The 41,241-nt window shown below is 39.6% G+C and carries 44 protein-coding genes (1 of these 44 running past the window's edge); 12 read left to right on the top strand and 32 right to left on the bottom strand.

The window, feature by feature from the left end; translation table 11 throughout:
• Positions 1–464 precede the first annotated feature (464 nt).
• Complete coding sequence (tsaD, locus tag HLH18_RS12105) at positions 465–1,481, bottom strand: tRNA (adenosine(37)-N6)-threonylcarbamoyltransferase complex transferase subunit TsaD (protein ID WP_131271241.1); 1,017 nt, start codon at positions 1,479–1,481, stop codon at positions 465–467.
• Positions 1,482–1,626: 145 nt separating this feature from the next.
• On the opposite strand from tsaD, the gene rpsU reads away from it, so the two are divergent.
• Complete coding sequence (rpsU, locus tag HLH18_RS12100; protein ID WP_001136722.1) at positions 1,627–1,842, top strand: 30S ribosomal protein S21; 216 nt, start codon at positions 1,627–1,629, stop codon at positions 1,840–1,842.
• Between the two features lie 32 nt (positions 1,843–1,874).
• Complete coding sequence (locus tag HLH18_RS12095; protein ID WP_171547020.1) at positions 1,875–2,321, top strand: GatB/YqeY domain-containing protein; 447 nt, start codon at positions 1,875–1,877, stop codon at positions 2,319–2,321.
• Positions 2,322–2,394: 73 nt separating this feature from the next.
• Here the strand turns inward: HLH18_RS12095 and HLH18_RS12090 are convergent, their stop codons facing one another.
• The 14 genes from HLH18_RS12090 to HLH18_RS12025 form a co-directional block, all read right to left on the bottom strand.
• Positions 2,395–2,757, bottom strand: a complete 363-nt coding sequence (locus HLH18_RS12090; RefSeq protein ID WP_171547019.1) for a hypothetical protein — start codon at positions 2,755–2,757, stop codon at positions 2,395–2,397.
• 81 nt (positions 2,758–2,838) lie between these two features.
• The gene (locus HLH18_RS12085) at positions 2,839–3,210 is read right to left on the bottom strand and encodes a GFA family protein (RefSeq protein WP_171547018.1); all 372 of its coding nucleotides are present in this window, start codon (positions 3,208–3,210) and stop codon (positions 2,839–2,841) included.
• Between the two features lie 44 nt (positions 3,211–3,254).
• On the bottom strand, positions 3,255–4,694 hold the full coding sequence (locus HLH18_RS12080; RefSeq protein ID WP_214647336.1) for a M48 family metalloprotease: 1,440 nt from the start codon (positions 4,692–4,694) through the stop codon (positions 3,255–3,257).
• An 85-nt stretch (positions 4,695–4,779) separates the two neighbouring features.
• Positions 4,780–5,748 carry a 2-hydroxyacid dehydrogenase gene (locus HLH18_RS12075; RefSeq protein ID WP_171547016.1) on the bottom strand — a complete coding sequence of 323 codons (969 nt, stop codon included), beginning with the start codon at positions 5,746–5,748 and terminating at the stop codon, positions 4,780–4,782.
• The gene (locus HLH18_RS12070) at positions 5,745–6,413 is read right to left on the bottom strand and encodes a hypothetical protein (RefSeq protein WP_171547015.1); all 669 of its coding nucleotides are present in this window, start codon (positions 6,411–6,413) and stop codon (positions 5,745–5,747) included. The genes HLH18_RS12075 and HLH18_RS12070 overlap by 4 nt, the downstream gene beginning before the upstream one ends.
• A 115-nt stretch (positions 6,414–6,528) precedes the next feature.
• On the bottom strand, positions 6,529–8,379 hold the full coding sequence (locus HLH18_RS12065; RefSeq protein WP_171547033.1) for a M48 family metalloprotease: 1,851 nt from the start codon (positions 8,377–8,379) through the stop codon (positions 6,529–6,531).
• A gap of 129 nt (positions 8,380–8,508) precedes the next feature.
• Positions 8,509–10,047: an amidophosphoribosyltransferase gene (gene purF, locus HLH18_RS12060; protein ID WP_171529810.1), complete on the bottom strand. Its 1,539-nt coding sequence runs from the start codon at positions 10,045–10,047 to the stop codon at positions 8,509–8,511.
• 24 nt (positions 10,048–10,071) lie between these two features.
• A complete protein-coding gene (locus HLH18_RS12055; RefSeq protein ID WP_171547014.1) occupies positions 10,072–10,659 on the bottom strand; it encodes a CvpA family protein in 588 nt (195 codons plus the stop codon).
• Positions 10,656–11,666, bottom strand: a complete 1,011-nt coding sequence (locus HLH18_RS12050; RefSeq protein ID WP_171547013.1) for a quinone-dependent dihydroorotate dehydrogenase — start codon at positions 11,664–11,666, stop codon at positions 10,656–10,658. The genes HLH18_RS12055 and HLH18_RS12050 overlap by 4 nt, the downstream gene beginning before the upstream one ends.
• A gap of 90 nt (positions 11,667–11,756) precedes the next feature.
• A complete protein-coding gene (locus HLH18_RS12045) occupies positions 11,757–12,236 on the bottom strand; it encodes a type II secretion system protein M (protein WP_171547012.1) in 480 nt (159 codons plus the stop codon).
• Positions 12,236–13,375, bottom strand: a complete 1,140-nt coding sequence (gspL, locus tag HLH18_RS12040) for a type II secretion system protein GspL (protein WP_171547011.1) — start codon at positions 13,373–13,375, stop codon at positions 12,236–12,238. The genes HLH18_RS12045 and gspL overlap by 1 nt, the downstream gene beginning before the upstream one ends.
• 30 nt (positions 13,376–13,405) lie before the next feature.
• The gene (gene sixA, locus HLH18_RS12035; RefSeq protein WP_171547010.1) at positions 13,406–13,861 is read right to left on the bottom strand and encodes a phosphohistidine phosphatase SixA; all 456 of its coding nucleotides are present in this window, start codon (positions 13,859–13,861) and stop codon (positions 13,406–13,408) included.
• A 76-nt stretch (positions 13,862–13,937) separates the two neighbouring features.
• Entirely contained in the window at positions 13,938–15,011 is a 1,074-nt protein-coding gene (locus tag HLH18_RS12030) for an NAD(P)H-dependent glycerol-3-phosphate dehydrogenase (protein WP_171547009.1), read from the bottom strand.
• A gap of 48 nt (positions 15,012–15,059) precedes the next feature.
• Positions 15,060–15,635, bottom strand: coding sequence for a nitroreductase family protein (locus tag HLH18_RS12025; protein ID WP_171547008.1), 576 nt, complete (start codon positions 15,633–15,635; stop codon positions 15,060–15,062).
• A 228-nt stretch (positions 15,636–15,863) separates the two neighbouring features.
• Between HLH18_RS12025 and HLH18_RS12020 the strand changes: the two genes are divergently transcribed.
• Positions 15,864–16,244, top strand: a complete 381-nt coding sequence (locus tag HLH18_RS12020) for a hypothetical protein (protein WP_171547032.1) — start codon at positions 15,864–15,866, stop codon at positions 16,242–16,244.
• Positions 16,245–16,359: 115 nt separating this feature from the next.
• Here HLH18_RS12020 and rhlB read toward each other — a convergent pair whose 3' ends face one another.
• Both rhlB and HLH18_RS12010 read right to left on the bottom strand, forming a co-directional pair.
• Positions 16,360–17,511: an ATP-dependent RNA helicase RhlB gene (gene rhlB / locus HLH18_RS12015; protein ID WP_131291099.1), complete on the bottom strand. Its 1,152-nt coding sequence runs from the start codon at positions 17,509–17,511 to the stop codon at positions 16,360–16,362.
• A 98-nt stretch (positions 17,512–17,609) separates the two neighbouring features.
• Entirely contained in the window at positions 17,610–17,822 is a 213-nt protein-coding gene (locus tag HLH18_RS12010; protein WP_004648643.1) for a cold-shock protein, read from the bottom strand.
• A 382-nt stretch (positions 17,823–18,204) separates the two neighbouring features.
• Between HLH18_RS12010 and HLH18_RS12005 the strand changes: the two genes are divergently transcribed.
• The 5 genes from HLH18_RS12005 to HLH18_RS11985 all read left to right on the top strand — a co-directional run bounded on the left by HLH18_RS12005 (position 18,205) and on the right by HLH18_RS11985 (position 20,978).
• Positions 18,205–18,438: a sulfurtransferase TusA family protein gene (locus HLH18_RS12005; protein WP_131291101.1), complete on the top strand. Its 234-nt coding sequence runs from the start codon at positions 18,205–18,207 to the stop codon at positions 18,436–18,438.
• Positions 18,439–18,574: 136 nt separating this feature from the next.
• Positions 18,575–19,444 (top strand): RNA polymerase sigma factor RpoH, encoded by an 870-nt coding sequence (rpoH, locus tag HLH18_RS12000; protein ID WP_067723323.1) that lies wholly within the window; start codon positions 18,575–18,577, stop codon positions 19,442–19,444.
• 147 nt (positions 19,445–19,591) lie between these two features.
• The gene (locus HLH18_RS11995) at positions 19,592–19,957 is read left to right on the top strand and encodes a DUF423 domain-containing protein (RefSeq protein ID WP_171547007.1); all 366 of its coding nucleotides are present in this window, start codon (positions 19,592–19,594) and stop codon (positions 19,955–19,957) included.
• A 25-nt stretch (positions 19,958–19,982) separates the two neighbouring features.
• On the top strand, positions 19,983–20,180 hold the full coding sequence (gene thiS / locus HLH18_RS11990; protein ID WP_171547031.1) for a sulfur carrier protein ThiS: 198 nt from the start codon (positions 19,983–19,985) through the stop codon (positions 20,178–20,180).
• A 12-nt stretch (positions 20,181–20,192) separates the two neighbouring features.
• The gene (locus tag HLH18_RS11985; RefSeq protein WP_067723319.1) at positions 20,193–20,978 is read left to right on the top strand and encodes a thiazole synthase; all 786 of its coding nucleotides are present in this window, start codon (positions 20,193–20,195) and stop codon (positions 20,976–20,978) included.
• Between the two features lie 62 nt (positions 20,979–21,040).
• On the opposite strand, the gene HLH18_RS11980 is transcribed toward HLH18_RS11985, so the two are convergent.
• The 3 genes from HLH18_RS11980 to HLH18_RS11970 all read right to left on the bottom strand — a co-directional run bounded on the left by HLH18_RS11980 (position 21,041) and on the right by HLH18_RS11970 (position 22,770).
• Positions 21,041–21,361 (bottom strand): putative quinol monooxygenase, encoded by a 321-nt coding sequence (locus HLH18_RS11980; RefSeq protein WP_171547006.1) that lies wholly within the window; start codon positions 21,359–21,361, stop codon positions 21,041–21,043.
• 26 nt (positions 21,362–21,387) lie between these two features.
• Positions 21,388–21,969, bottom strand: coding sequence for an NAD(P)H-dependent oxidoreductase (locus HLH18_RS11975; RefSeq protein ID WP_171547005.1), 582 nt, complete (start codon positions 21,967–21,969; stop codon positions 21,388–21,390).
• Positions 21,970–22,158: 189 nt separating this feature from the next.
• A complete protein-coding gene (locus HLH18_RS11970) occupies positions 22,159–22,770 on the bottom strand; it encodes a glutathione binding-like protein (RefSeq protein ID WP_171547004.1) in 612 nt (203 codons plus the stop codon).
• 219 nt (positions 22,771–22,989) lie between these two features.
• Here HLH18_RS11970 and HLH18_RS11965 point away from each other — a divergent pair, with 219 nt between their 5' ends.
• The 3 genes from HLH18_RS11965 to trmB all read left to right on the top strand — a co-directional run bounded on the left by HLH18_RS11965 (position 22,990) and on the right by trmB (position 25,904).
• On the top strand, positions 22,990–24,438 hold the full coding sequence (locus HLH18_RS11965) for a SulP family inorganic anion transporter (protein ID WP_171547030.1): 1,449 nt from the start codon (positions 22,990–22,992) through the stop codon (positions 24,436–24,438).
• A 95-nt stretch (positions 24,439–24,533) separates the two neighbouring features.
• Positions 24,534–24,962: an EamA family transporter gene (locus tag HLH18_RS11960; protein WP_171547003.1), complete on the top strand. Its 429-nt coding sequence runs from the start codon at positions 24,534–24,536 to the stop codon at positions 24,960–24,962.
• 225 nt (positions 24,963–25,187) lie between these two features.
• Entirely contained in the window at positions 25,188–25,904 is a 717-nt protein-coding gene (gene trmB, locus HLH18_RS11955; RefSeq protein ID WP_171547002.1) for a tRNA (guanosine(46)-N7)-methyltransferase TrmB, read from the top strand.
• Positions 25,905–25,965: 61 nt separating this feature from the next.
• Here trmB and HLH18_RS11950 read toward each other — a convergent pair whose 3' ends face one another.
• The 8 genes from HLH18_RS11950 to HLH18_RS11915 all read right to left on the bottom strand — a co-directional run bounded on the left by HLH18_RS11950 (position 25,966) and on the right by HLH18_RS11915 (position 33,874).
• Complete coding sequence (locus HLH18_RS11950) at positions 25,966–26,640, bottom strand: class I SAM-dependent methyltransferase (RefSeq protein ID WP_171547001.1); 675 nt, start codon at positions 26,638–26,640, stop codon at positions 25,966–25,968.
• Positions 26,641–26,690: 50 nt separating this feature from the next.
• The gene (locus HLH18_RS11945) at positions 26,691–27,470 is read right to left on the bottom strand and encodes a Rossmann-like and DUF2520 domain-containing protein (RefSeq protein WP_171547000.1); all 780 of its coding nucleotides are present in this window, start codon (positions 27,468–27,470) and stop codon (positions 26,691–26,693) included.
• A gap of 142 nt (positions 27,471–27,612) precedes the next feature.
• Positions 27,613–29,097, bottom strand: a complete 1,485-nt coding sequence (locus tag HLH18_RS11940; RefSeq protein WP_171546999.1) for an OmpA family protein — start codon at positions 29,095–29,097, stop codon at positions 27,613–27,615.
• Positions 29,098–29,250: 153 nt separating this feature from the next.
• On the bottom strand, positions 29,251–30,153 hold the full coding sequence (locus HLH18_RS11935) for a lysozyme inhibitor LprI family protein (protein WP_250852415.1): 903 nt from the start codon (positions 30,151–30,153) through the stop codon (positions 29,251–29,253).
• 44 nt (positions 30,154–30,197) lie between these two features.
• Entirely contained in the window at positions 30,198–30,917 is a 720-nt protein-coding gene (locus HLH18_RS11930) for a hypothetical protein (RefSeq protein WP_171546998.1), read from the bottom strand.
• Positions 30,918–31,035: 118 nt separating this feature from the next.
• On the bottom strand, positions 31,036–32,271 hold the full coding sequence (locus HLH18_RS11925) for a dihydroorotase (protein WP_171546997.1): 1,236 nt from the start codon (positions 32,269–32,271) through the stop codon (positions 31,036–31,038).
• Between the two features lie 9 nt (positions 32,272–32,280).
• Positions 32,281–33,297 carry an aspartate carbamoyltransferase catalytic subunit gene (locus HLH18_RS11920; protein ID WP_171546996.1) on the bottom strand — a complete coding sequence of 339 codons (1,017 nt, stop codon included), beginning with the start codon at positions 33,295–33,297 and terminating at the stop codon, positions 32,281–32,283.
• 232 nt (positions 33,298–33,529) lie between these two features.
• The gene (locus HLH18_RS11915) at positions 33,530–33,874 is read right to left on the bottom strand and encodes a hypothetical protein (RefSeq protein WP_171546995.1); all 345 of its coding nucleotides are present in this window, start codon (positions 33,872–33,874) and stop codon (positions 33,530–33,532) included.
• A gap of 231 nt (positions 33,875–34,105) precedes the next feature.
• On the opposite strand from HLH18_RS11915, the gene rlmKL reads away from it, so the two are divergent.
• Positions 34,106–36,310 (top strand): bifunctional 23S rRNA (guanine(2069)-N(7))-methyltransferase RlmK/23S rRNA (guanine(2445)-N(2))-methyltransferase RlmL, encoded by a 2,205-nt coding sequence (gene rlmKL, locus HLH18_RS11910; protein ID WP_171546994.1) that lies wholly within the window; start codon positions 34,106–34,108, stop codon positions 36,308–36,310.
• A gap of 255 nt (positions 36,311–36,565) precedes the next feature.
• On the opposite strand, the gene HLH18_RS11905 is transcribed toward rlmKL, so the two are convergent.
• The 4 genes from HLH18_RS11905 to HLH18_RS11890 all read right to left on the bottom strand — a co-directional run.
• A complete protein-coding gene (locus tag HLH18_RS11905; RefSeq protein ID WP_171546993.1) occupies positions 36,566–37,843 on the bottom strand; it encodes a DUF945 family protein in 1,278 nt (425 codons plus the stop codon).
• Between the two features lie 125 nt (positions 37,844–37,968).
• Complete coding sequence (locus HLH18_RS11900) at positions 37,969–39,138, bottom strand: GNAT family N-acetyltransferase (protein ID WP_171546992.1); 1,170 nt, start codon at positions 39,136–39,138, stop codon at positions 37,969–37,971.
• 20 nt (positions 39,139–39,158) lie between these two features.
• Positions 39,159–40,703, bottom strand: a complete 1,545-nt coding sequence (locus HLH18_RS11895; protein ID WP_171546991.1) for a GH3 family acyl-acid amido synthetase — start codon at positions 40,701–40,703, stop codon at positions 39,159–39,161.
• Positions 40,704–40,705: 2 nt separating this feature from the next.
• Positions 40,706–41,241, bottom strand: the 3' portion of a protein-coding gene (locus HLH18_RS11890; RefSeq protein WP_171546990.1) for a hypothetical protein. Its footprint extends 292 nt past the window's final position; the window shows 536 of its 828 coding nt (coding positions 293–828); the start codon falls outside the window, past its right edge — the gene reads right to left on this strand; it ends in the stop codon at positions 40,706–40,708.

The following is a 41,241-nucleotide window of genomic DNA, read 5'->3' as shown; positions in this document are numbered from 1 at the left end:
TTGTTCAGTGTCTATAAAAGTGTCTAAGGCCATAAACATAATGTCCATTTATAATAAATAATGGACACTATCGGGATATTGAGCAGATAAGAAAAGTGGGGTTCAGCGGACGCTTACTAAATACCGCCATTGAACTATCAATGATCGTTCACCCTAAAAGAGCAATTTCAAATTTAGAAATTGCTCTTTCTTATTGTCTAAAATCATTTTTCAACGTGTAGCACTATCATGGCTTTGTTCTACGAATTCAATTTACAGGCTGATTTAACTTTTATGATTTAACTCATAAAGAAGTCTATCTATCTCATAAACATACCAATGCAGCCATCCCCAAACTGGAATATCAGACATTGAAAAAACTCCAAAGCTATATTCAAGATAACAAAAAACTATTTAAAGCCATAAATGCTGAAACAAGCCAGATAAAAAAAGAGGCATTGCGCCTCTTTTTAAATCATCAAAACTTATGCTTCTGAAGGATTGGTCAATTCCGTCATCGGCCAACGCGGAGTCGTCGTCACCGACAAACCATCACACTGCCCTGCTTTTAAACGTTGATAACCAGCAAAAGCAATCATTGCGCCATTATCAGTACATAAGGCTGGTTCTGCATAATAAACTTGTGCTTGAATTTTGGCTAAATCTGCTTCCAAACGTTCACGTAAACGTTTATTGGCACTCACCCCACCTGCAATCACTAAACGCTTTAAACCTGTTTGTTTCAGCGCTTTAACAGACTTTTTCACCAAGGTATCCACCAAGGCTTCCTGGAATGAGGCTGCAATATCAGCTTCACGGTTTTGACCTTCAACTTTTTTTAATTGAATTGAAACCGCAGTTTTTAAACCACTGAAAGAAAAGTCCAAACCTTGATGCAACATTGGACGTGGGAAATCAAACGCTGTTGCGCTACCTTGCAACGCCAATTTAGAAATATTCGGTCCACCCGGATAGGCCAAGCCCATCATTTTCGCGACTTTATCAAAAGCCTCACCGGCTGCATCATCAATCGATTCGCCCAGCAATTCATATTGACCAATACCGTGCGCTGCCATGAGTTGGGTATGTCCGCCAGAGACCAATAAAGCGACAAACGGAAACTCTGGTGGTGTCGCCGATAATAAAGGTGCCAGCATATGACCTTCCATATGATGCACACCAATGGCCGGCTTATTGAGTGCAAATGCTAGGGTGCGACCGAATAATGCACCCGTCATTAATGCGCCCATCAAGCCTGGACCACGCGTATAGGCAATGGCATCAATTTGTGATTTTTTAATATTACTTTGTTCAAGTAACTGATTAATTAAAGGAATTAATTTTCTAACATGGTCGCGCGAAGCCAGTTCCGGAACAACACCACCATATTCTGCATGCAGTTTAATCTGACTATATAACACCTGTCCTATCAAGCCGACTTCACTGTCATAGAGTGCTAACCCAGTTTCATCACAAGAAGTTTCTAAGCCAAGAACGATCATTAAACTGCCTTTTACCCGTATCTAAATATTGCTAAAGCTATTATAGACTTGTGATATGAGATGTAAATGAGTAAAATACTGTCCTTCACTTGTGATCTAAGGCAATCCTGCCATAGATCTTATCCATAACTTATGAGGATTCTTCATGCCACAAGTTAAATTGAAAGAAGGCGAACCAGTAGACGTAGCCATCCGTCGTTTCAAACGTTCATGCGAAAAAGCTGGTGTTTTAGCTGACGTTCGTAAACGCGAATTCTACGAAAAACCAACTCAAGAACGTAAACGTAAAAAAGCTGCTGCAGTTAAACGCTACCAAAAGAAATTGGCGCGTGAATCTGTACGTACTACTCGCCTTTACTAATTAATTTGTGATTGACTGCCTGGACAAGATAAATGACTACTTTAAAAAACCAAATAACGGACGTTTTGAAAGCAACTATGCGTGCCAAAGAAATGTCGAAGTTAACGGTAATACGTGGTCTTCAGGCGGCAATTAAGCAAATCGAAATCGATGAGCGCAAAGAGCTTGACGATGCTCAAGTTCTTGCGGTCATTGAAAAGCAAATCAAACAACGTAAAGATTCGATTAAAGCCTACGAAGGCGCTAATCGACAAGACTTAGCTAGTAAGGAACAAGCCGAAATTGAAGTTATTTCTCAATTTCTACCAGCAGCTATGACTGAGGACGAGCTTGATTCTATCATTGCGCAGGCTATTACTGCTCAAGAAGCTACTAGCATGAAAGATATGGGTAAGGTGATGAATTCTCTGCGTCCGCTCATAGCCGGGCGCGCCGATCCTGCACAAGTTTCAGCTAAAATTAAAGCTAAACTTGCATAACCCCACTTCTAGATCATTCTTTCTTTAACGTTGAACTGCCTTTATTCAAAGACAGTTCAGGCGTATTCCCTTGTTATTTCAGATCACACTGAATATTATATTTTTTCAAAATCAGCATTTCTTTTGATAACATCACTTGATGAATCACATCCTGCTTGGTCATCTGTCTAAATTGACGGTCTAACGCATTCCTGTTTCGATCTGCCGCTTGATATAACTGCTCCACATAATTACCCACAATTCCACAGAATTGAACTTGCTGTTGTGGTGTAAAACTGCTTTGCTGGGCATCCAGACTGCTAAAAAAGTTTCTGGTTTCCTGCCTATATTGTTCAGAAATTTTCCCTACTGATGTTACATATTGCTCTACACTGGCCAAGGCAACATTTGATGTCGCGCACCCCATTAAAAAACAGGAAAATAATATTTTTTTCATCATTCAATCAATATTGTTCATCGTTAGAAATACAAATGCGACCTAAGATTATCATATACTTCAAGTTTTTAGATGTAGATTTTATTCATCAATATGCAGAAAAGATGGCTTGTATTGAATATAAGCTTGCTCTGTAGGTGCCGGCAGCAATTCACCCGAAGTTACCGTTCCTAAGCGTAAACGAATAATTTCAGGCAAATCCACCCGATAAGAATAAATTGGACTACCGCATTCCTGGCAAAAAACCCGTGTCTTATTCGGACTATGAAAATATTCTTTTAGAAATTTAATACCACTGCCAATTTCAAATTTGGATTTCTGCAAAGGACTATTCCAGCCAAAGATCGAACCTTGAGCCATTTGACAGTCTTTGCAGTAACATATGATGGTTTTTTCAATTTCACCATGATAACGATACTCCACCATTCCACATAAGCATTGACCTTCTATCATGCTTAACTCCTTTTTTATTATCATTGCAAAATAATCATCTGCGATTAGATTCTTAGCTGGCGCTCTTTTTGCATTTCATTAATGCGCATTTTTAGTTTTGCAGACAACAGCTCATTATTTTTGACCAAGCGTTGGGCATGCAATAATGATTTAATCGCATTTTCTTCCCAGCCGGACCAATATTCCACTTCTGCCCGATAACGCAATACATTTACCGTTCTAATTGGGGATTGCTGATCGATATTTGCAGCTTGCTGCATCAAGCGCCAAGCCTGAATATCACGAGGATTCTTATTGGAAAAACGCTGAACCAGATTTAATGCTTGTGCAGGTTGTTTTTGGCGAATATAGACTTCCGCCAGCTTGAAAGCCAAAGCTCGATTTTCGGGCATAATACGTGCAGCAGACTGAATCGCTTTATATGCCTCATCGGTTTTGTTTTGCCCCAAATAAATATCGGTTTGAATCAAAACCAACAAATTATTTAAGCGCTGCTGTGCCTTTGCCTGATCTAAAACTTGCTGAGCTAAAACATAGTCGCCTTGTTTGAGATAAAAAGCGGATAGAGCCAACTGCCCTGCAAAATTTTTACGATTGGCTAAAATCTGTAATTGCTGTTCAGTGGTCTGATTAGAAATTACCCGACTGTACCATTTCAGTATTTCAAAATCTTCATCATGCAAACTTGGTTTTACTCGGGGGAATTGATTTGCGCGTAAACGTGCTTCACTCATCCGTTCCGTACTTAAAGGATGGGTTAACCAAAAATCTGGCAAGAAACTAACCTTACTGGTTGATCGATCCATGACTTCAAAAAAGTCCGCCATACTTTGCGGACTATAACCCGCAGTATACATATATTGCATACCAATCCGGTCAGCTTCACGTTCCTGGTTACGGCTGTAATTCAACTGCTTATCCATTAACGCAGCTTGCGAACCCAACATCACCGCTGTACCCACATCACCATCCGCTTGTGAAGCAATCAGAGCACCCACCAAAAGCCCTGCTAAAGTCAATAAGCCCTGCCCCTTAAAGGCCTCTTGTGAGCGACTGTAATGACGTTGTGATACATGTGCAACTTCATGTGCCATTACCCCCGCTACTTCATCCATATTTCGGGCAGAAATCACCATCCCCGTGTTAATGGCAAACAGCCCGCCAGGCACAGCAAAAGCATTGATTTGAGGATCATTGATAATGACCAGACCTATAGGCTGCCCAAGCTGGGTTTGACTTAAAATATGGGAAAATACACCGAACAATTGATCTTCTAACCATGGATTTTGCAGCACAGGCATTTGTTTTTGAACTTCACGAAATACTTTTTCGCCAATCATTTTTTCTTTTTGTTGGTCAATTAAACCGACTCCACTGCCGATTTCAGGAACATTAAACTGTGGTGTTGAATTCATATTAGCACTGTGTGCCGGCCCCATAACTGAGACCAAACCAATACTGCAAGCTAATAGAAACCGTTTCAATGTTATATTCTCAAACTGCTTTTTTCAATTTATCAGACTATAACATTGAAAATTGGAGGGATTTGCAATGAAGTGTTATCAAATTTTAAGAAAATGAAGCATTCACCACAGAAAGTGGTGTTCGTCCTTCCAGTGCATCAACCAAATTACGATACGCCAGTTCAGCCATTTTTTTACGTGTTTCTGCAGTTGCAGAACCGACATGTGGCAAAGTTACCACATTATCTAAATTAAACAACTCTGATTCCTGTAAAGGCTCTTTTGCATAGACATCCAACCCGGCAGCAAAAATTTTACCTGCTTTTAAGGTTTCAATTAAGGCCTGCTCATCTATCACAGAACCACGAGCAATATTCACAAATACAGCATGCGACTGCATTTGATGAAACTCATGCTGCCCGATCAGTGCTTTAGATTCTGTATTTAAATCGACAGTGACCACGACAAAATCTGACTGTTGTAATAATTCATCCAAACCGCAATATCTTGCATTTAAGGGTTGTGCCAATTCCAGTTTTTCACGACGATTATGATACAAAATATTCATATTAAAGCCATAAAAGCCACGACGTGCCACAGCAGCACCAATATTACCCAGACCAATAATACCAAGGGTTTTACCAAAAATATCGCGTCCAAATTGAGCTTCAGCTGCTGTACGTTTCCATTGACCTTGCTTGGTCCATTGATCCAAATAAGGCACTTTACGCGCAGCACTCATCAACAAAGTAAACGCCAAATCGGCTGTAGTTTCTGTCAGTACATGCGGTGTGTTGGATAACCAGATTTTTTTCTGATTTAAATAAGCAAGATCGTAGTTGTCATAACCTACGCTAACACTGGAAATAATTTTAAGTTGCTGTGCGGTCGCCAAATTACTTTCATTAAGTAGACGCCCTGCACCAATCATGCCATCTGTATCTTTGACCTGTTCACGGATCTGCCGGTTAAGATCGCCCAATTTTGGATTAATGACTTCAACCTGATATTGAGTTTGTAAACGTTGCAGTATCTCTTGATCTAACTGACTAAAAACAATAACTTTCTTCTTCATGTAGCATCCATGTTTTGGTTGGTTTTTTGCATAAATTGCCATAAGCGTTTTTTTAATAATGGCTGATCCAGCATCTCTTGTAGACCAGCTAAATGCATACTTTTTGAATGATTAAAATAAGGACATTGCCCTAAAAAAATAATATTTTTATCCGCGCTAATGGCATCTATAAAACCTTGTACATAACTTTCCGCACCGCGACCATCCTGGAAATTCATTAAAGGAAATGGCCACTGCAATTCATAATATTTAGCGTGAAGGGCTTGCTGAATATTATTCCACAGGTGCTGTTGTTCAGCGCTAAGCTCAGTAGCATCAATCACGATGACACAATGTGGCAAACCAAAAGCCTGCAATTGAAAAGCAGCGATGTGTAGCGCAGGTCGTTCCTCAATAACTTGAGGCACAACTTCAGCTTGAACTTCTTTGACAGCCGGTGTTGGCGTTGGCAACTGTTCTGGTCGATCAAGCGTTTTAAGCTGTTCAGTTTTTGGCTGTGGTGATATGGGGGATTGAGCTTTAGCCACCACTATTTCGCTCAGATATTCGGGTGCAACTTGATCTCGCCAAATGGATGAAGACGGCATTTTTTGACACGCAGCACCCTTAGGAACCCAGATATCGATTCCTAATGTTGCCAGTATGTCACGCTGATGCCCTATCATCTTTTTTCATCACCCATTGAATGCTTGGTATTCTAACGAGATTACTTGTCTTTTGCTGATCTTTTATTAAAGATTAGTTTAATCATCACTCATCTATAATTTTATCGCAGCTTGTTTATACAATCATCAAACGATTTTTTTTCTGCATTTGTTCAATAATTTCATCCGTTTCAAAACCCAAACGCCAGTACAGCAATTCCAGAACATCCAGTTCATCCTGGGTAATAATACGGTCATTCCACAGGCACACTTCAGCAATACCTAAAATACTTAAACGGTCACGCAGTAGCAAGCCTGCGATATCATTTAAGATTTCTGCCAAATCAATTGGCTCATCTGAAATTTCGGTATACATCTCCTGTTCTTTTGCGGTCAGGACACGCTTGAGAATCTTTTCACGTACCTCCAGTTGATTCTGGCTATTGATTTGCTGCACATGCAACAAGGCATCTATCAGACGCACAATATGCGGTTTAACTTCTTCCAATGAAGTCGGTGTATGCAATGGCAGAAGATTCAACTCAAATTTCACATATTCAAGCAATAAGGCATCCAGCAGTCCAATTTCACCATCTTCTTGAATAATTCGCGCCAGCTTCATTAAAAACTGCCGTGCAATGGTGGCAGGCATTGCCCCAATATTTTTACAAGCTTCACGAAAAATAGAAATATGAACACGACCGTCTAAATTGAGTAATGAATCAACAATTGCCCGACTCACTTCCGCATCTGCAGGAATAAATTCACGATACTGTCGAATCATTAAAATCGACACCATTACTTCTCGCGAACCGGTTGCAGTCTGCAATGCTCGCTGTATTAATTCAGGGCGCCGCATATTATTTCGGATTTCTGGATTTAAAGGTTTAATCGCATCATTAATTGCAAAACTAATCGGTGATAAACGTAACAGCGGAAGCGGTTGGGGTGAACTCCACGGTGAATATATTTCACTATTCACTTCATCCAGTGACCGGAACAAACTAAATAGCGGCTGATTACGTAATTTTTTTAAATTTTCGAGCTGTAAATCCTGCACCAAACCTGGGTTCAGCTCATAAATACGCTGTTCAATACTAGGATGGATATTCATCCAGTTTTGTGGACTTAAAGAATTGGCAAAGCACATATGAGAAATGGATTCCGCATATTCACTGTGAATTTGAGAACCGGAATGATGCACATAAATTCTTAATAGCGTTTGCACATTGGCATCATTTTGTATGAGACGCCTGGTTTTTTGATCATTTTTAAATGTCCGGCCACCAAGCGAAATATATTTAATAAATCGGGTAATCAAAACACCCAGACTTCCAATCAACCAAATCACCCCACCCATCGCGACAAAAGAAGTGGCAAATTTATGCGTACGCGCTTGACCATGCTTGCTAAAGCCCAGTCTGGCAATTTTACTGCCCCACTGACTAAAAGTGGTGAGACTACTATAAAGAATTTTTAGACGGGTATTTTCTGCCGTTTCACCGGATAAAATTTTATTAAACTCATGGATTAACAAACCATAAAGTTCCAATTCATCTAAATTCTGTAATGCCCCCCAAGTCAGAATAATCACAATATCACGCGGATAAAAACCTGCCGTGAGGGCATTCACGCCCACTTCATTGGGAAGCACATAGACTGCGGGAGTATCAATTAAAAAGGTATCTGCCAATTGTTCAGTGATTTTGAGCGCAAGACTTTCTTCAGGAATACTTTCAATTAAGCTTAAGCGACGCGCACCCAACTGTTTTGCCAGCGAATGCCCACCGGAACGAAACACATAAAACTCGTACAGGACGGAAAGTGCCATCACACTCAGCAACAGCATGATTAAATAAGGGCTCAAAGCATGCAAAAAAACAGACTGAGTAGGATCAAGATAAAATACCCACAACCCCGCAATCGTATTTAAAATGAATAGTGTGAGCAACACCGCAAGCACACAAATACTCGCAGACCAAACCATATTTTTGTTTTGAATAAAAGAATAACCCGCACTATTCAATGTGAAGATCCTTTATCACCTTGTATTTGTTCACTCATCATAAATTAAAAAAGCGGGAAATTCCCGCTTTTCATAGAATTAAGAAGAATTTTATCCTTCCTTCACTCCAGTCAGATCAACCGATGCAGCATCAATATTCACATCAATATAACCACCGACGGCTTTTTTTGCAGAATCATTGCGTTTGCGCTCAAGCTCATCCAGATAAGCCGCATCAATTCCACCTGCCACATACACCCCATCAAAAACTGAACAATCAAATTCTTGGAGTGCGGGTACTTTACTGGTACGTACTGCGCCTTTTAAATCTTCCAAATCCTGGAAAATCAAACGGTCAGCACCAATAATTTCACGAATTTCTTCAACACTACGACCCGATGCAATCAGCTCATCTTTCGCTGGCATATCAATACCGTACACGTTTGGATATTTCACCATCGGTGCAGCTGAAGCAAAGAATACTTTCTTCGCACCGGCATCACGCGCCATCTGAATAATCTCGTTACAGGTCGTACCACGAACAATCGAGTCATCAACCAGCAAAACATTCTTGCCTTTAAACTCAAGTTCAACCGGGTTCAATTTTTGACGAACTGATTTTTCACGTTGTTTCTGACCCGGCATAATGAAAGTACGTCCGATATAACGGTTCTTCATAAAGCCTTCACGGAATTTAACGCCCAAGATATTGGCAAGTTCCAAAGCTGAAGTACGTGATGTATCTGGAATTGGAATCACCACATCAATATCGTGTTCTTCACCCCACTCACGCGAAATTTTATACGCGAGTTTTTCACCCATCTTCAAACGTGCTTTATAGACTGAAATGCCATCGATCGTTGCATCTGGACGTGCAAAATACACATATTCAAAGATACAAGGACGGTATTCAGGATTTTCCGCACATTGCTTGGTAAACATTTCACCTTCTGAAGTAATAAAGATTGCTTCACCTGGCTCAATATCACGTTCAACTTTAAAGCCTAAAGCAGTAATTGCCACTGATTCAGAAGCAATAATATATTCCATGCCTTTTTCAGTTTCACGCGAACCATAAATCAGTGGACGAATACCGTTTGGATCACGGAAGCCCACCAGACCATGTCCAGTGATCATTGCCACAACGCCATAAGCACCTTTACAACGCTCATGTACACGTGAAACCACCTGGAAAATATCTTCTGCAGTTGGATTTAACTTGCCACTTTTTTGCATTTCATGCGCAAAAACATTTAGAAGCACTTCAGAATCTGAATCGGTATTCATATGACGAAGATCTGTTTTAAACAAATCATCATGAATTTCTTCAGCGTTGGTCAAGTTACCGTTATGCGCCAAGGTAATACCATAAGGCGAGTTCACATAAAATGGCTGTGCTTCTGCACTGCTTGAAGAACCTGCAGTTGGGTAACGTACATGACCAATACCGTAATTACCTAGCAGTGCACGCATGTGACGCGTATGAAAGACGTCTCGTACCATACCGTTGTCTTTACGCAGGAACAAACGCCCTTCATGACAAGTTACTATTCCGGCTGCATCCTGACCACGATGCTGTAACATCGTTAATGCATCAAACAACATTTGGTTAACAGGTGATTTACCAGCTATACCAACTACTCCACACATAGCAACCTCGCAAACAAGCTAGGATTAATAAAAAGGATTATTTGTTGATTCATCTGTACGCGCTGCATGCTTTTGCGTTTTATCAGATGATGAGTCGGAAGATGTCGGCGCACCTTCATCGGACTTGATATGGTTGAGCGCTCCATGTGCGGCTTCTTTAGAAAGTTCAGCGACCCATGGCGCATAAGGGATCAGGAGTTGTACAAATTTAGATTGTTTCCAGTGCGGAGAACTTTCCACCCAGGGACCAATGCCCTGCATGGTAATGAGTACAATCATTAAGCCCTTTAAAGAGCCAAAAGCACCGCCTGCCAATCTGTTGAGGGGGCCAAGTTTTAGACTCTTTAATATCTTGTTGAGTAATGCGGTAATAACCCAGGTTAACACCACCATGATCAAGACAATAAATGCAAAAGCTGCAATTTTTTGTACTACTGGATCTCCACTGAGTGAGACCATCGAAGGTGCCAGGATGGTTGCGTATTTTGCACCTACGATCAGTGCAAAAATCCATCCTACCAAGTTCGCAAAGGCTGAAACCAATCCTTGTCGCAAACCGTTTAGCCCTCCAATGAGCAGAATAATCAGTATGAAGATATCCAGTGTATTCATGGTGTATTTAGCGCATCAACACAATCTTTAACCAGTGTTGGACCTGTATATATGAGGCCACTATAAATTTGTACAAGGCTTGCACCTGCCTGTTGTTTAGCAACCGCCTGCTCACCTGACAAAATACCGCCGACACCAATCAACGGAACTTGACCTTTCAATGCTTTTGAAAATGCTGCAAGACAAGCGGTACTTTTTTCAAATACTGGCGCACCAGACAAGCCACCGGCTTCATTACCATGCTTGAGATTTTCCACGCCTTCACGTGACAAAGTGGTATTGGTCACAATCAAACCATCAATTTTAAACTGGATCAATTGCTTTGCAATAAATTCGATATCTTCAGGGGTTAAATCTGGAGCAACTTTTAGCACCAAAGGTACATAATGCTGATGTTCTTCAGCCAGTTCAAGCTGACGCTTTCTTAACGTTTCCAGCAATTCTGTCAGTGCATCACCGCTTTGCAGGCTACGCAAGTTTTTGGTATTCGGTGATGAAATATTAACAGTGATATAAGAAGCGTAGTTATAGACTTTTTCAAGACAGATCAGATAATCATCGACTGCATTTTCAACCGGAGTATCGGCATTTTTGCCAATATTAATCCCCAAAATGCCTTTGAATTTTGCAGCTTTGACATTTTCAATCAGTTTGTCTACCCCGTCATTATTAAAACCCATACGGTTAATAATGGCTTTGGCTTCAGGTAAACGGAATAAACGGGGATGCGGATTGCCCGCTTGTGGACGCGGTGTAATGGTTCCAATTTCAATAAAACCAAACCCCAGTCCAGCCAAGGCATCAATATAAGCGCCATTTTTGTCTAAGCCGGCAGCCAAACCCACTGGATTGGGAAATTGAATCCCCATACAAGTGACTGGTTTAGAGGCAATACTTTGACGCATCATGCCCATGCGATGAGCTGATTTCAATAACGATAGTGTCAGCTCATGTGCACGCTCTGGTGCTAAAGAAAACAACAAAGGGCGGGCAAGAGAATACAACATATCTGTAAAAGTCTACTGCTTTTTAAGTCGCCATATTATAGGCATAGCTCATAGAAAACACCATGCTTAGCAGATCTTTATTTTTACCCATTATTGCACTGTCGCTGTTAATTTAATCCGACCTGCCTCAGAAATTAACTCTATTTTCTCAAGACTTAGTCCCATCTGAGCCAATTGGGTTAAAAAATTTGCCAAAATGGCGTAATTTTCATGCGCTGCCACAATTTGAATTTGTTCACCTGCTTGCTGTGATGCAACCGATAACCCTTGCTGCTGGGCAACACGTTGCACTTTATCTGCCGCACTTAACTGCAAATCATCGGCAGGTTTCATTGTCACGGCATTACTTTGCATCCAGACCATCATGTCTTTTAAATCATTGACCCGATTTTGCTGCTTGTTGGCCGCTGCATGCATAAACCAAAGTGCCGAGCCAATGGCCGCAACCAGAACAAAAATGGTGGTAAAAATCACCAGATAGCGTTCACGTACAGACAGCTGATCTAAGTAATCCGTGATTCTCTCTATCGATTGATCAATCGAGCTTTGCAGTTTTTCTGATGTTTTCATTATTGTATTTTCACCAATCCAATTGCACCAGTGCCATTCGGCTGAATATTGCCTAATTCAACTTTAAACCCTTGCTGATTCAGTTGTTGGGTTAAAGTTTGCAATGTCGTCGCAGAATTGGCTTTCAGCTCCATATTTAAAACTGAAGTATCGTAGTTGATACGATTGGCCACAATTTGATTTTGCATTAAAACTGGACCCACCCGGCTGAGTAACTGCAAGGCTTGAGTGTTGGCACTTTTATTTAAACGTACATGACTTTCAAACTGACTTTTTAAATTCTGTTCAGTGACACGACTACTCTGCCCAAACCAGTATTTATATTGGTCAATCGCTTGTAACGCAGTCTGATCTGCCACTTTTCTATATTTATACCAGCGTGTTGCATCATAGCTAAATTGAATCATTAAAGCCGCAAGTAACACCGCAGCACATGCTTTCCAATACCCTGCTACAGCAGTGCTATTTTTCGCTTTCGGCAAAATATTAAAAGGATGAGCTTTGGCTTTTTTTAAGACAGGAACTTCGTAATGAAAAGATTCAATCTGTTCATGCGTGAGCATGGCTTCAAGGCTTTGCATTTGTTCAGCAGTAAAATTACTAACTTTATAACGATGCCCTTGCTGCTGATAATCTAAAAAGAGCGCCAAATCATCAACCGAATTTCCCATAAATTCATTTTCACGAACCAGCAAACGCCCTGATACATTAGCAATGACGGTTTGACCTGCGTCAGGAATGGGTAAAATCATAAAATCTGGCAATAAGGAAATGACTTTGACCGGAATTAAGCTTAAGGCATGTTGTAGCATTTCCACTGTGCTATTTGCCACGCCCAAAATGACCAGCTGATCTGGATTTTGAAAATGATGCAATACCTTCATTGAATCAATGGGCAAAACTACAAATTCTTCTAATAGATATTTAACCCCATCCACACCCAATTTTTTATATTGTGATTTGGCTAAAGTCTGTTGCAGCATTTGCACATCACGGCTCGGAAAAAACACGATAGCTTCTTCGCCATGATGGGCTTGCGTCTCTTGAATCAAATGCTCAAGACTAGAGGCTGGATACCAGCTCTCTCCAGTCGACCATTGCCAAACCCCATTGGCTTCAGGCATCCATAAATACAACATTAATGTTTTTCTGCCGTTTTAATTAATATTTTATGTGTTTGGAATAAAACTTTTTAACTGTGTTGATAATCCAACAGCAATGACTGCTTGCTCGTAAATACGCGCTTCAGCCAGAGCATACGGATGGAACAACTCGGCTGTCAACAATGATGAAATATGCGCCACTACATTCATATGACACACCACAACAATCGACTCATAAGGCAACTGCGACAACCATTCAACTGCTGATTTCGCATCATCTTCAGGTTTAATCTTATTACACACTAGCACAGGTACATTTTGAAAATAATGTTGCAGATGCGCCAAAGTCTCTTGTGCACGCAATAAAGGACTCACCACAAATACATCGGGTTGAATCATATCCTTTAAATATTCTGCAGTTTGTTGCGCCTGCTTATGCCCTCGCTTGGTTAATGGACGTTTGTCATCATTTCCATTGGCCGCAGGAGAGGCTTCACCATGACGGACTAAAGTGAGTTGCATAAAATTTCCTTATTTTCAATATGCAGCAATTATAACCCAGCTTTATGACAGAGCTCATTTATTCAAATATTTGAAATCACACTTCATGGTGTGGCAAAACAAACTCCACATCACTACGATGCCCATTTTTCATCAGTGAAAGTGCAATGCTTAAAGGCGGTGCCCCCTCAAAAATGACATCATATAAAGCACTGGTAATTGGCATATACACATCTAATTCTGCTGAACGGCTGCGTACCTGCACAATGGTATTAATACCTTCGGCGGTTTGACCCAATTCTTTGGTGGCCTGTTCCAGACTTTTACCAGACCCCAAAGCAAAACCGACTTGGTAATTCCGGCTCAGTGGACTGCTACAGGTTGCAAATAAATCACCCACGCCTGACAAACCAAGAAAAGTCAGCGGATTGGCACCCAATTTCACTGCAAAACGACTCATTTCGGCTAGTGCGCGGGTTAAAATCATACTCTTGGTATTTTCACCCACTTTATAGGCAGCAGCCATACCCATTGCAACCGCATAGATATTTTTTAAAGCACCGCCCAATTCCACACCATGCACATCATCACTGGCAAACACACGGAATAATGCGCTGTGTAAAGCTTGCTGCACTGCATAACGCACCAGTTCAGACTGACTGGCAATCACCGTACCCGCGGGTTGTCCTGCCATAATCTCTTTGGCTAAATTCGGCCCAGAAAGTACACCATAAGGCACTTCAGGCAATTCTTCACGAATAATATCGCTCATAAAACTAAAGGTTTTTGCTTCAATGCCTTTGGTTAAAGAGATGACCGCCTGTGAAGTAATAAATGGCTTAATTTGTCTCAACACATCACGAAAAGAATGGCTTGGAATCGCCACTAAAATAATGTCACGATTACAAACAGCCGTTTCTAAATCGGTCACCGCCTTCAAACCGGGCTCTAACGTAAAATCGGGTAGATAACGTTTATTGACATGGGTTTGATTAATTTCAGCTGCGGCAACGTCATCACGAATCCAGATCATGGTATCGCAACCATTACGTACTGCTGTATTTGCCATCGCAGTACCGAAACTACCGCCACCTAAAACTGTTACACGTAACGCCGTTTTTTGATCAACTAAAACAGGTTCAACAAGATCCGAAAAATTCAACTCTGACATTATTTTTATATCTCAACTCAGTATTTAATGACTCAGTATTCAATAAAGTTATTTATTCCAATAACTCACATAATTTTGTGTATTTATTTCTGCACGTGCAGGAATTGCTTTTGCTGTAGTTCCAATATAAATAATTCCAGAAATTAAATCATCTTCTGCAAGACCTAAAGCCTGTTTAAATAAATTCGACTCGATCACTGCACCGCTTCGCCACATGGTTGAAAAACCCTGCACCTGTAGCGACAACAAAAAGTTTTGTATTGCCGCACCGGTACTTAAGGTTTGTTCAAAATTGGGAACTTTGAGATGTGGCTGAAATTGAGTTAAGGCCAAAACCAAAAGTGGTGCACGAAATGGATGGTTTTTAACCCGGTCTAACTGAGTCTGATCTGTTTCTCCCAAATCCGCCAAAGCTTTAGACAATAGTTCACCAAAAGCTTCACGTTGATCCGCTGAAATCACCACAAAACGGGTCGGCTTTAAACGGTGATGATCGGGTGCAGTCAATGCAGCCTGAAAAGCTTTTTCCAACTGTTCTGCATTTGGCGCAGGCTCAACTAAATGGCCAATCGACTGACGTTGATGAATATTAAAATGAACCATATCTACCGCTGAATCAGTCATTAACTTCTATATCTGTGTACTAAAATATTTCATTAAGATTAGCATATTCTTATTAAGATACTCTAGAGCAATTAGGCAATGCCCTCCACTCAATTGCAGCCTAATATGGGATGGCAATCACAGAGGAACCATATAAAACTGCATATTTCATACAAGTCTTTCAAAAAGCATCCAAAAAGTTATGCTCAAATGTTTTTTATTCTTTTTAAAACAAATCAGGGGAAAAAGATGAATAAAGTTTTTGTACTCTCTTCCACAGTTGCAGTTGCTCTTGCCTTAACTGCATGTACATCCAATCCAACGACATCACTAGCCATCCAAAAACAAAATAACCAGTATGAAGTGACCGGCGTAGGCAGAAGTAGTCTCATTTCTAAAAATAATGCGATTACTGCTGCCAACAATACCTGCGGCAAAAAGGCCACTCCAGTCGTGATTGATGAAAAAACTGAATACAATGGTGCTTTAAAAGGCGTTGTTGATGAAAAAACAGGACAAATGATTCAGGCTGCAACCAGCGTTCTGGGTACTATAGCAGGAAAAAGTGGCAGTCTGGCTCGGGATGATGACTACCAAACAGTTCTCACATTTACTTGCCGGGCAAACTAAATATCTAAATGATAATTTTATGTCATTACATCAACAAGATATGATGTTTTGAGCACACAAAGAAAAGCCGCTTATTTAAAGCGGCTTTTCTTTTACATTTTATTTAATATCAAAATTAACAATAACCTTCCATACGGGTTAAAGGTAATTTTTGACCAATGGCTTTTTCAATTTCTGGAAGATAGAACGCATCATCTTCAGACAAGAAACTGATACTGACACCCCGTGTACCAGCACGACCGGTACGACCGATACGGTGTACATAATCATCTGATTGTTCAGGCAAAGTAAAGTTTATCACATGTGAAACACCATCCACATGAATACCACGACCGGCAACATCGGTTGCAATCATAATATTATGTTGGCCATTTTTAAATTGATCGAGCATTTTGGTACGCTTGTCTTGTGCAATTTCACCAGACAACATCACGACTTTATAGCCATCTCTTTTTAAATGATCATACAGTTTACGCACCTGATCACGACGATTCGCAAAAATCATGACTTTTTCAATCGGTTCATCGCGTAAAATTTCTTGCAACAATTTATACTTATCTGTTTTTGCAACCATGTAAACACGTTGTTCAACATCTGCATTGGTTTTCTTTTCTGGCTCAATTTCAACAGTCACTGGTTCAAATAGCCATTGTTGCGCCAAATTTAAAACATCATAGCTAAAGGTTGCAGAGAACATGAGCGTTTGACGTTGTTCTTTACGCGGTGAATAACGCACAATTCGTTTAACTGAAGGAATGAAGCCCATATCCAGCATACGGTCTGCTTCATCAATCACTAAAAATTCGATTTGATCCAGCCACACTTCTTTTTGTTCAACAAAGTCAATTAAACGACCGGGTGTCGCCACAATAATATCGACAAATTGTTTATCAAGTTGTGCTTTTTGCTTATCAAAATCAACACCCCCCAACAAGGTAACCACATGCAAATCGGTAAATTTGGTTAACTCTTTAGCATCACTTTCAATTTGTAAAGCCAACTCACGTGTTGGAGCAAGAATTAACGCACGTGCTTCCCCACGAAAGCGTTGTTCTTTAATCGGATTATTGAGCAAATCATTAATGACACTAACAAGGAAAGCGGCTGTTTTCCCGGTACCTGTCTGTGCACGACCAATGGCATCGTGTCCAGCCAAAGTGAATTTTAAAACCTTTTCCTGAATCGGTGTCATTTCTTTGAAACCTAAAGCATCAATAGCTTGTTTAAGTTTCGGATGTAAATTTAAGGTTTCAAAACCAGATGACATATAAATGCGCTCTAACTTAATAATCAGGAAAATTGTAGCCTATTATAAACAAAAACGCCCCAAATTACATTGGGGCGTTCTCATGAATAATCAGGCGATTAGTCTAAAGGTTGTACTTCTTCAGCTTGGAAGCCTTTTTGACCTTTAACTACGCTGAATTCAACACGTTGGCCGTCACGAAGTGAACGGTGACCGTCACCTTGGATAGCGCGGAAATGAACGAATACGTCGTCGCCGCCGTTACGTTGAATAAAGCCGAAGCCTTTAGTGTCGTTGAACCATTTAACTACGCCTTGTTCACGAGCTGTCATAAGTTAATCCTCATTGTATTTAATAGAAGGACCACCCGGTGTTGCAAACAGCAGAGTAAACAAGGTTTAAAAATATTTATTATTTCTAAGCTTGTAATCATTCTGTATTACTATTAACAAAATCCCGGTTACATCCATTTTAATATTCAACTTTAAGACAAATTTAACAGTGTCATTAATTTGAATACGCGACGAGCTTACCACGGGTTTATAACAATTCATACTGTTTTTTTTGAATAATTTTCCTTTTGATTGAGTTTTATTTTACTAATTATTTATCTATTTTATATCAGTACTTTTTATGTTGAGATTATATAATTTCATTTAGCTTTGGCACTAAATTTGCTAACATTTCAGAACGTTTTGTCAGAAATTTAATGAGATGAATGATCTAGCCAATCCAGCGATTATCATAGATGCAATGGGCAAACCCTGCCCCATGCCATTATTGATGCTTAAGCGAGCGATCAAGAATAAATCAGATCATCTATTTTTATTAAAATCTTCAGATCCACATAGTCAGCAAGATGTAACTCGCTATTGCCAAATGCATCAATTGAAATGCAATATGACAAAAATAACTGATACTGAATATCACTACTTAATTGAATCTTAATTGTTTTCAATTAAACTAGAACTTTTCAAATTTGCATAAAAAATTACATTTCTCTACCCAATATTCCTTATTTCAGGAAAATATTGGATTAAGATAAAATTTAAGTGGTTATGTCATCCATTCTGAAGGAGAACACATGAGTGACAGCAGCAATCAATTGATGCCCCTGTCATTATCGGCGCCAGGGGTAAATCTCGGTGCTTATATAAGTACTGTCAATCAGATTCCTATTTTAACGGCTGAACAAGAAAAAGAGTTAGCTGAACGGTATTATTACGACCAAGATTTAGACGCTGCAAAAATGCTGGTCATGTCTCATTTGCGTTTTGTGGTCCATATTGCCCGTAGTTATGCCGGCTATGGTTTGCCACAGGGCGACCTGATTCAAGAAGGCAACCTCGGCTTAATGAAAGCGGTTAAACGTTTTGACCCGAATATGGGTGTGCGTCTGGTCTCTTTTGCCGTGCATTGGATTAAAGCTGAAATTCATGAATATGTGATTCGTAACTGGCGTATTGTTAAAATTGCGACCACCAAAGCACAACGTAAACTCTTCTTTAACTTACGTAGCTTAAAAAAATCGAGTAAAAAGCTGACACTCGAAGAAGCAAAATCGATTGCCAATGACTTGAATGTGACACCAGAACAAGTCCTGGAAATGGAAGGCCGTTTAACCGCATACGATGCAGCATTTGAAGCTCAGGGTGATGACGATGATGAAGGTTCAACTCATGTCGCACCGGCTTTATATTTAGAAGATAATCGTTACGATCCAGCACGTTTAGCTGAAGAAGAAGACTACGAGCAACAAAGTACTTCTGCCCTGCATAGTGCAATGGATCAGCTGGATGATCGTTCGCGCAACATTTTGCAGCGCCGTTGGCTAGATGATGAAAAATCAACGCTGCATGAATTGGCAGCTGAATATAATGTGTCTGCGGAACGTATTCGTCAGTTAGAAAAAAATGCCATGGAAAAAATTAAAGTGGCCATGTCTTCCAACTAGATGACCGAACATATGCAAGGTATTTTGAAAAAAGGGCCAAGTGCTCTTTTTTCATATGCAGGCTGCAGTAATGTTGCTTTTTGCCTTCCGTGCAAGTACCAGAATATGCTAAGTTATGGGGCAAATTTACTCAGGTAGTCATTGCTTATGTGGATTGCAATTTCAGCCCTCAATTTAGCTTTTGCTGTCATGCTTGGTGCTTTTGGTGCACATGGCTTAAAAACACGTGCAACAGAAGCTCAATTGGCGTGGTGGCATACCGCAACTGATTATTTTTTCTATCATGCGCTTGGACTTTTGGCGCTGGCCATTTTAGCCAGAGTCATTCCCCAACTTCCCATTAAAGCCAGTTTTATCCTGATTCAGGTCGGTATTTTCTTTTTCTGTGGTTCACTCTATGTCATGGCCTTAGGCCTACCCCGCGGTTTAGGAGCAATTACCCCTATTGGCGGCGCTTTAATGATTGCAGGGTGGCTGGTACTGGCGTGGAATGCATGGAAATACGCAAAATAAAGTTAAGGAACAGGGAGAAATGACTATGCATATTTATTTAAATGGCGAATCGAAAAATACCTCATGTACTAATTTATTAGAATTGATTCAAGAATTAGCCTTGGAAGGCAAACGATTTGCTGTAGAACAGAATGAAATGATCATTTCCAAAAGCAAATTGGCATACACCCCGATTTGCGCTGAAGATCATATCGAAATTATTCATGCCGTCGGTGGCGGCTAATTCGGAGCTCCCATGGAAGATACCCCGCTTATAATTGGTTCTCGTACATTTAATTCACGCTTATTGGTCGGTACAGGTAAATATAAAGATTTAACTGAAACCGATTTAGCCATTCAAGCCAGCGGTGCAGAGATTGTCACGGTTGCAATTCGTCGTGTGAACATTGGACAACATCCTGACCAGCCGAATTTGCTTTCTGTTGTGCCACCTGAAAAATATACCATTCTGCCAAATACAGCAGGTTGTTTTGATGCCAACAGTGCTATTCGTACCTGTATGCTTGCACGTGAACTTCTGGATGGTCACAACCTGGTTAAACTGGAAGTGCTGGGTGATGAAAAAACACTTTACCCGAATATCACTGAAACCTTAAAAGCAGCACGTACTTTAATTGACGATGGCTTTGAAATCATGGTCTACACCTCGGATGACCCGATTGTGGCTCAAGAGTTAGAAAGCATGGGCTGTGTTGCGATTATGCCTTTAGGTAGCCTGATTGGTTCAGGGTTAGGTATTTTAAATCCGCACACCATTTCTATTATTAAAGAAAATGCCAAAGTTCCTGTATTGGTCGATGCTGGGGTGGGTACAGCCAGTGATGCTGCTATAGCGATGGAACTGGGTTGTGACGGCGTACTGATGAATACTGCAATTGCTGCTGCACAAAATCCAATCTTAATGGCTTCTGCGATGAAAAAAGCCGTTGAAGCTGGACGTGAAGCATTTCTTGCAGGCCGTATGCCCCGTAAACGCATGGCCAATGCCAGTTCACCTGAAACCGGTTATTTCTTTAAATAAAGTTAAAGTCATTAAAAAAGGACTCAAATGAGTCCTTTTTTTATATTTCAAGAAAAATATACTTAACTACTTAAACCATTTTGCATAATCCGGATTTTAACATTCAGTACATCATCTTTAACTTGTTGCTGATACGCTTTCATATGAGGTGTCTGTAAATGAGCATTCAAGTGTTCAAGACTTTGCCAATGTTCCAACATGGTAATTACATCAGGTGATTTAGCCTGATAATCAACATTCGATTCATGATCAACCAGTAACTCATAACCGTAACAGCCATCTTCCTGCAACACCACAGGTGTTATTTTTCTAAATGCGTTTAACACATTTTCACGATGTTGGGCACCTGATCGAATCTGGATATCTGCAATAATAACCAACATAGTTTTCTCCTTAAACACCTTATTCATTAAGCAAAAACATCCATCAGATGTTGACGATATTTATGTTCATATTCAGCGATATTGGGCATTTTTATCACATCATTGACGATGAAGGTGTCTAAACTTTTCATTCCTAAAAATTGATTGGCTTTATGGAATGGCAGATATACACCATCAACTCCAACCCCATGAAAAAATTGGTCGGTGTCATTAAACGCTTCAATGGGTGCATTCCAGGTTAACGATAACATATATTTTTTATCGTGAATGAGCCCACCTGAACCATATTTTTTCGATGCATCCGAACGGAATCGACCATCACTGGCATATAAAGTTCCATGCCCTTGGGTAAAAATATCATCAATATATTTTTTGACTGTCCAAGGTGCACCCATCCACCAGCCCGGCATTTGATAAATAATAACATCCGCCCATACATATTTTTGAAGTTCTTCCTGAATTTCATAGTCGCTGTCTGCACGAGAAATTTTAATGCGATGACCCAATTCGCTAAGCACAGTATTTGCTAACTCAGTCAACGTATCATTTAATTCGCCATTCGAGTGTGCAAATTGCTTGGCACCATTCACAATCAGGATATTACTCATTTATTCGCCTTTGATGATTTGTTTTCAGTGACCAATATACCCAACTATTTTATTGCTAAAAATTCATGGATTTACAAAATACTATTGATAAAAAATCAACAATAGAATTCTCTAATCATTCAATATTTCACAATTTGAACACCCAAGAAAAAAGCACCTGAGGGTGCTTTTTCAAATCAATGCAAAAAATTAAGGGATTAAACCTTCATCACGCATCGCGATTTGTACGGATTGACGTTCTGCCACTTTATTGCGCAAGGCAATAATATTGTTATACGGCGTGAGATCATGTCCAATACCATTTGACCAATTGGTTAACACAAATAAATAGGCATCTGCTGGACCAAAATTATCATCAACTAAATAATCGTTATCAGACTCAGCAATGGCTTTTTCAATATAGACAAGCAAACGGTCAATTTCTGCATACGCTTTTTCTTTCGCCTCATCCGACAATGATGCACCGAAAAATACCGCATAAGCGTCATGTAATTCAGAGTTCAAGTAACCCAACCATTCAAGAACTTTGGCACGCCCTAAACCTGATGGTGGAATTAAATCTTGTTTGGGATCATGTTGTGCAAGAAACGGTAAAATAGCCACATTTTCAGTCAGAATCAAACCGGGATTAATTTCTAAAGCTGGAACATAGCCCTTTGGATTAATTGCGTAATAATCAGCACCTTTTTCTGTTTTATGAGTTTTTAAATTTACACGCTCTAAATCAAAATCGACATTAATTTCATTTAAAATAATATGTGATGCTAGTGAACACGCGCCCGGGGCGTAATAGAGCTTCATATCTGATCCTTGTTATTTAACTATTAACTGTTTTAAATCTCTTCTAACAAACTTTCAAGTGATCGTACCTGTAAATTGCAAAAAAGCATCAATACGTAAAAAACCTTTACCTTTAGAATATTTTCCAAAATCCAATATTTTTCAAGTCAATCTGATGTGCTTTTTTCTATAAAACTGTTTTAACATACCCGGCTTTAAAGTTTGATGAAAATTAGCCTTGTGATTAGCCTTAAAAAAGAAGAATGGTTTTCCAATATCCGCACTGACGTATTAGCCGGTCTGGTCGTGGGTTTAGCCCTCATCCCCGAGTCAATTGCCTTTTCAGCCATTGCTGGTGTCGATCCGCAAGTCGGTCTATATGCGTCATTTTGTATAGCCGTCACCATTGCTTTCTTTGGTGGTCGTACTGCCATGATTTCTGCGGCTACCGGTGCCATGGCTTTGTTGATGATCACTTTAGTCAAAGATTATGGCTTGCAGTATTTACTCGCAGCAACCGTTTTGACCGGAATCATTCAAGTGATTGCGGGGTATTTTAAAGTTGCCAAACTGATGCGCTTTGTATCGCAGTCCGTAGTCTATGGTTTTTTAAATGCGTTGGCGATTTTAATTTTTGTGGCTCAACTTCCTGAAATAGGCAAGATGGATAGCTTAGGCTATTTATTTATGGCGATTGGCTTAGTTATTATTTACCTGTTCCCATACATTCCCAGAATTGGTAAAGCGATTCCCTCACCTTTAATTTGCATTGTGGTTCTTAGTCTTTTAGCCATAGTACTTGGCGGCGATATGCGTACCGTCAGTGATTTGGGACAATTCCCCGATACCTTACCCATTTTCCTGATTCCAGAAATCCCTTTTAATTTTGAAACCTTGAAAATTATCTTTCCTTATTCCATCACACTCGCGACCGTGGGTTTATTAGAAACCATGATGACCACCACAGTGATTAATGAAGTTACCGGAACTGAAGGTGATCGACATCAGGAATGCCGTGGCCAGGGTTATGCCAACATTGTCAGCGGTTTTATGGGCGGTATGGCGGGTTGCGCCATGATTGGTCAATCCATTATTAACGTATCATCTGGTGCACGTACACGTTTATCTACCTTAGTTGCAGGTGTGTTTTTACTGTGTTTGGTGGTGTTTCTGAAAGACTGGCTGGCGTATGTACCTATGGCAGCATTAGTTGCGATTATGATTATGGTGTCTTTTACCACCTTCCAATGGGGCTCTGTCAAACAGTTCCACAAGCATCCTGCTTCATTTAATGTGGTGATGATCGCAGTCGTTATTGTGGTATTGACCACCCATAATCTTGCATTAGGGGTTTTTATTGGTGTGCTACTGTCTGCATTATTCATCATCAATAAACTCGAAAGTGAAGTAAAAGTCAGCTCCGTATTAGTCAATGAATCAACACGTCGTTTCACGATTTCAGGACAAATTTTCTTTAGCAGTTCAGATAAATTTTTCCAGTTTTTTGACTTTAAAGAAACCATCTCTAAGGTTGAGATTGATCTCACCCATGCACATATCTGGGACATTACTTCAGTGAATATGCTGAACACTGTGGTACAGAAATTTAAAGATCAAAATATTCAAGTCGAAATTATGGGATTAAATGAGGCGAGTAGCACTTTAATTGATCGCTATAATCCACTTTAACTTTTGATTAAAATAACAGTGAACTCATGGCTGCTATCGTTCCTAGATTTCCAATATGATGGCAGCCGGAAACTAAAAAAATTATAGGCAGTACTATGAATACGAATCACTGGTTTATGTGGGCGATATTATCTGCCTGTTTCGCGGCCTTAACTGCCATATTTGCCAAAGTGGGTTTGCGACAGGTCGATTCTGACCTAGCCACACTCATTCGCACCGTGATTATTGTATGTGTATTAAGTTTAATGGTTTGGGGATTAGGAAAATGGCAGAATCCCTTGCTGCTTTCAGGCAAAACCTGGTTGTTTTTAACTTTGTCGGCTTTAGCAACTGGCGCATCATGGCTGTGTTATTTTCGTGCGCTACAACTCGGTCAAGCCTCGCAAGTGGCACCGATTGATAAACTCAGTGTGGTTTTAGTCACCCTTTTTGCTGTTATTTTTTTAGGTGAACGACCCAGCCTGCAAGAATACTTGGGCATTGTAATGATTGCCCTTGGCGTACTTACCATTGCCTTAAAATAACGTAAATCCCCTTCAACATCTTCTAAGCCAATATTTTTTATAAAACAATCAATACGCACAACTTAACCTAGTTATTTCTTAGATCTCAACTTCCATTACAGCAAATAATGACGCAACCACAGCATGACTCTGCGGTCTTTGTCGTATCTTAAAAATGAAAAAGTTTGACTTGTTAGGCTCAGGACTTAAAATACCGCATTCGAATTTTTTACATTTGCCAAAGTTATGTCGAACGATCAATTAGACCCGCAAGTCGTCGAGCTGGACAACTTGAATGAACATCGCGAAATTGTCACTTTCATGCGTCGTTCATCTCCGCTAAATACCTCTCAACGTACTGCGCTTGAACAATATGGTCACCTAATTTTGGAATATCCGGTGGGTGATTTACGTCAACAGTTTGAACATCCAGAACGCCCTTTAACGGTTGAAATTGGTTTTGGTATGGGCCGTTCGCTTGTGCTTATGGCAAAGGCCAATCCTGAACGCAACTATGTCGGTATTGAAGTTCATGTTCCCGGTATCGCGCAATGTGTATATGAAGCCGGTATCGCAGGTATAACCAACCTACGTTTACTCGATGCCGATGCCATTCAAGTGCTTCGTGAAATGCCTGACAACAGCATTAATGCAGTACAGCTTTACTTCCCTGATCCTTGGCAAAAGAAACGTCATTTCAAACGTCGTTTTGTATCGCATGACCGTATGCCACTGGTTGAGCAAAAACTGGAAATGGGCGGTACATTCCACTCGGCTACAGACTGGGAACCGTATGCTGAATGGATGCTGGATGTGTTAGATAACCGTCCAAATCTTGAAAATATGGCAGGTAAAGGCAACAGCTACCCTCGCCCTGACTGGCGTCCACAAACCAAGTTTGAACGTCGCGGGATTGAGGAAGGTCATAAAATTAACGACTTCCTGTTCAAGAAAATTAAATAAGCTTGAAAAACAAGTTCAAAAAAATGGCTCATTCATATGAGCCATTTTTTATACTCGGTACTTAAGCTTTTACAGCCAGATAACCTTGATAGGATAAAATTTGGGTAAAGCGCTCCACAGAATGAAACCCACTCAATTTCAATTGTTCAAATGTTTCCTGTTCCGAAAGCGGATAAAAGTCATCGTCTAAACGATCAATCATTGCCGCAGATTGCGAAGTCGTCAAGCCGTTTGCCTCACATACATGTTTCAGTATTTCCAGTTCCTGCTCTGACTTGATTCGGGTCAAATCGAAAGTAATGAATAGTCCTTGATGTTTTAAACGTGAACAAATCGCTTTAAAGAACTTGGGCTTATCTGAGTAATCTACAAAATGTGTGACCAGAATAGAAAGCGCAACATCGTATGTTTGACCTGTTTTTAACTGGTCTACATCTCCCAACACAAACTCCACCCGATGCGATGCATTTAAGGCATGGATATGATGTTTGGCTTTATCCAGCATCGTTTCCGACAACTCTGTTGCAGTAAACGTCCAGTCAGGAAACGATCGCAATAGATAGCCCAGCTCATACCCTGTACCACAACCCACAATCAATACATGGGCATATTCATCCGCATAGGTTTGCAATAAAGCTTTGATTTGCTGGTGTACAACATCATAGCCGGGAATTAACTTGCGAATATGCTCATCATAGCCATCAACAACATACTGGCTCTTAAAATCCTTTGCCATACGCGCCTCCTTTTGCAATCTGTTGCGTAAATTTATTTCAGTTTAAGTGACTATTGAGGATGATGCGATTGCAAAATCTGTCGACTCATCAGCTTATACAGATTTTTTAAATCTTCTCTGTGAGCATCCTCTAACATCTGCTGATGCATATTCAAGATATTTTCATCACCCCGCATCGCCGGTCCAGTTTGCATCCTTTTAGGATCATCCTGCGTCACTTTATGGGCAGTTTCTAAAATCAATGGATAGAGCAAGGAAAAATCCACCTGCTGCGCATCGACAATCTGCTTCGCCATATCATAACAATAATTGCTGAAATTACAGGCAAAAACAGCAGCTAAATGTAAACTTAAACGCTGTGCCGAGCTATATTGATAAACTCGACGACTCAATTGATTGGCGAGTTCTGTTAATAAAACCAAATCATCTTCAGACTTGGCTTCTACAAATAACGGTGTATCTGACCAAGGAATTTCCCGATCCAAGCTAAAGGTTTGTAAAGGATAAAACACACCTGCACGTGCATGAACTTTTGCCAAGACTTCAATATCTGTACTGCCCGAGGTATGCACAATTAAAACATCAGCTAAGTGTTGATGAACTTCTGCAATCACTGATGCAATCGCCTGATCACTTACCGCAATCAGCATCAAATCAATTTCAGGGTTTATTTCTGAGATATTCACCGTTGCAGTTGCACCCACTTGCACCGCTAAAGTGTGTGCAGACTCTAAACTGCGGCTATAGATTTGGATAATTTGATGATGCTGGCTTAAGGCATGAGCCAAATGATGGGCAACCCGTCCTGCCCCAATAAAACTAATACGCATAATATTTTCACGTTTTACAATTCACCACAGCATGCCAATAAAAAAAATACGAATCAATTCGTCCTTTTGTTTAATGACCATTTAAAAGAAGTCTTATAAAAAATCCCTGTGTGATACAGGGATTTTTATGAAAACTATACATTTACTGTTTTTTAATCCCTTGCTCATCCACATCACGAACCACACCCGTATCAGTATTTAACACTTCAAACTCAATACGGCGATTTTTAAACTGACCTTCAGGTGTTGCATTATCAGCAACAGGTTGTTCCGAACCATAACCGACCGCTTGCAACTGTGCAGGATCAACACCTTGTTTCACCAGATAATCCACAACAGCTTGCGCACGTTTTTGCGATAATGCTTTATTGGCTTGCGCATTACCCACAGCATCAGTATGGCCCTTAACCGTTAACTGCACGTGTGGTGCTCGCTTAATCAGTGCAGCTGCTTGATCTAAAATCGATTTATTCGCATCCGGGATATTGCTACTTCCGGTATCAAAATTGATAATTTGCATGTTCAGTGCAGTTGCAATATCTAATGCACGAATATTCTCTGGATTAATTTCTGCCAAGGCTTTTTCTGCATTGGTATTACCTGCACTTATTGCAGTAGTGCGATCAGCAGGTGCAGAAGCAGCGGTCGTTGCTTGCGTCATGACTGTCATGTTTTTAACCAGTGGTCGAATTTTAGCTGCCAATTGCTCTGCATCAGCAGGATTAGCGGTCTGAATAGACAATTGATCACCCATCCAGGTTAATGAGGCATTTGGAACACCTTTTACCAATTTCAATACACTTGGAATGGCATCTTGATCAATAAATTCTGTATGGTAGCTTGCATTCGTTTCTACACCACAACCGTTGTTGTGATTAAAAATTTGTTTTATTTCTTTTTGCAGAATATCGATATAACTCGCATTGCCAAAATACAACTGGCAGGTTGTTAAATCTCCTGTCGAACCGGTACTGAGTTGCAATTTTGCTGGCTCACTGGTTGCAGTCTGTGCAGGCACACCACTTGCTGGCTCAGTTTGTTTTTTATCCGCGCAGGCTTTAAACATTAAAGCCAGCAGTGCTGCTAAAACAATGAAAGCAATCAGTGGCAAGAGAAATTTCGATTTCTTTTTTTCCTCAACTGCTCTATACGGTTCAGCTTCGGGAGCTTGGTGCAAAGTACGCCCAGATGCAATACCCACACCCAAAGCGCTTAAAAGTGCTGTAGCCCAATGTGGCAAGGCACTCGACACTGTTGACCAATGTCTTTCAATAAGATGTGCAATCGCACTTGGTTCAGAAGAACCGGCTTCTGCTTCTAAAAAGCCAAGTGTGGGCGAAATTGAGCGATTTAAAGTAGATTCAATTGCACCAGTCGGGACTGTTCCAGAAACCTGTTCTAAAAACTCCTGCTTTAAATCGGGATGTGTGGCAAAGATATCAGTCAATCTCGGATTTAATTGACTCTGTAAATTTTTAATAAGCTCTGGCTTAGATTTAAAAAGTGACAAAAGGATAGGGAAAAAACTGCTTAATGCCTGACTCTTCTCGCTGAGATATTCTGTTTCACCTTCAAGGACAATTGCAGATACTTTCTGCTTGAGTAAATCAATCAAATTAGTATTCATCCATTATTCCTCTTATTCTCATTTTATTACGTGCATTTTTTAGTTTATATGCTCATTTTTTAGACAGTGTAATTAATTGTATTATTTGAATACTATTATTTTCCAGCAATAAAAAAGCCAGCCGAAGCTGACTTTTCCTATATTTAAAAATAATTACTCTTCTAAATAATAAATTTTTTGACGCAACTCTGATGTTCGTTGTGTTGTCATATTGGTTTCACAGTTTATTCGATAAATTTCTGGATTATCTGAATTAGTACTTTCTAACTTACATTCCAACGTGCGCTTTTTAAGCCAAAGTCTTTGCTCATCTAAAAGCTGACTACGAACTTCTTTAGTGGTCGAATTCCAAACCAAATTTAAATTTTCATTGGCTGTATCTAAATTAGTTTTCGCCTCTGAAATTAATACAGATTGATATTCCTGTGCAGTAGCTTCTTCTTCAGCTACACGTTTAATCTCTTCTTGTTTCGCAACTTCAGCTGCATTTTGACGTGCAGTTTTAACCAAAGAATCAACTGCGATATCTCTGACGAAATATGCTAGAGCATCTGGATTCTCTAAAGTTACATAAACTTTTTTACCATCATCTGTTGGCTGAACTAAATATTCAATTTCTTTTTTCAGCTGGTTTGCTTCAAATGATAAATCTGACAATACTGCAGCCTGAGCAATACTATTTTCATCATAAACCGCACGAGCTGCATCTGCATCTTTTACCATTTGATCTGGAATTTTAACTACAAATTCAGTTACGCAATACTGCTTATTACTATTTGGATCAGAATTATTTGTGCGGACATCATTCACATTGAATGTAATTTGCTGAAGGGTACTTCTTAATTTCCCCATATCAATTGTAACGTTTTCACTATCAATCAATTCCTTGACACGCTCTGCAGCAATATCACTTACCGTTTTACTGAAACTTTCAACAACCAACTGCTTTGCAGTTTCATTATCACATTTAACTGAACTACCTGTGATTGATTGTACTTTGTCACAGCCAGACACAAGTAACATACAACCCATTAATGCTAATAATTTAAGTTTCATAATTGTCCTATTTTCAATCCATCTATATTTTCAAAAAAAACTAATTATTCATACTCTTCGCCATAACCCTCAGCTGCTGCAATGGCTGCTTCCGTTGCTGCATCAGCTGCTTCTACAGCTTCATTATTTTCCTGATAAACAGCATTGTTTCTTTGTATAGCCGCTTTACTCGCTTCCAAATTTTTAATTTGATTCTTTTCAATTTGTGGTTTTAAGAATGCATAAGTTAAAGTTTCTGAAAGAACGGTTTGTACGTTAGCTGTATTTTTAAGTAGAGCTAAAACTTTGTCACCTTTGTCAGTGGGTTGCAGAACATACTCCAGGGTTAAATGAATCTTATTATTTTCATAATTGACACCCAAATTATTCGCATGTTCTTCTACACTCACTGCATCAACTTTAGCTCTCGCTTCATTAGATTTTTTAACTAAATCAGAGGGGATTGTCACTGTTAAATCAATTGCACATGTGGTTTTTGGACTATTTGGATCAATAAAATCTGTTCTGCTATCAACTAGGCTAAATTGGATATTTTTTGCTGATAGTTTAAGTTTTGCTGGATCTAAATCCTTAATCGAACCATTTTTAATTAATCCTTTGAGCTCATGTTCTAAAGATTGTTCCAAATTATCCTGTAATACCTGTGTTACCAATGATGTTGCGGATTCATCATCACATTTCACATGTTTCGAAAAAAGATTATTACAGCCAGTTAAAGTTAAAACCGATGCAAACACAAAAAGTGTTTTATTGTTAAGTTTCATTAATATACCCTCTTTTATTTACATAATTATAAACAAAATTAGCAATTAATAACAATTTGGTCACAAAAAAAGCCAGCCGAAGCTGACTTTCATAAATTACAAAAAAATATTAAATCAATTAAGCCACAAAAGTTTGAACCACTTTACCTACAACTTTTTGATTAATGAGCGGCGTATTTTTACCCTGTGAAAGAATTGACTCTTTTGAAACTATCCACTCAAGCTTAGGATCAACCAATGCCCAACCCGATTCCTCAGCCCATCGATTAACCATATTCGCAACTTTTGCAGGTGCAAGGGTCACTTTTTCAACCCACTCTAAAGGCTCAAATAGTCCTTCATTAATCAGTTGAATACCAAAGGCAACATAGGTATCAAAAGCAGTCATACCCGGTTGTGTTTCGGCAAATGGGGCTAATTTTGCAGAACTGCTGAGCGGTTCATGATGGGTACAAATCGCATCAATCACACCGTCTTTTACGCCTTGACGTAATAATTGCTTATCTTTTTCAGCCCGTAATGGTGGGCGTACATGTGCCAAAGAGTTAAAACCATCAGTTAAGCTTTCGGTTAAATGCAGTTGATGCATCGCCACGTCAGCAGTCACAGGCAAGCCTTTGTCTTTGGCAATTTTGATCAATTCAACCGAGGCACCACAAGATAACAATCCGAAATGTGCACGCACTTTAGTGGCTTCAATCATGAGCAAATATTTTGCAATTGCGACAGTTTCAGCCAATTCCGGAATCATTGGCAAGCCTTGGCGTGAAGCAATAAAGCCTTCATGTGCACAACCATCTTTGGCAATTTGATGTTCTTCAGCATAGAACACGACCGTCATGCCTAAGCCTGCTGCATATTCAAGGGTACGAATCACCACATCATCATCAGCAAACGGCGCATTGGCATTCGAAACAGCCGTACATCCACCTTTTTTCAAGCCTGCCATGTTTGCAGGCTGTTTACCTTGCAAACCTTGCGTTTGTGCACCAATCACTTGTAGATAAATGCCACCATCCAGCATGGCTTTTTCAACTAGACCATGAATCAGCGCACCATTGTCTTGTACGATGGGTTTTGAGTCTGGCGGAGTAAAGACATGCAAAATGCCGTTTTCACGCGCAGCCTTTCCTTCAGATTTTAAAGTACCGTGTTGTTGCTGACCTGGTTCACGTAAACGTGCACACAAATCGACCATGGTTGGCATCAACCATTGACCTTGACCATCAATGCTTTCACTGACCTGATCTGTTGCTGCAACTAGCTTGCCGTTTTCGATAAATACGGTTTGTACGCGATCCGTTTTTTTAATTGGGTCTAAGACACGGACATTTTCAATTTTTACAATACTCATGACTTTACCCTATCCAGCAATCGCTTCAATTAAACCTTTTTCTTGCAACTGACCTTGCATAGAAAGTGCCAGTACCGCCATACGCACAGCAATACCATTGGTCACCTGATGCAAAATGACCGCTTGCGGACCATCAGCAATACTGGAATCAATTTCCACACCACGGTTCATTGGCCCCGGATGCATCACGATGCAATCAGGCTTTGCCATCGCCAAACGCTCTTTGTTCAAACCGTACATTTTGTAGAATTCGGCTTGTGACGCCAGCGCTGGAGAATCAATCCGTTCATTTTGAATACGTAAAGTAATAATCACGTCGCAATCTTTAATCCCGGCTTCCATGTCATTGAACAGATGAACATCTTCGCCATATTCTTCAAAGCCATAAGGCAGCAAGGTATTCGGTGCAATCACACGAATGTCTTTACAGCCTAAAGTTTGCAATGCCGCCACATCTGAACGTGCCACACGTGAATGTTTAATATCACCAATAATGGCCACACTTAAAGCTTCGAATGGCTTTTTAGTTTCACGGCGGATGGTCAGCATATCCAGCATTGCTTGAGTCGGATGCGCATGACGGCCATCACCTGCGTTAATAATCGCAACATGCGGGCAAACGGTTTGTGCAATAAAATGTGCCGCACCTGAAGATGAATGACGAACCACAAAAATATCCGCTGCCATCGCTTCAAGATTCCACAAGGTATCTCGTAATGTTTCACCTTTTGAGGTACTTGAGCGTGCAATATCGATATTCAACACATTGGCTGATAAACGTTTTGCCGCTGCTTCAAAAGTGGTACGGGTACGGGTCGAGTTTTCAAAGAACAAATTCATGACAGTACGACCCTCTAATAAAGGAGTCGTTATCAATTGATTTTGATCATTAAAAAAGGAATTGGCTGTATCAAGAATTTTGGTCAGGGTTTCTTTAGAAAGACCGTCAATGGTCAAGAAATGTTTGAGATTACCCTGTTGATTGAGTTGAATCTGGCTCGGAGTATGCAATGCCGCCAAGTGCATGAGAGATTCCCGTTCAGTTAAGTTGAACTATTATACAGATATTCCCCTGTTGTTGGCAGTTGAAGTTTTCAGCATTCGGTGACTATTTACGTGTCATGTAAATTTATTAATTAAAAGTAAGTGATTAGTTTTACCAGTTGAGCTGTTCCGACACCTTATTGATGAAGTTCAATTTATGGGTCATTTATTAAAATTAGGCTCTAAATCAAAGCAGTATTTAGAGCCTAATGAATTAGCGTAATGCACCAATATAGTGATGTGACACTTGTGCTCTATATATTTCTTCTTCTGTTACTTCTGTTTCATATATTTCTGCTATTTCTTCCTTAAGCTCAATTTGATCAGGTGCAACGTCAAACACCATTAAGCAACGTAGACGTTCCGCTTGTCGTTGCAACTCTGAATCATTCGCAGATAAAGCAAGATCAATCACATATTTAGCATAAGCTTGATTTTGCACCAGATACATAACATCGATCACTCGCCCTGTTACACGTCTTAATCGAGCATAAATCAGTGTTGCGATAGAAAAAGATTCAGAATTGCTCACAAACCCAGTCTGCATTGTGTCTTTCATTAAATACCCCTGATCAAATCAAACCGATTGAAAATAGCGGTTACAGTCCAAATCACATGACTCATAACCAATAAAGGCATTCTGTCAGCAAAATACATACCAGTTATGCAGGCTTAATAGATAAAAATCAGATATTTCCCCATCAAGCTCAGGCTTTGCCATAATTTAAAAACTTTTCAGGACTAAAATACGTTAAAATAGTAGATTGCTTAGCTGCTTTTGGAAATTTGCATGAATTCGAAACTACGTCTTTCTACATACTGGGTCACCTGTGCAGATGGGCTTGAAACCTTACTCCAAGAAGAATTGGAAGGTTTAGGTGTTCAAAATATTGAACGCTTTCCAGGACGTTTAGTTTTCCAAGGCACGCTAGAAAATGCATACCGTATTTGTATGTGGTCACGTTTAGCCTCTCGTGTACTGACTCCTATTCATACCCATGAATTAGAGTTCACTCATGATGCACGTGATGTGGCTGAAGAATTGTACGAAGGTGCAATGAACTTTGACTGGTCACTTGTTTTTGCAACACAAAGTACATTTGCCATTCGTTTGCACGTCGAACGCGACATTAAAGTAAATAGTCAATTCGCGACTTTACGTGTGAAAGATGGTGTGGTCGATTCCTTTATGGAAGCTGTAGGCAAACGCCCAAGCATCGACATTAAACAACCTGAAATTACCTTGTATGTGCTTGCAGGTAAAACTCAGCATACCTATTGCCTAGATTTGTCAGGTGATTCTTTACATAAACGCGGCTATCGCCATTTCATGACCGATGCCCCAATTAAAGAAAACCTTGCAGCCGCAATTCTACAAAAAGCCAAATTAGTCGAACGCAATCCAGACATTATTTTAGATCCAATGTGTGGTTCAGGGACATTTATCATTGAATCATTGATGATGCTCACCGATCGTGCACCAGGTTTAGTTCGTCGTTTTGGTTTCAATGGCTGGAATGGTCATGACCATGATTTATGGATGTCGATTAAAGCTGAAGCAGCTGAACGTCATCAAGCAGGATTAGAAAAACAACTTCCTCAATTCTATGCTTATGATGCTGACTGGGAAGCTGTGAAAGCAACCAAGCAAAATATTATTGCAGCCGGTTTTGAATCAATACTCGATCAAATCAAGATTGAAGAACGTACCCTTGCAGATTGGCCTGATTTCCACGCTGAAGGAAAAACTTCCTTTATCGTCACCAACCCACCGTATGGTGAGCGTTTAGGTGAAAAAGCCTCTAATCGTGCCTTATACTTAGGTTTATCAGCGCTTTTACAGAAGAACTTCCCGAATCAATACGCTGCAGTGATTGCTGCACAAGTTGAACAAGCCGATGTACTTGCGTTCAATGATCCGCAAATTCTGCGTTTAATGAATGGTAAGCTTCCTATTTATGTACGTTTCGGTACGATCAAGCCTGCAACTGCAAACCTGCCTTTCTTGGCAACTTGGCAACCGCAACAGTTTGAGCCAATTGAAGGTGCTGAAGACTTTACCAACCGTTTGCAAAAGAATATTCAAGCCTTGAAAAAATGGGCGGTTAAAGAAAATATCTATTGCTTGCGTTTATACGATGCAGATTTACCTGACTTTAATGTCGCGGTGGATTTGTATGGTGATCGTCTGCATGTCCAAGAATATGCACCGCCAAAAACCATTGATCCTGAAAAAGTAAAAAAACGCTTTAACCTGGCTTTGGCGGCTATTCGTGCGGTGACTGGTTTAGGTCGTGACGCGATCTTTATTAAAACCCGTGCCCGTCAGGAAGGTAAAACTCAGTACGAAAAACAAAGTACAGCTTCTAAACGCTTTATCGTTCAAGAAGGCAAAGCTAAAATTTTAGTCAATTTAACCGACTATCTCGATACTGGTTTGTTCCTCGATCATCGTCAAATGCGTTTACGCATTGCGGCTGAAGCGAAAGGCAAGCACTTCTTGAACTTATACAGCTATACCTCTACTGCCAGCTTACATGCAGCTTTAGGTGGTGCAGCAAGTACAACAAGTGTCGATTTATCGAACACTTATCTAAATTGGTCTAAAGAAAACTTTGTACTTAATGGTTTGACGGTTGATCATGCTGATGAACAACATCAATTCTTCTCAAGTGACTGTTTTGAATGGCTAAAAGAAGGTCATGAGCAATACGACTTGATCTTCATTGATCCACCAACTTTCTCAAATTCGAAAAAATTCTACGGTACTTTTGACGTCCAACGTGACCACAATTCATTGCTTAAACGTGCCATGAACCGTTTAACTACTGAAGGCACCTTATACTTCTCGAATAACTATCGCGGTTTCGAAATGGATGAAGAAGTTCAAGCCATGTTCGATGTGCAAGAAATTACCAGTGAAACCATTGGCCCAGATTTCAAACGCAATACCAAAATCCATAAAGCATGGAAAATTAAGCATCATCCAATCTAATGATGCTTTGCATGAAATAATACAGATTGAGATGAAACGATTTATCGTTTCATCTCAATGGTAATAGCTTCATAATAATTCATTCGCAAATTATCTGATTGATTGAATCTAATAAGCGAATAGTTGAATGAGTACCAGCTTGCTTTTATTCAACATTAATTGTTCAGCCGCTTTCTTCTTCTTCTTCTGCATCTGATAATCGGATTCCGCAATTAAAAAAGACTGCACATCTGGCAGCCTTTTTTAACTCAAGTCTTAATTTAAGAATTTCTTTTCGCCATATTTATATTCAATGCCTACTTTTAACACATCACCATCTCGTTTGGCTTGCATCGCTTGCTGCATACCATTAAGCATTTTTTCAAGTTCTTGATCAGACAGTGTTTTACCGTCTTGCTGCAAGTAATTACTCATCAGGGTTTTCATGATTTGTTTATCATATTCAATATTCGCCTGATACTCGACTAAACTGGGTGCCATTTTAACCAAGCTAGTAAATGAAGATTGATGACCGGGCATTACCTTGCCACTCAAGCTTGCTTTAGCATACCCTTCACCCAACTTAATCTGATTATTTTGCGATTCAAAAGTAAAACCTTCATTCACAATGGATAAAAGGTGATCAGCCAATTCCTGAGATAAGTCTTTTTTAGCTACACACACTTCACTATTTTTTTCCAATACATCAAAGAAAGCTTGTACTTTTTGCTTGTTCAGTGCTTTCAGATTGAAATTCATTTGCAACTTTTGAAAAGTCGGTATTTTATGCATGACCACTTCTTTAATATTCAGTTGAGTATCAAAATTCACCGTGTGTTTATCAATACCTGTATTCATCAGCAAAGCAAAATCTTTAAATTCACCACTACCAAATTGTTGTACATTTCGATCGGTACGTTTAATCGAAGCAATATTCAATCGGGTTTTCCCTTCATCAAAGCTAGAATTTAAGCCTTGAGTGGTTTCGAACTCTACTTCTCGTATCTGTACATGACCCAATTTATCGCTAACGGTCATATTCGGTATTTGAAGTTTAGCATTGAGTATTTCTAATTGATCGCCTGTTGATTTTGCATCCATTTTAAAAATCATTGAATCAATTCGGGTTTGTATATCCGCATCATTTTTTTCAAAAACTGGTGTTGCCAATGAGGAATGCACCACACCCAACCAGTCAATCTTGGTTTGAGCAGTTAAAGGCTGTTTGAGTATTTTTTGAAAAACTTCATTGCCTTGCTGTAAATTAATTTTCGATTCAATACGATAACCATTCCAACTGCGTTTAATTTCATCCGTGCCTGTTAGCATCAAAACATCTTTAGGTTTACATGGATCAAATGACAATTGAGCTGCCCAGTCTGCAGAACCCTGCATTGCGCCCATATTAAAATTTTTATATTGAATCGAAACCAAATTGGTTTTTTGATTCTGTTGATAATACGAATTTAAACTTTTATCTGCATACAAATTCCCCCCTATAGCAGTCGTTACCAACACAACAAAACCACCCAACCCCCATATTATTTTTGACATCATATGTCTCATTTTTTGCTTATTTTACAACCAAGTATAAATTAAAAAATGAAAATTAATATAATTTTTTCAAATAACGCTCCACTCCCAATCACATTGCATGATTAGGTCATCGTGAATACCAATTAAATACGTCCCACTTCAAAATAACTAATTTTATTACGATCAAAGCTAGTATAAGGAATGCCTTTAAAGCTATGAAAATAATGCTTGGCTTTAATCACATGAGAGGTGGTATTGCTCATCCACTGAATACGTGGGTCATTATTTGCCAAGGTAATACAAAAGGCTTGTTTACGACGCAATTTAGTCTGTTGCTTAGCATGAAAAATCAGACTGGCAAAAACCTCTTGTTGCTCTGGATGACATAAAGCACTATGAATCATCAAATATTCAAAGGCATCATTTTTTTTCGGTAATGATAAAACACCTCGAATGCCAGCATAGACATTATAAAAAGGCTTAATGACTTTTAAGGGCAAAGAGTAATCGACAACACGAGTTTGTTTAAAAGTTTTTTGATTCCACAAACCATACAGACCAACAATTTGATTATTCTGGTCATACATGAGATAAAAATCATTGATATTCATGCCCAACCAAAAGGGATGATTCGATTCCACCAAACCTGAAAAATCATAATTCGGTAAAAAATTATAATGCTGTTTCATCGTCAAGATAAATGCATTGGCTTCATTTATATGGCTCGCATTCATTTGCTGAAAACGATATTGTTTAAACTGTGCTGGTTTCTGCGCTTGTGACACCGTAAAGGTACGAATATCATCATAATGAAACGGTTCGGGAAAACCTTTACGCACATTATGCAAAATATTACATGCGACGGTGTTATCTTCTAAAACCACACTTTCAAAAATAGTATCCAGTGGAATTTCATCATAGACATAGTCCATCAGTAGACGCAGCACTTTATTGCCGCGGTGCTTAGGATGCATGCGCAAATCCGCAACATAACGCAATAAGTCTGCTTGACCATTGATAAAACAATAGCGCCAACCGAGATTCATCATACCGACCACTTGTGCCGGATTTTCCTCCGGTACAACCAACTTGATATCTGGACAATTATACTGTGCATGACTGGCACTGAGATAACTTGGATAACGCTCAAAAGCCCAAGTCATACCATTGCTTGGCATGGTTTCCGCAATCAATTGCACCAGTTGCTCATCATCTGCCGCAGTGGCGGAACGTACCAGAAAATTAGGTTCATTTTTCGAGCGATAAATTTGGCTGTCATTGTCGTTTTGTGCATACAATACGTTTAAACTCATATAGTTTTACTCAAATATACTTAAATTATTTTTGTTTTCATTTTTTTCAAAGGTTCAGGTTTAATATTCCCTTCGATCATTCCATTATGCATTGCTAAGGTTTTATAGTAATACCAAGCATCATCTACATGTTTCACCTCAGGTTCATCTAACTGACCTAAATTTCGTGCCAATTCATAATGAAAATTTTCTTTTAATAATTCATCTAATTCTGCTGCTGAAGGTTGTTTGGCTAAATTACCTTCACTTAATAAGACATAGTGAGGTTTTTTAATTTCACAAAACTCAATCCCTAACAAACTTACCGGGACATAATCCTCTTGTTGGAATGCGGCTAATACTTTTTGTGCGGTTATTTGATCAATTTTTTCCCCCACCAAATCGACCGTCATTTTTCGTCCTAAAAACAAAAAGCATGGGACTTTCTCATAAAAACCGGTCACTTCAAGTTCATCATCAATCACATACCTGATCAGTCCAGAACCCGTAGTAATAACAGGACTCACAATATCACCCTGTTTAAGTCCCCATGAAGGTACGGTTTGACCACTTTCTACATTCAAAAATTCATAAAAATGTGACTGATAGCTAAGTGGATAACGATTATTAAAAGGAATTGTGACTACGCCTTCTGTTGCCCATAAGCCCTTCCCCTCAAAAGCAACATTCGCTACACGATCTTGTAAATGTTTGGCCCAGCGTTCAGCACTTGCTGTATCCCAACTGGAAATCAACGTCAATTTAGACCAAAGGTTTGTCCAAGCGGTTGGGTCTTTTAAATCTAAGCGTTGTAATTTATAACTTTGCTCTGAGGATTGTGGTGCTTCTAAATAATCCAGACTGCGATGTTTCCATTGCCCCGTTCTCAGCACTTTCACAATTTCATTTTGATTCTGTTCAATCACGTCCAATAATTGCAGTGCAAAAGTTGGACTCCACACTGAAATCATACCTAGATTTTTATCTGCAACCAAAAACACAGCGGTTGCAAACATCGCATCTTCTGCTGAAGCTGCTAAAGCAATTTCAGCCGGCACAGATTGAGTAATTTTACTTAAAACACGTTTCGAAACATTGAGTAATGCACTGTCATCGTTGAGATTACTGTTTTCTAAAAGTTTACGCTGGCTTTCTGGCAACCATGACACCGACCAATAATGAGTTGAATTTTTTAATTGTGGATATTCACGATATAAATTAGTGAGCCATAAACCAATAGCTTCATCTAATTCATTTAAAAAACTTTGCGTATAGGGAATAAATTTCAGCGCTTCGCTTGAACCACTGGTGGGTTGAAAGCGAATAATTTTTCCCGCCCCCAAACAGTTTTTGCCACTTTGGCGAGACTGTTCAATTTTTCCTTTCCAATGGCTATAACGGGTGAGTGGATATTTTTCTACAAACTGTTCATAACTCAGACTTTGCGAAGTATGCTGCTTTAAAAACTGATCCAACTTTTGACGTTGTACCGTTTCTAAATCATTCGCTTGCTGCCGATAACGCTGAAAGGCTTTTCGGCAGGCGAATTCCAGTATTTGATGTGAAGCTGACAGCAGCAATCCCATAGTTACGCCACCTTAGAATCTGAATCCGAAGCAATATGTAATGGACGCTTTTGTGGCATTTGGCTTTCTACTTTGCCAACACTCATATTTTTGCTCATGAAGCGGCTAATAAAGCGATATAAATCGCTCCAACGTAGTTCACCAATACAGGGTAATTCTGTCCCTTCCACCCATGTTGGATTTTTTGCTTCAAAGAATGCGATCTTGGTATTTTTCTCGCGTAATTCTTTGGTAATTGGTGCAACGTCTGCTTTTAAAGGTTGATAATCTTCACCGAAATTCAGTAGCCCTGAGGATTTATCATAATATTCGGCAAAATATTGTCGGCAATAGGAATCGACATAATCTTGTAAATGCGAATTTTTTTCACCATAGTGCGGATAATAACTGTAGTAATTATTCGCCAGCAACAAATAGGTTTTAAAGCCTTTAGAAATCAGGATCCAGTAGATTGGCGTAAGTGGATAACGCATTTTAAAGCTGACAATATAACGGTACATGGCACGCGTTAAAGCACGATTTCCCCAATAAGCTTGCT

The sequence above is a fragment of the Acinetobacter sp. ANC 5414 genome (assembly GCF_013004295.1).
Lineage (GTDB): Bacteria > Pseudomonadota > Gammaproteobacteria > Pseudomonadales > Moraxellaceae > Acinetobacter.
The sequence above is the reverse complement of the archived record's forward strand: the minus strand, read 5'-3'. Positions and strand labels throughout refer to the sequence as shown.

Coding starts and splice junctions, on each gene's coding strand:
- tsaD (WP_131271241.1), bottom strand. CDS start 1,481: ATGATCGTTCTTGGCTTAGAAACTTCTTGTGATGAAACTGGGTTAGCA.
- rpsU (WP_001136722.1), top strand. CDS start 1,627: ATGCCACAAGTTAAATTGAAAGAAGGCGAACCAGTAGACGTAGCCATC.
- HLH18_RS12095 (WP_171547020.1), top strand. CDS start 1,875: ATGACTACTTTAAAAAACCAAATAACGGACGTTTTGAAAGCAACTATG.
- HLH18_RS12090 (WP_171547019.1), bottom strand. CDS start 2,757: ATGAAAAAAATATTATTTTCCTGTTTTTTAATGGGGTGCGCGACATCA.
- HLH18_RS12085 (WP_171547018.1), bottom strand. CDS start 3,210: ATGATAGAAGGTCAATGCTTATGTGGAATGGTGGAGTATCGTTATCAT.
- HLH18_RS12075 (WP_171547016.1), bottom strand. CDS start 5,748: ATGAAGAAGAAAGTTATTGTTTTTAGTCAGTTAGATCAAGAGATACTG.
- HLH18_RS12070 (WP_171547015.1), bottom strand. CDS start 6,413: ATGATAGGGCATCAGCGTGACATACTGGCAACATTAGGAATCGATATC.
- HLH18_RS12065 (WP_171547033.1), bottom strand. CDS start 8,379: ATGGTTTGGTCTGCGAGTATTTGTGTGCTTGCGGTGTTGCTCACACTA.
- purF (WP_171529810.1), bottom strand. CDS start 10,047: ATGTGTGGAGTAGTTGGTATAGCTGGTAAATCACCTGTTAACCAAATG.
- HLH18_RS12055 (WP_171547014.1), bottom strand. CDS start 10,659: ATGAATACACTGGATATCTTCATACTGATTATTCTGCTCATTGGAGGG.
- HLH18_RS12050 (WP_171547013.1), bottom strand. CDS start 11,666: ATGTTGTATTCTCTTGCCCGCCCTTTGTTGTTTTCTTTAGCACCAGAG.
- HLH18_RS12045 (WP_171547012.1), bottom strand. CDS start 12,236: ATGAAAACATCAGAAAAACTGCAAAGCTCGATTGATCAATCGATAGAG.
- gspL (WP_171547011.1), bottom strand. CDS start 13,375: ATGTTGTATTTATGGATGCCTGAAGCCAATGGGGTTTGGCAATGGTCG.
- sixA (WP_171547010.1), bottom strand. CDS start 13,861: ATGCAACTCACTTTAGTCCGTCATGGTGAAGCCTCTCCTGCGGCCAAT.
- HLH18_RS12030 (WP_171547009.1), bottom strand. CDS start 15,011: ATGTCAGAGTTGAATTTTTCGGATCTTGTTGAACCTGTTTTAGTTGAT.
- HLH18_RS12025 (WP_171547008.1), bottom strand. CDS start 15,635: ATGACTGATTCAGCGGTAGATATGGTTCATTTTAATATTCATCAACGT.
- HLH18_RS12020 (WP_171547032.1), top strand. CDS start 15,864: ATGAATAAAGTTTTTGTACTCTCTTCCACAGTTGCAGTTGCTCTTGCC.
- rhlB (WP_131291099.1), bottom strand. CDS start 17,511: ATGTCATCTGGTTTTGAAACCTTAAATTTACATCCGAAACTTAAACAA.
- HLH18_RS12010 (WP_004648643.1), bottom strand. CDS start 17,822: ATGACAGCTCGTGAACAAGGCGTAGTTAAATGGTTCAACGACACTAAA.
- HLH18_RS12005 (WP_131291101.1), top strand. CDS start 18,205: ATGAATGATCTAGCCAATCCAGCGATTATCATAGATGCAATGGGCAAA.
- rpoH (WP_067723323.1), top strand. CDS start 18,575: ATGAGTGACAGCAGCAATCAATTGATGCCCCTGTCATTATCGGCGCCA.
- HLH18_RS11995 (WP_171547007.1), top strand. CDS start 19,592: ATGTGGATTGCAATTTCAGCCCTCAATTTAGCTTTTGCTGTCATGCTT.
- thiS (WP_171547031.1), top strand. CDS start 19,983: ATGCATATTTATTTAAATGGCGAATCGAAAAATACCTCATGTACTAAT.
- HLH18_RS11985 (WP_067723319.1), top strand. CDS start 20,193: ATGGAAGATACCCCGCTTATAATTGGTTCTCGTACATTTAATTCACGC.
- HLH18_RS11980 (WP_171547006.1), bottom strand. CDS start 21,361: ATGTTGGTTATTATTGCAGATATCCAGATTCGATCAGGTGCCCAACAT.
- HLH18_RS11975 (WP_171547005.1), bottom strand. CDS start 21,969: ATGAGTAATATCCTGATTGTGAATGGTGCCAAGCAATTTGCACACTCG.
- HLH18_RS11970 (WP_171547004.1), bottom strand. CDS start 22,770: ATGAAGCTCTATTACGCCCCGGGCGCGTGTTCACTAGCATCACATATT.
- HLH18_RS11960 (WP_171547003.1), top strand. CDS start 24,534: ATGAATACGAATCACTGGTTTATGTGGGCGATATTATCTGCCTGTTTC.
- trmB (WP_171547002.1), top strand. CDS start 25,188: ATGTCGAACGATCAATTAGACCCGCAAGTCGTCGAGCTGGACAACTTG.
- HLH18_RS11950 (WP_171547001.1), bottom strand. CDS start 26,640: ATGGCAAAGGATTTTAAGAGCCAGTATGTTGTTGATGGCTATGATGAG.
- HLH18_RS11945 (WP_171547000.1), bottom strand. CDS start 27,470: ATGCGTATTAGTTTTATTGGGGCAGGACGGGTTGCCCATCATTTGGCT.
- HLH18_RS11940 (WP_171546999.1), bottom strand. CDS start 29,097: ATGAATACTAATTTGATTGATTTACTCAAGCAGAAAGTATCTGCAATT.
- HLH18_RS11935 (WP_250852415.1), bottom strand. CDS start 30,153: ATGAAACTTAAATTATTAGCATTAATGGGTTGTATGTTACTTGTGTCT.
- HLH18_RS11930 (WP_171546998.1), bottom strand. CDS start 30,917: ATGAAACTTAACAATAAAACACTTTTTGTGTTTGCATCGGTTTTAACT.
- HLH18_RS11925 (WP_171546997.1), bottom strand. CDS start 32,271: ATGAGTATTGTAAAAATTGAAAATGTCCGTGTCTTAGACCCAATTAAA.
- HLH18_RS11920 (WP_171546996.1), bottom strand. CDS start 33,297: ATGCACTTGGCGGCATTGCATACTCCGAGCCAGATTCAACTCAATCAA.
- HLH18_RS11915 (WP_171546995.1), bottom strand. CDS start 33,874: ATGAAAGACACAATGCAGACTGGGTTTGTGAGCAATTCTGAATCTTTT.
- rlmKL (WP_171546994.1), top strand. CDS start 34,106: ATGAATTCGAAACTACGTCTTTCTACATACTGGGTCACCTGTGCAGAT.
- HLH18_RS11905 (WP_171546993.1), bottom strand. CDS start 37,843: ATGTCAAAAATAATATGGGGGTTGGGTGGTTTTGTTGTGTTGGTAACG.
- HLH18_RS11900 (WP_171546992.1), bottom strand. CDS start 39,138: ATGAGTTTAAACGTATTGTATGCACAAAACGACAATGACAGCCAAATT.
- HLH18_RS11895 (WP_171546991.1), bottom strand. CDS start 40,703: ATGGGATTGCTGCTGTCAGCTTCACATCAAATACTGGAATTCGCCTGC.